This window comes from Fibrella aquatilis (assembly GCF_017353255.1).
Lineage (GTDB): Bacteria > Bacteroidota > Bacteroidia > Cytophagales > Spirosomataceae > Fibrella > Fibrella aquatilis.
In genome coordinates, this window is sequence record NZ_JAFMYU010000015.1 from 1 (window position 1) to 57671 (window position 57671).

Sequence of the window (57671 nt, forward strand, 5' to 3'; positions counted from 1 at the left end):
GCGCCAGCAGGCACCGACCCGTCGGACCGCCTTCAGGGCGGGGGGCTATGCCGAACCTAAACTCATTCCTCCCACGCCGACCGCCAATAATACCTTCCGAACAACCACGCCCCGGCCCCCATTGTGGTCCCGCCGATGAGCCAGATGGGCACCCGGCACATGACGAGCAGGAAATAAACAATGAGCAGGATGTAGAGGTACGTCATGGTCTCTCTGACCGGGCGGTGCGCCCGCAGCAGCAATCCATATTGCAGACTGAGCAGGCTGATGGCGAAAATCCAGACGCTCAGCACGGCCCAAACCGGCTGATCAACAGGCCACTCGCGGATCATGAGCAGGGCTTCTGGCAATAGCAGCAGCGCAAACTGTCCTGTATATCGAAACCAGCGTTGGCGGGTCGAAACGGGCATGTTGCGGTATAGAGCCAAGTACTGGTGCTCAAACTGGTAGTGGGCGTAGATGATCGACGCATGGGTCAGGCCCACGATCATTGCCGCTAGCCCCAGCAGGCGTACGTCGTAGTCGGGGGTGCGGAGGAAGTTGATATGGGCATGGTCGGTGGCGTAAAGCTGGAACAGGGCCACCCACACTAGGCAGGTGCCAACTTTGGTGCTGGCTACCAGAAATGGCTGTTGCTGAAGCAGATACCGGACAAAAAATAGACTGTAGGGCGTGGTAAATCGCCGCCGGAGTTTGCTACCCACCCCCGCCAGCCAACTCACCGGATTCGGATGCCGTAGCACGTACTCGTAAAGAGGCAACGGGCTGATTAAGAGTAGAATAATAGCAAGGTAGGTTGTGTAGATGGCCCAGGACTGCGCTTCGTTGATGGCGGTTTTTACCACAAACAGCGCGTAGCCAATGATGGGGAGCGCCAACGCCGCCTGCATCTGCACCAACCCCCACCAGCGCCGTTGCACGGGAAAGAGCCGCAGGTGTTGCAACAGGTCATACGTTCGGAAAACGCCGCAAGCATACCGCGCTGCAAAGACCGTGTAGACCGCCCAGATGCCAACGTACCCCAGCAGCATTATGCCCGAATGCACGGCATAGGTGGCCAGCGCAATGTGTTCCTGCGCCCGCATGAAGCTCCCAGCAAACACCGCCACCACCGTCAGCAGCCCGGCATTGGCCCGGTAGTAAGGAATGATGACCGTTTTAGAGAGGATAGTTTTCATAAGAAAGGTAGTGGTGAGTGGTGAACGATGAGTGATGAGTTTGCTGACGCAAGAGTAACGCGCCCGCGTCAGCAAACTCATCACTCATCGTTCACCACTCACCACTACTTTCCCGCCCTCCACCTGCCACACCGAATCAATCGGCAACTGCGCGGTTTCCATGGCCTGGTGGGATGAAAGCAGGAAGCTAACGCCCTGTTTATGAGTCGATTCGATGAGTTGTGCCACGGTCTGGGTAGCGGCTATGTCGAGCGTGACGAGGGGTTCGTCCAGGAGAATCAGGTTGGGTTTGCCCAGGAAGGCCACAATCAGCGACGTCTTTTTCAGCATCCCGCTCGAATAGGTACTTACGGGTGTGTGCATGTAGGCGCTGATGTCGAAGGCGGCAATAAGCGCCTCGACCTGCCCGGCGGGGGCCTGTTTGGCGTCGGCTACCCAGCGGATGATTTCGTGGGCCGTGAGCAAGGGCGGAAACGTGGGTTCGGCCTCGGCGTAATTGATTCGCATCCGGTAGGCCACCGCATCGCGTTTGCTGTCGAGGTTGTTCAGTTTGCTGGTGCCTTCGTGGGGCAATAAACCGGCAATGGAGCGAAACAACGTGGTTTTCCCCGCGCCATTTGGCCCCTTCAGCCAGTGAATGCCCGGCGGCAGCTGCCAGTCCGGAATGGTTATGATAGGCCGGTCGCCGTACGATTTCTGGAAATTGCGAAGGGTCAGCATAGGGTAGTGCGCATTGGCTGACCAAAGATTAGCGGCAAAGTCAACTTGGTTTGTCTATTTGGGATGAATGGTTGCTGCGTTGCGATTGCATCAGCCGGCAAACAGCGTCGAACAATTCCTCAACCCGAAAGGGTCTGACGAAGGGCCTGGGTTCTTTGGTTGAGCTAAACAGGTTTTTAGTGACCCGAATCAGTTCGATGAAGTCAATGGGACTAAAGCCTTCGCTGTGAAACAGGTATTCGTTGGGCTGCATGGCAAATGTTTCGCGCAAAGGTTCCAGCGAAATGCCGTAGTGCTTTTCCACCGCCATCAGCAAGTCATCGCCATCATCGCCGGTAACGCCCAGGTCATTTTCAAACAAGGTGGCGGGTGTGATAGGAAAGGTGTTTTTATTGCCTGTTTCTTTCCGCAAAAACGTGGCGAATTCATAGAAGGTAGGTGGGGTTTGAGGTGGCATAAGTTATTGATGTTGAGAGGATTGTTGCTGAAGTGGGCTGTCTTGCGATTGCTAGTTGGTGTGCTTCGTGCCGTAAGTTGCTGCCGCCTGGCCCCTCGACTGCGCTCGGGGTGACGACGACCTTGACTCAATTCAAGAACCTATTATAGTAGCCTGTCACCCCGAGCGCAGTCGAGGGGCCGCGCGACAGCAACCTTCAGCGCGAAGCCACTCGCGTCAGCCAACACAAAAACACTCACTTTTCCACAATCCAGACCCGCACTTGTGGAAAACGGCGCAGTAACCGCTTTCTCATAAACGGCTTAGCCACGCTAAACGCCTTCGTGAGCGCATCGGCGTAGGTGCCGGTGGGGGCTAGCACCGTGGTTTGCACAAAATGCCGCAGCCCCAAGCCCGACCGTGGGTTCATGATGTGCGAATACCGATGGCCATTGATGTCGAGGTGCCGCTCCAGGTCGCCGGAGGTGGTGATGGCGGCGTTTTTGAGCCAGATAGATGCTGTGTCTGTACCGGTAACTGTCTCACGTTGCGCTTTCCCGGACGATAACCCGATGCGCCAGCCTGCTGGTTGCGTGGGTGGCGCCTCGCCCGCCAGAATATCGCCGCCGAGGTCGAGCAGGAATCTATGGAGGCCGTGCTGATGTAGCACTTTTTGGGCTTCGTCGATAGCGTAACCCTGCCCAATACCGCCCAAATCGAGCCGCATTCCAGGTTTTTCGAGCAAAATGGCCTGTTTCGTGGCATCAAACTGCACGTATCGCCACGACACCGCCCGGCGGGCCGTGCGTCGCTCGCGGGCGGTTGGAAATTGCCGTTGTCGCACCGCCCGCCGCCAGAGTTGCGCCAGCGGGCCAACGGTGGGGTCGTAGCGCCCGCCCGTTTGCCGGGCAGTGGTGATGGCTTTGGTCAGGACATCAAACAGCGTGGGCGAGACCGACACCCAACGGTTTTGCCCACGGGAGGCCGCCCCGCTCGTTTCCGACAGTCGGTTGATCTCCGACCCGTCGAGGTAGTCGCTCATGATCTGGTTGAGGGTATCCATCCGGGCCGACACGGTGGCGTTGGCGCGTTGGGCAATCAGGCTGTCGGGGGCATAGAGGATTACGGTAAACCCAGTACCCATCAGCCCGCGCCGGAAGGTGTATCGATGCAGCGAGTCGGCCGGTTGGTATGGTTTGTGCGTGGCAAAAACCGGCGCTTGGGCCTGGGCAGAAACGGCCAGAAATAGCCACAGCGCCACACAGCGCCATTTTTTCAAAAAACCGCCCGGCAAAGAATCAAAGCCCCCCCGATTTCGTTGTCTATCGTGCGAGTGGGATGAACCCGTACGACACCACGGTTCAGCCCAGTTTAGCAATCTATCTTGACTAACCACAACTCAATTTCTATGCGCTTTTAGCGAGGATGAAGACGTATTACGACCTTATTGACCAGACGTTTGAGTTTCCAACCCTGGAGTTCAACGTCGAGAACAACAACCTGTTGTTCAATAACGTCCCGCTAATGGACATTGTCCGGCAGTATGGCACCCCCCTCAAACTAACGTATTTGCCCAAAATTTCGGAGCACATCGTTCAGGCCAAGTCGCTGTTTAAAAACGCGATCAAGCGCTACAATTACAAAGGCAACTACACCTACTGCTACTGTACGAAGTCGTCGCACTTCCGGTTTGTGCTGGAAGAAGCCCTCAAAAACAACATTCACCTCGAAACCTCGTCGGCGTTCGATATTCCCATTATCCGGGAATTATACCGTTCGGGCAAGATCAGCAAGAGCACGTACCTGATTTGCAATGGTTACAAACGGCCGCTCTACACCCAGTATATCAGCGAGTTGATCAACGAAGGGTTCAACGTAGTGCCGGTGCTCGATAACCTCAAGGAAATTGAGGCTTATGAAGACCAGGTAACCGCCGAAACCGTCAACCTTGGCATCCGGATTGCTACAGATGAAGAGCCGAATTTTGCGTTTTACACCTCGCGCCTGGGCATCCGTTACAGCGACATCAATGAGTTGTACCGCAGCAAAATTCAGCACAGCAGCAAGTTCAAGCTGAAAATGCTGCACTTTTTCATCAACACCGGCATCAAAGACAGCGCTTACTACTGGAGCGAGCTGAGCCGGTTTATGTACAAATACTGCGAACTGCAAAAGATGTGCCCCGACCTCGATAGCATCGATATCGGCGGTGGGCTGCCCATTCAGACGTCGTTCCAGTTTTCGTATGATTACCAGGCCATGATCGACCAGATTGTGGAGTCGATTCAGTGGATCTGCAACAAGAACAACGTACCCGTGCCGCATATCTTCACCGAGTTCGGTTCGTATACGGTAGGGGAGAGTGGCGCCGTTATATACAAGGTGATCGACCAGAAGCTTCAGAACGACAAGGAGTTATGGTACATGATCGACGGTTCATTTATTACGCAATTGCCCGATTCGTGGGGGCTGGGGCAGAAGTACATCATGCTGTCGGTAAACAACTGGGACAACCCGTACCAGAAAGTGAACCTCGGCGGCCTCACCTGCGACTCGCACGATTTTTATAATACTGAAGTCCACTCCGCCGACCTGTACCTGCCCATTTTCGATCAGGAAGCTGAAGATCAGTACGTTGGCTTGTTCCATACGGGGGCCTATCAGGAGTCGCTGGGGGGCTACGGGGGCATCCAGCACTGCCTCATTCCGGCTCCGCAGCACGTGATTGTGGACAAAGACGAAGCAGGCAACCTCCGTACGCGCCTGTTTGCGCCTGAGCAACACAGCGAAACGATGTTGAAGATCCTAGGCTACAGCCCCACCGATGGTCAACCCACCGAACTGGGTGCCGCCCAGGCCGCGGGCGAAGCCGAAGGCACGGAAGAACCTATATTACAGCTTGATAGTGAATTAGTTAAAGAAGAAAATTAAGCGTTCAACACCATGAAAAAAGGACTAATACTCGCTGGTGCGGCCCTGTTGCTCACCCTCGGTTCCTGCGCCCGCAAGGGTGTCTGCCCCGCCTACGGGAGCGCCAAACAAGTGAAGCCGCCCGTAACACGCGCTTCGTAACCAACAAAGCCCACCCAGGTAATCCCGTAGGGATTCAATAGCGCAGCGTCGGTAGAAAACAAGGTTTCATAGGGGCCATGCGTGCCGTAGGTACGCGACCACATTGATTAGGCTGTGGTGTACCTACGGCACGCGGCTAGCCGGTTAACCACTGTCTTCTACCGACGTTGCGCTATTGAATCCCCACGGGATTATCTGGGTGGGTTTTGTTGGTACCCCTCAACGCTTTGTCGTAGCCGTAAATAGCCAGAAAACCTTCTTCCCGCACGGACACGTTTACGCCGTGGCGGGTGGCGATGGCGGCTACTGCGGGGGCTTCCAGGCTGCCGTGGGCGGCCAGTTCCAGGCTTAGCTCGTGGAGCAAGGTGCGGTTCATGAGCAGCAACTCGTTGGTTTGGCCCACCAGGCGGGTAATCATCTTTTCAATGTCGGCGTCGGTTACGGCTTTGTCCATGACGTAGCCGAACTCCAGGGTGTAATTGGCCTGGAATTCTTCGTCAAACCCGTAGCGCCGCACATAGTCGACAGCCATTTGGGTTACTTCTACGCGGTCGTTGATGCGGCCAATGCTGGCGTGCTCGCGGCCAAAGACCACCTCTTCGGCCAGGCCCCCGGCCAGATATATCTTTATTTTGTTGACCAGCGTTTCGCGCGTTTCGTGAATCTGGTGCGGAAACGTAAACCCGCCCGCGTAGCTGCTGGCCAGTTTGCTTTTCAGTTGCAGCGGGGCCAGGCCCGTAAGCAGCATATAGACCACGGCATGGCCCGCCTCGTGTACGCTGATGTTGGCCACGGTGTCTTCCAGGTTGCTGTTTCTGATCTTGTCGATGCGCCCCACGTAAGGCACCCGCAGCTTGTCGGCCCCAATCTGCGCCCTGATTTCGCGGTGCTCGAGGTCGTAGTCAATCGCGATGGTGGTTTGACCGTTGGTGAGTGCCTGGAAGACAAACTTGCTCAGGTTGCTTTCCAGAATGTCGATCACGCTGCTGAACACGGGCCGTACCCCCTGCACCGGAAACACGCCGTTCCGGTAAATCAAGGCCGCAATGGCCCCCGACACTTGTAAGCTGATACCGAATTTCTCGGCCGTGATGTGCACCACCCGCTCGATTTCACGGGCAATGAGCAACTCGAAGTCGGCGCGGCGCAGGCTGGTGTAGATCAGGTGGATATTGCCGAAACGCGCCACCTGCTCGGGCCGGAATTTGCGGCTCAGCGAGTTCTTGATGTCCACCACCGTCACCTTCCGGGTGAAAGCCTGAAAAATGTCGGCATCTACGTCGGTTTCGCTCGTCTGGTTGGCCATCGTGAAGGCGTCGTCGAGGTTGCCGCTAATGATAATCAGCGATTTAGCGTGGCTGATGGGTTCATAGATTTTCTTTTTGCTTTTCTCTTTTAACATCAGCTTCACCATGTCCTGCTGCGACATGTCGGTCATTTCATCCATCGACATGTCGAGGTTCATCATGCGGCGCAGTTCGTTGGCCTGCCAAAAGTCCATGAGTGGGTTTTCGTCCAGATTTTCTTCGCCTTTCTTCTTCCGTTTCTGGATGTCTTTCTGCGAAAACATCATCGACGTGATGTAATAGTCGAGGTCGTCTTTTTCGCGTTTGCTCAGTTTGCCGTCGCTCAGCAGCTCCCAGAAATCCATGAATTTGGTTTGGGGTAGTGGTTTTCCTTCGGTGTCGAGGGTGTTGAACCGCTGGATCTCGTCGAAAAGTACAATGGCGGGCTTGCCATCGTTGATACCGTTTCGCCCAAAAATCTGGCTGACCGAGTTGCTCCAGTTGGTGCCGTCGATGTTACTCAGCTCAATTTCCACAAACCGGTCCTGGTAGTCGAGCAGGCGCACGAGCTGCCGGATGAGGTCGGTTTTGCCCACGCCGGTCATGCCCCAGAGGTTCACGATCACGGGCCGATTTAGCACGTCGGGCAGCAGGTACCACACCTGAATGTAGTCCATCAGGTCGTCGATGATGCTGTCAATGCCAATAAAATAGGCCTTCAGTTCGGCTTTGACGTAATCGAGGTGTTGTTTGCGTTGTTCAATGAGGGGAAAATCAACGGTCATAAAGTGATGCGTTTACGGTGGAGGCCTAACCTACGATTTATTTTGCTACCGCTGTACTTACCTGACTGAAAGTGATGGCAATAGGCCAGTGGCAAATCAGTATGCATGCATACTATTTCTGAAAAAACCGTAGTTTTGTACTAGCGCTTGGTTGCTTTAGCTGAGGGTTATTGACACCGATGAAGAAAGAGAAAACCGTTGATTTTCACATCAAATGGGGCTGGCACGCCATCTCCCGGATGTATAATGCCTACGCGGGCCGGTTTGATCTGACCATGGCCACGGGCTACGTGCTGCTCAACATCGACACCGAGCAGGGCACTCCCGCCACCAAAATCGGGCCGTTGCTGGGCATGGAACCGCGTAGCCTGGTCAGGATGCTGAAGACCCTGGAAGAACGTGGCCTGATCCGCCGCGAAACCGACGAAGCCGACAAACGCTTTGTGCGCATCTACCTCACCGACGAAGGCCGCGCCAAGCGCGAAATGGCCCGCGAAGGGGTAATTGAATTTAACAAGATGATCCGCGAACGCATTCCGCTGGAAAAACTGGTGGTCTTTTTCGATGTTATCAAAGAGATCAACCTGATTGTAGAAGACGAAAACGCCAAAATCAAAGCCACCAATGCACCGGTGGAAGATGTGTTGTAAAGGACTACCAACCCCATGCACCCTACCCTCGTTATTCCCGCCCAGCCGATGCTCGACCGATTTGTGGGTCTGATGCAGGTGGCGGGTGCGTTTTACCGGGGCAATGCGGCCAACCCACCCAAAGTCATGGACATTTCGCAGGACGACGTGCAGACCCTATTTCGGAGTTTAAACGCGCATGGTGTGCAGTATTTGCTGGTAGGCGGCATGGCCAACATTGTTCACGGCTACATCCGCACCACTGAAGACCTTGATTTATGGATTCGGGTAGGTGATGAAAACAAAGCTCAACTGGTGCAGGCACTGGCAGAAAATGAAGTGGCTGGAGCCGAGTTGTTGCTGAATGTACCGTTGCTCTTCGGTTGGTCTACTGTTTCGGTGGGTAAACGGGGTTTTACGTTGGACATGGGCCATTCGCTGAAGGCGTTCGCCGATGAGGAATTTGATGCCTGTTACGCCCGCGCCCGCCAGGCCACGTTTGACGATGTTCCGTTTAAAGTGCTCAACCTGACCGATTTGATTGCCGAAAAAAAGGCCACCGGTCGCCCAAAAGACCTTGGCGATATTGATGAACTACTTCGTATCCAGAAACAATAAATGAGTTTAAAGGCTAAGGTCTAAGGTTTAAGGTTGCTTCGCGCTGTAGGTTGCTGACGCGTGGCCCTTCGACAAGCTCAGGGTGACAATAACCTTGAATCAAGTAAAGAACATGTTATAGTAGCCCGTCACCCTGAGCTTGTCGAAGGGCCACGCGTCAGCAACCTACAGCGTGAAGCAACCTTAAACCTTAGACCTTGAACCCCCTCCCTATGGAAGCCACTCTCGAAAAACCCAAAACACAAGTGAAAAACCGCAGCATCCGGCGCGTAGCCGTACTGGGATCGGGCATTATGGGGTCGCGTATTGCGGCGCATTTTGCCAATATCGGCGTTGACGTACTCCTGCTCGACATGGTTCCACGTGAACCAAACCCCGCCGAAACGGCTAAAGGCCTCACCACCACCCACCCCGCCGTGCGCAACCGGATGGTGAACGACGCCTGGCAGACCATGCTAAAAGCGTCGCCCGCCTCGCTCTACAGCCCCAAATTCGCCGACCGAGTGAAACTGGGCAACTTCGACGATAACCTCAAAGACATTGCCAACTATGATTGGGTGATTGAGGTAATCGTGGAGCGGCTCGACATCAAACAGTCGCTATATGAGCGCGTGGAGCAGTTCCGTAAGCCCGGTACGCTCATCACCAGCAACACGTCGGGTATTCCGATGCACCTGCTGACCGAAGGCCGGAGCGACGATTTTCGCCGGAATTTCTGCGGCACGCACTTCTTTAACCCCCCCCGCTACCTGCGCCTGCTCGAAATCATTCCCGGCCCCGACACCGACCCCGCCATCATCGACTTCCTGATGAACTATGGCGACCTGTATCTGGGCAAAACCACCGTGCTCTGCAAAGACACGCCCGGCTTCATTGCCAACCGGCTGGGCATCTTCGCCATGATTCAGACCATCCGCGTGGCCGAAGACATGGGCCTCACGGTAGAAGAAGTAGACAAGCTGACCGGCCCGGTGGTGGGCCGTCCCAAGTCGGGTACGTTCCGGCTGTCGGACGTGGTGGGTTTGGATACGACCGTCAACGTGGCAAGCAATTTGGTGAAACTGGAGTACGACGAGTCGCACAAAGCGTTTGAACTGCCTGCGGTGATGCAGAAACTGTATGACAACAAGTGGCTGGGCGACAAGACGGGGCAGGGTTTTTACAAGAAAACGAAAGACGAGAAGGGTAAAACGGCCATTCTGGCCCTGAACCTGAAAACGTTCGAGTACGAGCCGTCGCAGAAGGTAAAATTTGCGACGCTGGAAAGCACCAAGGCCATTGACAGCCTGCGGAAGCGGTTTTCAGTGCTGCTGGCCGGGACGGATAAAGCGGGCGAGTTCTACCGCCGCACCTTTGCCGACGGGTTCCAATATGCCACCAACCGCATTCCCGAAGTAGCCGACGAGCTATTCAAAATCGATGAGGCCATCAAAGCAGGCTTCGGCTGGCAGATGGGCCTGTTCGAGACCTGGGATGCCATTGGCGTACCACAGGGCATCGAGATGATGGAGAAGCTGGACCGCAAACCTGCACAGTGGGTTTACGACATGGCCGCCTCTGGCGCTACGAGCTTCTACAAAACCTCGACCGGCAAGAAGCAGTATTACGACATTCCGTCGAAGAGCTACAAGACCATTCCGGGTACCGAGTCGTTTCTGATTCTCGAAAGCCTGAGCGACAACATTATCTGGAAAAATGCCGGTGCGGCCATCTATGACCTTGGCGACGGCATTATCAATCTCGAATTCCGCTCGAAGATGAACACCTTTGGGGCCGAGGTGATTGAGGGTGTAAACAAGGCTGTGGCGCTGGCCGAGAAGGACTTTCGGGGCCTTGTAATTGGCAACGATTCGACGGAGGCATTCTCGGCGGGGGCCAACCTGGCTACGCTGTTCATGTTTGCCCTGGAGCAGGAGTACGACGAAATCAACCTGATGATTGCGCAGTTCCAACAAACCATGATGCGGACGCGATACTCGTCGATCCCCGTGGTGGGCGCACCGCATTCGCTGGCCTTGGGTGGTGGCTGCGAAATAAACCTCCACTGCGACCGCGTGGTGGCGCATTCGGAGACGTACATGGGCCTGGTGGAAGTGGGCGTGGGCCTAATTCCGGCCGGTGGGGGCACCAAAGAAATGGCTGCCCGCTGTTCGGATCTCTACCAAACCGGCGACCCGGAGCTGAACATCCTGCAAAGCGCGTACATGAACATCGCCACGGCGAAGGTGTCGACGTCGGCGCAGGAGGCCCGCGAAATGAACTACCTGCTGCCCTCAGCGCAGATTGTGCTGAACCGCAGCCGCCAGATTGCCGAAGCCAAGCAGGTGGCCATTGAACTCGCCGAAAATGGCTACACCCAGCCCAAACCCCGCACCGACATTAAAGTGCAGGGCAAAACGGGGATTGCGCTGTTCAAAGCGGGTATCACGGCTATGAAAATGGGCCGTTTCATCTCCGACCACGACCTGAAAATTGCCGATAAACTGGCCTATGTCATCTGCGGCGGCGACCTCAGCAGCCCCCAAACCGTATCGGAAAAATACCTCCTTGACCTGGAGCGCGAAGCCTTCCTCTCCCTCACCGGCGAGAAGAAAACCCTGGAGCGCATTCAGAGCCTGTTGCAAGGTGGAAAGCCGTTGCGGAATTAAACCGCAGCGGCGGACCGTCTATAAGGTTTTCAAAACCTTATAGACGGTCCGCCGCTGCGGTTTGAAAAGGGTCATTCCTGCACAGGAATGACCCTTTTTTGGGTAGATTTGTTAAGGGAACACAGGGCTGTATAACTGATTTATTTATGAAAACGACAAAACCACTGGCTCCGCGTGAGGTAGAGAAAACAGATAAGCGCAAGAAAAAGCGGAACTTGGATAACTCGTCGCTAAAATCGCTTTTTGGTAAGAGCCCCGAAAAAATCTGGGACAAGGATATACATACGGGCGAAGGGAATTTTAGTTTCTAATGGACGAAATTATTCTCGACACCATCGTATTCGACTACTTGACGCGTAACCAAAAGGCATTGTCAGCAACTGCCAGAAAGCGGATTGAGCAGGCTGATACAGTGTACGTAAGCGTAATAAGTATCTGGGAGTTGGCTAATCATGTTCGTGAGGGTCTGATAGTCCTAAACGCCAATTTCGACAGCGCTTATCAAGAAGCGCTACAGATCCTGGGCCTCACCTTGCTTGATACACAATGGTCTGCGCTTAGCTATCTGGCCACATTCGAATACCAGATTATCAGCAAACCTTGGCAGCGAACGGTTAACGAAGTGACCACCACGGGTGTGAAGCAGGAACTCCACAAAGACCCTTTCGACCGTATGATTATTGCTCATGGCTTGGCGCTGAATTTACCCGTTGTCTCACCAGACACGCTTTTCCCGTATTACGTTGACCGGGGGTTGCAGGTCATCTGGTAACGCGTAAATACCTCCTCTCTCACCGGCGAGAAGAAAACCCTAGAGCGCATCCAGAGCCTGTTGCAAGGGGGTAAGCCCTTGCGGAATCAATAGTCATTGGGTAGCTTCTTTGTCGGATAAGTTTCACTTCTTGCTATCGATGGTAAGTATTGAAACTTATCCGACAAAATAGTACGTTTGTACCGTAGTAAACACAAAAGCCCCCTGTCCGTTAAGGCAGAGGGCTTTCGGTAAGCGGTGACTACTTACTGGTGTCGATAGTAGGATATCAACATTGAGAAAGCAGTCCGTATCAGCGTCCCAATCGTCGAGATTAAGGGCTGATACTTTTTGAGCAAGCTTAGTATTCTTTCTACCAGGCTCTGCTTGTTTGACTTGACCATATTGTAGTTATGGTTTAAGTGAAATGGAATGACACGCTCTCCGCGCGTGACAACGGTTAAAAGGGCTGCTCTAACAGCCCTTTTTCTGTTTGCAAGATAGTTTGAATCAACTCTAAAGTAGAACTTCTCTTTTCGTAGAAGAGAAGTTATAAGTAGACATGTTGCTCTTTCAACACTCATGCATAACCCTTCCCATCCCGGCGAAATCTTGAAGAACCTGTATCTGGACGGTGCTAACCTAACCGTTACGCAGGCGGCGGGCGCGTTGGGTATTAGCCGCAAAACGTTGTCGCAAATTATTAATGGTCGTGTTGGGATTAGTGCGCAGATGGCGTTGCTGCTGGCGCAGGCATTCCCAACAACTACGCCGCAACTATGGCTGAATTTGCAGCAGCAATATGATCTCTGGCAGGCTCAGCGAAAGCCTGTTCCGGTGATTTCACCGCTTTGGCAACCATGGCCCAAAACAGCAACGGCGCGGCGTTAATTGGCCGAACCTATACGGTTTTAGAAACTGTATAGGTTTGAGAAAGGGTCATTCCTGCGCAGGAATGACCCTTTTATGTGTTTTAATTATGGAGCGTTATATTTACTGAGGAACCTGAGTAATAACAATATTCCCATGAAACCGCAATTCATCACTGACGATAAAGGCAATCGGACGGCTGTGATTCTGCCAATCACAGACTATAACAAACTGTTGGATGAACTCGATGAGCAAGACACGGTTCGGATGTATGCGAAGGCTAAAGAAGAAAAGCTGACATTCAGGCCGCTCAGCGAGGCACTAGCTGATATCGATGCCAAACGACAGAAACGCCGTGTATCAGGTAAAACTTAGTAACCGGGCGTCAAAAACGCTCGAAAAGTTGGCTGATGGTATTTACGAACGCTTAGTTGATGCCATTCATGCGCTAGCCGATAATCCACGTCCATCTGACTGTAAGAAATTGAAAGGTCAACAAGGTTATCGAATTCGGGTTGGGGAATACCGGGTTATCTATGACATTGAAGATGACCAACTATTGGTCTTCGTTATTGACGTCGGGCACCGCCGCGAGATATATCGTTAACGAGCCGAAGAACTCATAAGGTTTTGGCTTGGAGGTGAAGTAATTTTCCGCCTCTCTTCCCTCCTCCATCTATCCTTTTAAATACACTCCTCCGCCACCCGTTCTCCCGAACGGATAGCCCCTTCGATGTAGCCGTTCCAGACGGGGGCGGTTTCGGTGCCGGCCCAGTGAATGCGGCCAACGGGTTCGCGGAGGGCCGGACCGTGCTCGGTCCAGACGCCGGGGCCAAACAAGCCCGCGTAACAACCCTGACTGTAAGGTTCGTTCAAAAAACTATGGTCTATATACTGCTGCGGGGTGCGGGCGGCTTCACCGAAGAAAGTAGTAAAGGCCGTTAAAGCAGCCTCTTGGCGCTCATTATCAGTTAGTTCTGAAAAAGCCCGTGCCTGATTACCCAGTACAAACCCCATCAGGATACCCCGGCTGCCGTCTTTCGGCGACGTGTCGAACGTGACGGTGATATAGCCGTCGGTGGTGGCGGCGAGGCCGTTGAGGGCGGGCGTAGTGCCGTTGGCGGTGCGCCAGAACGGTCGGTCGTAGATGGCGTAGCATTTCCAGACGGCCCCCATCGGAATGCGTTGCAACAGGGCTTGTCGGGCGGGGGGCAGGGGCGGTTTGAACTGAATGGCCTCTTGTAACACGGGCGGAATGGCCACCACTACGCGCTCGGCATCAAACGAGAAACCCTCACCCGTGACCGTGACCCCCGTTGGAGTCTGGCTAATCCGTTGCACGGGGCTGTTGAGCCGAATGCGGTCGCCAAGTTCGGCGGCCATGTGGTTGGCCATGCTTTGGGCACCACCCACAAACCGTTCTTCTTGCGCTCCATTTTTCACGTTCATCAGCAGCTCCAAATCCCCGCCCGATTTGGCATAGAACAAGGCGTGCAGCAGCGAAATATCGGCGGGGTCGGCGGCCCAGATAGCCTCGGCGGCAACCTTAAAAAACTGACGCGCCGTGTCGAGGCCAATGGTTTGCTCCATCCAGGTGGCGAGCGTCATGGAGTCGTAGAGGTAGGCATTGGGGCTGTCCCAGGGTGCTTCCAAATTGATGCCCTTCGACAGTTTGTTCATCCGCTTGATGGCCCGGTCGAGGCTGAGGAGTGAGAGAACAGACAGGGGTGGGATAAGGCCCTTGTACCGTTTTATTTTTCCCCGGAAGTATTGCGTACTACGGCCTTCGTCGTAGGTTTTGAACGTTTCGACGCCATACTCCTTAGCCAGGGCGTATAGTCGATCCTGCGTAGGTCCAGCCCAGGCGCCACCCAAGTCAACATACTGGCCATCAGCGAGTTGCATTGTCCAGACGCGACCACCCACCCGATCGCGGGCTTCAAGCACCAGCACCGATTTGCCCGCGCGGTGCAGCTGCCGGGCGGCGGTGAGGCCGGCATAGCCCGCGCCAATAATAATAACGTCGTAAGTAGCAGTCGATTCCATACGCAACAAGGAGGTGAGCAGCGCAATAGTAGGAAAAATTCAGGCAAGTAAATAACCCAACTGCTGCGCCGTTGGCTGACTTTTTAGCGGCATGTTGGTCACGTACTTGTTAGCATATTATGCCCAAAAACCGCCTGCTGCTGCTCATTTACCTGCTTGTGTTTATCGACGTTACGGTAGGGTCGGCTACGGGGCCGGTGCGCCCGCAGTTTGTCAGAAGTTTGTCCAACCCCGAACTGTGGCTGGCGGTGGGTACGGCCCTGTTTCAGGGTGTGCAGCTGGTGTCGGCCCCGTTGCTGGGCAGTTTGTCGGACCGGTTTGGACGAAAACCGCTGGTCATCCTGTCGTCGGCGGGTACGTTGTTGGCCAATCTGCTGCTACTGCCGGTGCGGGCGTGGGCCTTTTTCGCCAACCGTGTCAGCGATGGCCTCACCAACGGCATGTATTCCCTGATGCGGTCGTCGGTAACGGATTTGTCGCCCAAAGAAGATCTGGCCAAAAACAGCGGCTATATCAGTACGCTGGTGTCGCTGGGTGGTGTTTTCGGACCCATGGTGTCGGGGGTGGCGTTGGCTTTTACGCGTGATCCTACGCGGCAGGTGACGCTGGTGGTCTGGACCATCATTGGCCTTAGCGCCCTCAACGTGGCCCTGTCGTGGTTCATGACCGAACCCAGCAACAAACAAACCAACGGCGACAAACCCGCCCCGCCCGACCGGGCGGCGGTGTGGCAGGCCGTGCGCGACAACCTCAACGTAGCCCTGCTCTGGCAACGCCTGTCTGACAAAGAAAAGGCACATAAGGGCGTTCGGTTCATCACCATCCTGACCATCCTCATCACTTTGCATCAGGGCTATCTCACCTACTTCATCACCTACCTCGAACTAGGGCCAATGAAGCTCTCACCGCAGCAAACGGCTTACTTTTTTGCCTACTTCGGTGGCCTGAGCGCCCTGACGAATTTTCTGTATTTCAGGTTTCTGGTCGACCGGATCAATCGCCGTACTATGCTTATTATCAGTGCTTTCGTGGGTGCCGGGCTGCACGTTATGTATGCCAACGCGGGCAGCAACCTGTGGCTGCTGTGTGGGGCGGTGGCTGTTGATACGCTCACGATTTCGCTGGGGAGCGGCATTCTCAACGGCCTGTTTGCCAACCTCACCGGTGACGATGACCGCGGCGAACTCGTGGGGTTGAATCAGGCGCTCATTGGCGTGGCTAGTTTGCTTACCACACTCATCTACGGCGGACTATCGACAATTAACCTGAGCCTGCCGTTCTACTGGTTTGCCGCCAGCCTGATTGCGCTGGGCATCATGAGTTTCCGAATAAAGACCTGACCTTATAAGAGATCACCTACGGCGGTGCGGATACCCTGCGTCATGCGTTCGGTGGGAAGGTCGTTGGCGTCGATGCCGAAGGGGTCTTCGATTTCTTCGGCCACCAGTTCCAGGCTGGTGAGCACGTAGAACACGATCATTACCACCGGAATAACCCAATAATGCAAGGACAGCACGTAGCCCAGCGGCAGGGTAAGGCAGTAAACGGCAATGAATTTCTTCATAAACGACGAATACGAATACGGGATGGGCGTGCTGTGGATGCGTTCGCAGATGCCACAGATTTCGGTGAAGGAGCTAAACTCGCCGTTGAGCACCAGCAGGTGTTCAGCGCGGATGACGCCCGCCTGATACAGCTCGTCCATTTTGCTGAACAGCCGCATGGCCATCTGATTGGGTACGTGCTGCCCCGGATTCAGATCGGCGGGGTCGAAGCCGGTGCAGGGTACGAAATCAGCCGCCTGAAACTGCCCCCGGAGGTGGTTTTTGAGGGCCGTGGCGTAGTTGGGGATCATGGCCCTAAAAAACGCTCGGCTCTCCTGGTCGTCAGCCGCCAATATGTGCGCCAGTTTCAGGGCCAAGTTCCGCGAATTGTTGGTCAGGCTACCCCACGCTTTTCGGCCTTCCCACCAGCGGTCGTAGGCGGTGTTGGTGCGAAACACTAGCAACGTGGAGATGGCAAACCCCAGCAGCGAGTGCATGATGGCAATGTTTTTCAGGTCGGAGTCAGGCCCCGGATGCACGTATTCGATCACAAACCAGGCCACGGCCGAGCAGTAAGCGGCCATCGCGAGCAGGGCAGGGGCCAGTTTACGCGCGGTGTCGCTTTTATCGAACGAAATCAGGTAGCGGAACCAGTCTTTGGGGTCGTAGTCGGTCATGGGATAGAAATAAAGGTGGATGTAACGCCCTGTATGTCAGTTTATTAATTTCTCCAGCACAATAAATGACAATGGCTGTTTGGGAAGGCCAAACTGGGGGCTGGTAGGAAAAGGCTGGGTTTCGCCAGTGGGCTGGTAGCCTCGCCGATTGTACCAGGCAATAAGTTCGGTCCGTTGTGGAATCACGGTCATGGTAACGGCCCGGCAACGCTGCGCCCGCGCCTGGTCTTCGGCGGCTTCAAGCAACTGCCGCCCAATGCCCGCCGCTTGTAAGTCAGGCGACACCGTGAGCATACCCAGGTACAGGCTGTCGCCTTTTATTTCAAGGTAAACGCAGCCAACAAGTTGATTGTCAGATTTATAAGTCAGGATGGTAGCGGCGGGGTTGTCCAGCATGGCCTGTAAACCGGCTTCGTCGGTGCGAATGCCGTCGAGCAGGTCGGCTTCGGTGGTCCAGCCTTTGCGTGAGGAGTCGCCACGGTAGGCGCTGTTCACCAGCAGGTTTAGGGCGGGAATGTCGGTGGGGGTGGCGGGTGCAATAATGGGTTGGCTCATGGGGCAAAAATAGGGGCAAACAAAATGCTGTCATTGGGCTTATTTAGTGGCAACGCTTTCCGTTTGTATGACAACTCACTCGACGTCCGTTTCTGTGCTGTGGTTCAAGCGTGACCTGCGCCTCCGCGACCATGCGCCCTTGCAGGCGGCCATCGCGGCGGGTCGGCCGGTAGTGCTGCTGTATTGCTTTGAGCCGTCGGTCATGGCCGATCCGAATTACGACCTCCGCCACTGGCGCTTCGTACAGGAATCCCTGGCCGACCTAAACCGGCAACTGACGCGATTGGCGGAGCAAAAACCGAATGATAATCAACCCGTTGAGCACGAATGGCTGCCATTTGTGTTCGACAATGCAGGCCTTGACGGCGAAGCGGAACGCCGTCAACCGGGTCAGGTGTGGGTGTTTTACCGGGAAGTGATCGACATGCTAACGGAACTGGCGCAGCAATACCACATCGACACCATTTTTTCGCACGAAGAAACGGGCCTGAAAGTCACCTACGACCGCGACAAGGCCGTGGCCAAGTGGTGCCAGACCCAGAGCGTGGCCTGGCAGGAGTTTCAAAGCAACGGCGTGATTCGTCGGCTGAAAGACCGCGAGGGGTGGCCCGCGCTTTGGCAAAAAACCATGCGCGCCGAGCAGCAGCACCCGGCCATTGATAGACTTAACGCTGTTGCGCTAGACGAAAATGGCTGGTTTGCCGCGCACCGTGGGCCTGACCTCCCCGCCGAACTTGGTCAGCCCGACAGCCGGTTTCAGCCGGGGGGCGAGGCCAACGCGCATAGGTATCTGCAAAGCTGGGTCACCGAACGGATTGCGCTATACGGAGCCAGCATTTCCAAGCCGCTGGAGAGCCGGAAAGGATGCAGCCGCCTGTCGCCCTACATTGCCTGGGGGTGCCTGAGCATTCGACAAGTGTTTCAGGCACAGCTAGCGGCTAAGGAAACGGTGGGCTTCAAAGGCCAATTTGCGGCCTTTGCGTCGCGGCTGCGGTGGCACTGCCACTTCATCCAGAAGTTCGAAACTGAAGACCGGATGGAGTTCGAAAACGTGAACCGGGGCTTCGATTCTATCGAAAAAAACAACGACCCCGCCGCCTACCAGGCCTGGGCCACGGGCCACACGGGTTTCCCGATGGTCGATGCCTGTATGCGGTGCCTTCAGGCCACGGGCTACATCAATTTCCGCATGCGGGCCATGCTGATGTCGTTTCTGACGCACCATCTGTTTCAACACTGGAAAGAGGGTGCCGTGCATTTGTCGCGGATATTCACCGACTTCGAGCCGGGTATTCACTACGCCCAAACACAGATGCAGGCGGGCATGACGGGTACCAACACCGTGCGGGTGTACAACCCCGTGAAGCAGTCGCACGACCACGACCCGCTGGGTGTTTTCGTGAAAATGTGGGTGCCCGAACTGGAAAATGTGCCCGTGGCCTACATCCACGAGCCGTGGACGATGCCGCCGCTGGAGCAGGAGATGTATGATTTCCACGTCGGCCATGACTACCCCCTCCCCATTGTCGATTTGGCGGTAACGGCCCGCGAGGCGCAGAAAAAGCTCTACGCCCAGCGCAAAAATGAGGTGGCGAAGGGGGAAAAAGACCGTATCCTGAAAAAACACGCCATCCCCCGCACCTTCGCCGACAAGAAAAAGCCGAAGGAAAAGTTGGTTGCCGAAACCCCCACATCTGATGAACCCGAAGAGGCCGTGGGCGTGGAGTAGGGGAGTTGAGATTGAGTTTCAGGTATTGCTTTGTGCGGTAGTTGGCTTCGCGCTCTAGTAGGCTACGCGCTTTAGTAGGCTACTCGCTCTAGGCCCCTCGACTGCGCTCGGGGTAACAACGACCTTGAATCAACTCAAGAAGAATGCTCTAGTAGACTGTCACCCCGAGCGCAGTCGAGGGGCCTAAAGCGCGTAGCTCACTACAACCCAAATCCGATGCTGAAGTTGACGCTCAGGCTTGTTGTTGAGTTGGTGTTGAGTTTCCTGGCGAAGCCCCCGCTGAGGTCAAAATAACCAAAACGGCCCAGGCGACGTTGCAGGCCAATGCCTACAAACACCGCCGGCCGGTCGGGAGTGGTGAACGGGTCGGGATAAGACTTGACAGAACGACTGCTGGGGTCGCCTCTGAAGGTGGTGCCGTTCCAGACGGGCAGCCCCGCTTCAAATGCCAGGTATTGCGACGAAAAATTGTTGGCGCTTTTTCCCGCTGCCATGCGCCGTTTCATGGAATAATACCAGCGAGCACCCAACAGCGCCCGGATAGTGGCCCGGTCGGCAAAATCAGATTCGCCACGGTATCGGGTTATGGCTGCAGCCAGCACTGACCAGGCTGGCGTTAACTTTTGCTCCACGCCCACTTGGCTGGTGAACCCCCACGTTGACGACGATGGCGAAGAGCCAATGAAATAAGGCAGGCCCGCCACGGTGATCAAGGTCTTCTCTTCGATCTGCGCCCGTACAAAGCGGCGGTACAGCACCCGCGCCCGCCGCAACGGCTCTTGCCGGTTAGGCGAGTCGGTGGGTACGGTTTCGGTGCCGTAGCTAACGCGCACACTGTCAGCTTTTTGTCCATAAACCGTCAGTGAAGCAAGTAGCCAGAGAAGTAGTGTAGGGCGCATAGGTAGTGGTTTAGGTTTGGTGGTTATGGTCGCTTAGCCAGGTTGATTGCCGTACCAAACTGAAAGCCCTGGAAGCCATTGTACGGCTCACTGCCAAATTGGATAATGTCGCGGACGTAGCGGGCGTCGAGGGCAATGCGCCGAGTAATGTTTACTGATGTGCCCAGCGTGATGCCACTGTTAATGCCTTTGTTGACGGGATATGACTTGCCGCCAGACTGGTAGCGGCCGTCCAGGAAAAAGGCCAGGTGCGGGCCAATGAAAACATGCCAGTTTTGGCGAATCTCATTACGAAACAACAGACTCATATCCAGATAGTTAACTCGCGATGCTGTGGCTGAATAAACTGTGCTGCCCAAGTCGATTCGTTCGCGCTCTACGCCCCGCCCCACGTAGCTTAGCTCACCCCGAACGCCCCACGTGAGCGAGATGGGCAGTTCGGCCCAGAGGCCAGCGGCGGGTCGGGCCAGCCACGTTTCGCCATAACTCCGTTCGTAGCCAGCCGAGAAATTTACCGCCGCCCGTATACCCCATTGCCGTTCGTCGGCGGGAACCACAGGCAAGCCCAACGAGGCCGCCGAGACGTTGAACCGGTAGGTAGCCGACAGGCCTAAGCTGCTGATTCGCTGCGTGTTGGTCCACATTAATCGCCCGTCGGCACCTACCCCCAGCCGGGGCGAAACCTTGTATTGATACGTCAGTCCAAGCATGGGTGCGAGATCTTGCTGCTCGGTAGTAACCAATCGAACGGGTTGTGGGGGGCTTGGCCGGGTATTCGGGTAAACGCTGTCTATCCGGACGGTTTTCTGCGTAACCAGCGCCACACCTCCTGTCAGTATCAGGACATTGTGGCGCGAATCAATTAGGCGAAACAGTATACCCAGGTCGGCAGTGTTAAGATTACGGGTGTACGTCCGTAACAACTCACTGGCTATGAGCGATTTAATATTTTCTAATTGGGCTTGGTTACCCCAGCTTAAGCCAACGGCAACCCCCAACCGCGACGTAGGAAAATAGGCCAGTTGCTGCCGTACCTGCCAGCCCGCATCGGCCATGTCGGTGGTGGTGAGTCGGCCGACGGCGGTAGATGCAGCAAAGCGGGTACGTGTTGAATCCTGGGCTGTGGCCAACTGCACACCCAGATTAGTCAATAGCAGACAAAAAAGAAGGCGATCCATGAGCAAAGCGTGTTGAGGTTAGAAACGATACCCGGCCTGAATACCGAGATTGGCAAAACCACTGGCCGTATTTCGTAGCCAGATGCCCACCGGGACACGGTCGGTGGCAGCAAACTGATAGTCGAATTGCCATTGCCCACCCACGTATGTTTTGGCGGGTCTCTCCGACAGATAGGCCACCGAAATAGGTTGCTGTGTACCGGGACCAGCTGGGTAAAAGCTTGAGCCATTGCTGAATAAGCCTGCCTGGGCAGCAATTACGTTGATGCCGAACGACAGCCCAATCTGATGCCGACGCGTGTAGAGTGGCAGCGTACGCAGCAACGCGCTGAACTGAAAATCGGTGAAGGCTTTCGTGTTGTCGGAATTAAATTGACTTTGGTAGGCGGTGCGCGTGGCCCCAATGATGCCCGTCACGCCAAAGCGCCGTGAGAAATAGCGGGTGTAGCGGTTTTCGTAGGTGATGCCCGTACCGATGTCTTCGCCGATGATGCCTAATCCCGCCGAAAACTCGTTGCGGTAGAAGGGAATTTCGCGTTTCAGCTTCTGGTAGGTTTTATTGTTATTGGTTGCCAGCGCAAACTTCTTCAGTGGAAACAGCCGGTAGCCAACACTCAGCGACGTGTAGCCGTAATTCTGGTTAGCCTCTACAGTCTGCCCATTGGCCACCACGCCGTTGAGCAGCGGGGTAAGCCCTTCCGTCCGGCTCACGTCGATGGTAAGGCCGCCTAAGTCCACGCCTACACCATAATGGCCTGTTAGCTGCGTGGTTTTGTAGCTCTGTAGCAACAGCAGGCTATTTTGATAACTGGTCAATACCTGCTTGTCAATCTCCAGCGACGATGGGTTTTTGCCATCGTTAGCCTTAAGCCGCTGCTCGGCCTGGGCCACCTGCCCTTCCAGATAGCCCGTTTCCCAGGTATGCTTATTAATGCCAAAGCCAGCTTGGAGCCGCAGCCAGGGGGCTGGTTTGTAGGCTGCCTGAAGCACCAGGGCGTAGCGTTTTCCGCTGTAGCCACTGTAGCTAGTGCCATTTTTGTCTTCCTGCTGGCTGGCAATAGAAAATCCTCCCTGCGAGATGTCGGCCTGAAAGAGCCAGTTGGGTTTATCATAGCGCACAAAGCCCACCAGCCGGGCTTTGTCAGCGTCGCTGCTGCTAGGCGAATTCATAACGAACCGACTGGTATTGAGCGTGAAGGCGTTGCCCGTTTTGCTGGCTCCCGTTGGGAATTCAACTTTCAACCCGCCGCTCCATTCTTGTGCATGAGCTAGAGTGGCTAAACAGAGAAGATATATTGTAATTGCCTGTTTCATAACTAGTTATACGTATCTGTTGCGTATTGTTTCTATTTCCCTCCGGCCATATCGACCGTGCTTAGCGTTTGGATTGAGATAGGGCTGTAGGCATTGTCGATGCGAAGCAGGGGCTTGCGGGGGTTGGGTTCGTAGTCGAAAACGGCCTTGTTCACAAACTTGCCCAGACTCTCGCGCAGGGCGTCGGGCACCAGAATGTCGGCGTAGGTGTTGCGAACGTCGTAGCGAAAATCGTCGAGGCGGCGGGGCAGCAGCAGAATATCGGTGCGGGTGGCGGCCACGGTCAGGGCCGAGAGGTCGGCGTCGGGGCGGAGGGTCAGCTTGCCGTAGCGGCATTGCAGGTTGGCGTTGCCGCTCAGCCCCCGCAGCAGCACGTTGGCCTTGTCGGTTTTCAGCGTTAGCTGCCCAGCCGTGTTCACCCCGTCCAGATCGCCATAGGCCGACGTGGCCGTGGTTTTGCCGGTTAAGTTGTTGATCGTCAGCTTACCGAATTCGTATTTCACCACCACCTCGCCACCCAGATCGCTCAAATCCAGATCGCCAAAGCTCGACGTGATGCCCAGGGCGCAACGTTGCGGCACCAACAGTTCTAGCGACACACTCAATGCGCTCTGAACCTTACCCGCCGTTTGTGGAATGGTGTAGCGGTTAGTGAGTTCGCCGGTGCCGCTTTTTGTGCGGACATCGTAGCCCAGGTAGTCCACTTCGCGCTCGGCCACCGCCCGGTCGGGGTGCTTGGCCACAAACCTGATCTTCAGCGAAATGCCTGGCTTGTTCCACCCTTTCACGCTTACGTCGGCCTTATTAGCATTGATTATCAGCCGACTAATGTCCGTTAACTCTCGTTCTACGGTTTTGCTCACTACCTGTACTTTGGTTTGGGCAAGGGTGTATTGGGTGAAGAAGAGGAGGCGCAAAAGCCAGGTACCAGCCAGTTTATATCTCGAAAAGCGGTTCATATACGGAGTATTCTGACTAATTCTTTGGTCACGTCGGCGCGTTCGTTCTCAATGCGTATCTGGGCTTTTACCAGATCGGGGTCTTCGCCAAAAACGGTCAACTGCTTGTCGATCTGTATTTTACGAACATCGAGGTCGGCCAATTGCTGGCGAAGATCCTGCACTTGTGGCTTTTTGCAGGCTACTACCTGTTGCTCGCAAGCCTGGTTGATAAAGGCTTCCAAGTGCTCATCGGCGGAGCGGTCGGTGGCGGTTTCCGACACGGTTACGGGAGCCGTTTCCACGCTGTAGGCCACGGTAATGGTTTCGGCGGAATGCCCATTTTGGTAGAACCAGTAGCCCCCCAATAGACACAGTACTACCGACGCCGCGGCCGCCCATTGGCCCCGGCTAAACATAATATGTCGGGGTTGACTCCTGCCCGGCAACGGCATGACCACCGTTTCCGGGGCAGGTTCTGGCGTCAGTTTTGCCGAAAGGGCATCCCACATATCGGTGCGGGGCTCATGCTGTGGTAGGTTCGCCAGGCCCCGGTCAAGGGTTTCTTCGGCAGTTAATTGGATGTCAATCCGCGACCATACATCGGCTTCTGGACTGTGCTGAGGCAGTTTTTTCAGCAAAAGGTCCAGGGCAGTTTCGGCCCGGAGGTCTTGCAGGCGGGGGTCGGCCTCCAGGCGGTCCCACGCGTCGAGCTGGGGTTCGTGCTCGGGCAGTTGGTTTATCGCGTCAGGCCAGTTCATGGAGTTTCTGTTTCAATAGTTTCCGGGCGTAGCTCACCTGCGACTTCACGGTGCCCTCGGCTACGGTCAGCATTTGGGCAATTTCGCGGTGGGCATAGCCCTCTACTTCGGCCAGCAAAAAGATGGTCCGGCACCCGGCGGGCAAGGCCCGGATAGCCGCTTCGAGTTGTTCGCCCAGCAGGTGATCAGGCACCGAAACGGGTTGGTCGTGCAAATCGGCGCGGATGGTTTCGAACCGGGCTTCAAACCGCACAATCCGCAGCGCCTGCCGCACCATAATGGTCTTCACCCACGCCCCCAGCGACGACGTGCCCCGGAAGTCGGCCAGGTGCCGGAACACCTCCACAAACCCGTCCTGAAGGGCATCGTTGGCCAGATCATAGTCGGTCACGATCCGCCAGACGGTGCTGAACATGGCCCGTTTGTAGCGCTCAAACAGCTCGCGCTGTGCCGTGCGCTGCTCGGCCGGGCTTTCCGGGGTCAGGCAGCGGGCCACCAGGGCGCGTTCGTAGGGGTCGGGCGTGTAGTTCACGAGGGTTGCAGATTGCGTAAAATACCACCAACTATTTGAAGGCATAGCCCAGCGATACGCCCGCCCAGGCCGGTTGGAAACCCGTATCGCTAATCATGGGGGTCCAGTCGAGGCGGAACACCACACCGTTGCGAATGGGCTGTACCCGAAGGCCCGCGTTCAGTGTGCCCAGCACCCCGAAGTTGCTGTTTTGGACGAACTCGTTGTTGGTCTGGTATTTCGTAGCCGACAGGTAGATGGGCGTAACGCCCGCCCCCATCTCGAAGGCCACACGTCCTTTGCCAACGAGGTAATTTAGCAATATGGGCATGGTGACCACTCCCAACCGGGCTGGTGAGGTAGTGCCGTTGTTGTTGGTAGCCGTGGCTGCCACGCTCAACCCACCCACGCCAATACGCATGCCGAGGCCATCTTGCGTATTCCGAAACCGAAAATCGTAATTAACGCTGAGCAGCAAACCACTGCCCAGCCCTTCCAAATAAACGGCTTTGTTGCGCCCTCCCAACGACCCCTGCGCCATTCCGCGAATGGTACACAGACAAAACAAACTTATCAACAAGCAGATACAGGTTTTCATAACGCACAATTGAGTTGGTAAATGGTTGATTTACCCCAATGTGCAACAGGCCTGGCAAAAGGTTGGAAAGGGCTACGAAAAAGTTTACATGGGGCTGGTCAAGCCGAAGCGTCGGACCGTCCCAGATCTTGACCAGCATCGGCAAGTTGTCAAACTTTCTCAGTCACACGCGTGGCCAAGTACGCTAGAATAGGGGCGGCTACTTCTTCGGGGTGGTAGACAAGGTTGAAATGGTCGCCAGCGGTTTCGTGGTAGGGTTCGTCGGGGAAGCGCAGCACGTTGTCGGGGCGGGTGTGGATGCGCACGTCGGAGGGGGCGGGGGGCACGGCAGGTTTGGCCATCAGCACACGGAGTTGCTGGTATATGAACCGTTTAGGTTGCGCCATCAGGTTGCCAACCAGGCTTTTGTGAAGCGTTCGCGATTGATCGAAGGGGTATTTTTTCAGAGCATAGTTTGCCATCCCCTGGCTTTGCACTACCCCCCAGCTAACCAGGTATTTCAGCAACCCCACATGCCGGGTGGGTGTGACGATCTTGGCCGGGTTAGTATATGACGAAATGAGTACGGCCCCGCAGCCCGTTTGTGCTTTCAGATTAGCCGCAATGTAGCCGCCCATAGAATGCCCAATAACCACGTCGGTGGCTGTAATCTGGTATGTTTTAGCCAGATACGCCGCCAGCGACGATACGTTAACCGTCTGATCGTCAGGGTTCCATCGCGCAAAATCGTCCTGGAGGTTCAGCTTCAGCACGTTGTTGGTGGGTAGGAGCGGAGCCAGTTGATCAAAGATGCTGGGGTCTTCTACGTAGCCGTGGATATAGATCAGGCGGGGCGAGTCGAGAGTCATGAGAGAGTTTATTGTTGCCTGAATATAATGCTGTGTTCATTATGGCACCGAGGTTTAACGCACTGGTAATGATGCTCTAATACGCAGATCATATGAAAAATCGATGTTTGCAGTAGAGAAAACGGACTATGCAACGCCGGACACTACTAAAAGGAATTGGGGCTGGACTAGCCACCGCTACGGCCACCCCGCTACTGGCTTCGGCCCGCCCAATAGCCACCCTTCCAACCCGCTCTTTGCGGATTGCCCACCTCACCGACGTACACATGCAGCCTGTTGTGGGGGCCGCCAAAGGCCTTGCCCGCTGTTTGCACCACGCCCAAAACCTGCCCGATAAGCCTGACCTGATCATCAATGGCGGCGACGCTATCATGGAAGCTCACGGCCGGGGGCGGGGCAGCGTAGAACGCCAGTGGAGCCTGTTCAACGAAGTACTGACCGCCGACAACAGCCTGCCGATACTGAGTTGCGTGGGAAACCATGACCTCTGGTGCCGCGAAGAAACCGCCGCTGCCTTGGCCGACGGCCGACGATGGGCCATGGATAACCTGAAACTGGCCAAACCCTACTACAGCCTTGATCAAAACGGCTGGCATCTGATCATCCTCGACAGTGTGCAGGCCAACCCCGACGGCAGTTGGTACACGGCCCACCTCGACGAAGCCCAGTTCGACTGGCTGAAGCAAGACCTCGCCGCCACCCCAGCCACCACGCCGATACTCATCGTCTCGCACGTCCCCATTTTGGCGGCGTGCGTTTTTTTTGATGGCAAGCGCTACGAAGGCCAAACCTGGAACGTGCCCGGTCGTTGGATGCACACCGACGCCCGCCAACTGGTTGATCTGTTTGCCAAATACCCTAATGTGAAGGCCTGCCTCAGCGGCCACATCCATCTTACCGACCGCGTAGATTACAACGGCGTGAGCTACTACTGCAACGGGGCCGTGAGCGGGGCGTGGTGGTTTGGGGCCTACCAGCACACCCACGCGGGTTATGCCGTAGTGGATTTGTTTGACGACGGCACGGTGCGAAATGACTATGTGCGGTATTAATGTACAATGCACAATGGGCTGACGCGAACATGCTCTTGCGTCAGCCCATTGTACGTTATTTCCCCCAGGCCTTAATCAACACCGAAACTAACCCGCCAACAGACACTACCAGTAGCACGATCACGGCGATTTGGGAGGTGGCGTCCTGGTTGGGGTTGTCGAGCAGGGTGCGGATGTGGTGGGCTTCGGCACCTGTCCAGATGGCCAGGAGCGTGCGGGGTACCATACCCAGAAAACCACCCAGCAGAATATTACGCAAACTGGCCCCCGACAGCGAAAAAACCATGTTGGTGAGCGAGAACGGCAGGGCAGGCGAGAGCTTGGCGAAGAAAATAAACTTCAGTTCCTGTTCCCGAATGCGGGTCAGAATACGGGCGGCCTTAGGGTTTTCCTCGATCATGCGTCGCACCCGGTCGTTATCCAGACGGCGCACCACCAGGTTGACCAGCAGAATGGCTAACATGTTGATAATGAACAGCGGCAGTGTAGCGCGCCAGCCAATAAAGTAGCCAAAGATGAGTGCTAGGGGCGTGGGTAACATGAGGGCAAAGGCGCAACCCAGGCTGCAAACGGCCGTTGACAGTGCCCAGTCGGAGGTGGTAAACTGAGCAATTTGGGCTTCGTGGGTCACGGCATAATAGGTGATCCACGAACTCATCAGCAGCGGCGTCACCGATAGAACAAGCCCCAACAGGGCCGGGCCAGTGAAAATGTTGCGTAGCGAATTGGTCATTGGTTAATCAAACTTTTCATCTGGGGTCTTGTTTTAACCTAATTCATATAGACTAACTCAACCACCAACGTTATGGCTGCATCTTCAGCACTTTCAGACGGCGCTCAACAGGCCGACATGGTTTCCAACGAAAACGCCGAGGCGATGTTCGGTGCCGATCAGGCGGAAACAAATATGGTTAAACTCGTTGATGGTAAACTGACGCCCATTGGCGATACCGAAGACGACGTAATGGACGAACAACTCCAAAATCGCTATGGCAGCGACGAAGAGCGGGCACTTCAAAACCCCCCAACCGAAGGGCAAAAGACCTACGAAAATTCGGAAGCGGCCCTGCGCGTGGGCAACGCCATTGACCCGGAGGCCGACACGTTCCAGGACGACCCCATTGCCGATGCCGACCTGACGCAGGATCAGCAAAGTGAAACTACCGATACGGGCTACGCTCTCGATGAGTCGTCGGAGGGTAATGCCCCGGCCAATACGGCTTCGCAGAACGACAGCACACCTAACGATCGGGTGCAGGCCAACGGCGCAGACCAGACGCAGACCTTCAGCGGGCTGCCCACAGCCGACATGATGCCCCCGCAGCCTACCACGCCCGACCCAAATTACCCTATGCCCGGTGGCCCCGAAACGCCGCCTACGCCACCCTCGCCCGGTCCCGAAATCCCTACATTGCCCGGTTCTCCTTCGCCCGACAAGCCGGAGATTACTGATCCTACCGAGCCAGACCGTTCGCACGAAATCAACGGGGGCAGCAACAGCGTAGGGCAGGCAAAATATCCCAACAAGGCTCCACTGGGCTTTGGCTATTATGGCCTGGGCGGGTTTGCCCAGCAGGGTAGCGTCACCAAAACATCAACGATGTCGGTAGCGCAAAATGTAGAGCCATCAACAGACGACGTGCAGCCTGGTGAGGCTGTACCGGGTACGCAGTACGTAAATATGTCGAACGGACTGGACGACGAAGGTATGGATGCCAAGCCCGATACTGGTACGTCGGACCTGCCCTACAACATTGATAGCCATCGGCCTACCCAGGACCACCAAGAAGGTGAACGCCCTGAGGAGAAGCGTGAGGCAGAAGCTATGCCCCGCGAACTGGTCGATGAGAGTACGATTGAAGCCCAAAATATGCTGTCGCCCACGGGCGAAGCCTACGACGCTACTCCCCGCTCAGACGTAAAATCGACCGATGGGCTGGATCGTAAATACAATGATCCCGCCGCCGCCCGCGATATGGCATCGTGATAGGTAAAGGAGTTTTCACATCGGATTGTCTTTCTACGGAAAAAGCAATTCCATGAAAAAGACCTTGTTAATGGTTGGGCTGCTAATGTCAGCCACAGTGGCGCTGACTAGCTTCAACTACAGTCTCGGCCAAAAGGAGAAATGGACCAACCTCTTCGACGGTAAAACGATCACGGGTTGGCACAGCTACCACAAAACCGGCGTGGTAGGCTGGATGATGGACGGTGATGCCGTCACCTCCGACGGCACCGGCGGCGACCTGGTGACCGACAAAGAGTACGAAAACTTCGATCTGGAGTTTGAGTTCAAAATACCCCAGGGCAGCAACAGCGGAGTGATATATAAAGTCCAGGACCGCCCCGACATCATCAGTACCTATATGTCAGGCCCTGAGTATCAGGTCATTGACGACAGAGGTTACGAGTGGAAAGATAAAGACGGTAAGCTCCTGAATCTGGCTAAGACCCAGCTCACCGGTGCCGACTACGACATGTATGAGCCAATGGATCTGAACTTGATCAAGCCCGTTGGCGAGTGGAACAAAGGCCGGATTGTGGTGAACAACAACCACGTAGAGCACTACCTGAACGGTAAGAAAGTGGTTGAGTACGAATACGGTAGCGATGCCTGGAAAGCGCAGGTAGCCAAAAGCAAATTTGCTAAGTGGCCCTACGCCACTCCCCATGCCAAAGGATGTATTGCCCTTCAGTGCCACAGCCCAAAAGAAAAAGCCTGGTACCGGAATGTGCGGATAAAAGAAATTTAGTGGTAAGTGATGAGCGGTAAGTGGTGAGTTTGCTTACGCCAGCATACTTGCTCTGGCGTAAGCAAACTCACCACTTACCGCTCATCACTTACCACTATTTATTTGCTCTGCTTCGCAGCCACATATCGGCCAGGACCAGTGCGGCCATGGCTTCTACAATGGGCACAGCGCGGGGTACTACGCAGGGGTCATGGCGACCTTTGCCGCTGACAACCACCGCATTACCGGCCGAATCGACGCTGTCTTGATCCTGCATGATCGTGGCGACGGGCTTGAAGGCGGTGCGGAAATAAATCGTTTCGCCGTTGGAAATGCCACCCTGAATACCGCCCGACTGATTCGTCTTGGTGCGTACTTGGCCCGCTTCATCGGTATAAAACTCATCGTTGTGTTCAGAGCCGTATTGCTCGGCCCCGGCGAAACCACTGCCATATTCAAACCCCTTCACGGCGTTGATACTCAGCATGGCCTTGCCTAGTTCGGCGTGGAGCTTGTCGAAAACGGGTTCGCCCCAGCCCGCGGGTACGCCCGTGATCACGCAGTCGACCATGCCGCCGATGCTATCGCCTTTTTTGCGGGTCTCGTCAATGAGGGCAAACATCCGTTCAGCCGTTTCGGGGTCGGGGCAGCGCACGGCGTTTTCTTCGGCCACGGCCAAATCCATGTCGGCGTAGCTTTTTTCGAGCTTCAGCTTCCCCACCTGCGACACATAGGCCTGAATATGAACGCCTTGGCCCTGCAAGAGCAGCTTGGCTACGGCCCCCGCCGCTACCCGCGCCGCCGTTTCCCGTGCCGACGACCGACCGCCACCCCGATAGTCGCGGGTGCCATATTTGGCTTGATAAGTATAGTCGGCATGGCTGGGCCGGAACTGCTGGGCAATGTGGCCGTAGTCTTTGCTGCGCTGATCGGTATTGCGAATCACGAGCGCAATGGGCGTGCCTTGCGTAACGCCCTCAAACACACCACTCAGCACCTCAAACTCGTCGGCCTCGCGGCGTTGCGTGGTAATGCGCGACTGTCCCGGCTTGCGCCGGTCGAGGTCGTGCTGAATAAAGTCGGTGTCGAAAGTCAGGCCCGCTGGGCACCCGTCGATGATGACGCCAATACCCGCCCCGTGCGATTCGCCGAAGGTGGAAATCTTAAATAGTGTACCGTAGGTGCTGCTCATAGATGCTGGACGTTGGATATTGGATGTTGGATGCTGGACAATACGAACGGGGATTCATCCCCAAGAGCGCACCATCCAATATCTGATGTCCAACATCCAACGTCATTTCCTTGCGTAGACATAGATCGTTCCCAGGATCATCAGGACAATCAGGACGTTAGCCAATGACCGCACCAGCACCGGCATGTTGATAGACTGTTTGGTGCTGTCGGTTTGTTCGAGGCCGGAATAAATTGAACTGCGCCCGTTGGTAGTTATAGTGTCGGTGGGAACAATACCGGTGGTGAGACTATCGCCGGGGTTGATCACGTTGAGCACCGTTTGGGGCCGAAGGGTGTCGTAGCGTGCGGTTTGGGGGTCGAAATAAACCCAGAAAAACCGGTTTGCCAACGCCAACGTGCCTTTTTGCTTCGGAATCAGGAAATACCGAAACCGTTTGTAGCCACTTACCTGCTCGTCGGTGCGGCCAATTTGCTCCTGCATGGTGGGCGGAAACACCTCCAGGTCGGGAGCCTGTCGGGTGGTTTCGAGGGTGGGTTGGGTGGGTGCCTGAATACCCGCAATCTGCCCGCGCCCGTCAATCCTGATGTCGAACCGAAGACTCTGCCCCACCAGCACCCGCCGCCGGTCTACCTCGTCGACCAGCCGGAACTGCCCTACCGATACCCGTTCGCGGAGGGGGTGGGGTGGCAGCGGTTTAATGTTAACGTCGACGGGTAGGCTGGTCAGGGTTAAGGGTTCAGCCGAGGTTACGGAATGTGGCGGCGTGGTGGCCGTGGCGGGCGTTACTTTCACACTGCTTCGGGTAAGCGCCAGCTGTAGAGGGGGCATATGAATCGTGCGGGTCGCCGTATTCTGGCCGCTTAAGGGGAAAAACGTGGCCCGGTAGAGTACGTATTGAATATAGCGGCGGCCAGCGTAGGTGATAGGGTGGGGGGTAAGCTCGCTGATGTTGTCATTTTCTTCCCAGGCGTTTACGGGTCGCAGCTGCCGCGCCATCGCTTCCACCTGCGGGGCCAACTTGTCGAAGCGAAGCTCGTAGGGATAATTTTCGGCCACATAAACAGCCACGGTAATTCGTAATCCCTCACCCACAAATACATCTGACTGGCTTACTGACGTAATGAGCAGCGCCGAGTTCTTGTCTACTTTCGCCGCCAGCACCGAAGCCGAGACGGGTGGCGTGACGGCCCTGACTGTCAGCGTTGTACCTGCCGAGCGTACTGTCTGTCCGTTCACGTTGATGACAAAAGGAGCTACTCTCAACGTACCCGGGCGGGTAGCCGCGTAAGTTTGCGTAACCACCTGATTGATCACTTCGCGGCCATTGACCTCAGTCCGGGTAGCACTGGTAGACGTGCCTTGCTTGGTCAGGCCGGGGATGTCGGGAAAGGTAATGGTGGGGCGGTTTTCGGCCTGCGGAATGATGACCGAAATGGTGAATGACCGTTCGATCAGAAATTCAGTAGCCGAAAGCTCGATAACTGGCAATGACTCAGCAGTTTGAGCGAAAATCAGTCGATTTTCACAAAAATATAATGCAAGAACAGCTATGAATATTGCAACACTTCGATACATTTGTCAGTAACAAATTTGAAAGTCCTCCGTTACAATGATAACGGTCCGTTATCAGTTTCTATCCTCTTACCACGCCGAACACATAGGCCTTTAACCATTAACGAATGCGGTATGGCTTCCATGCTCGAGTACGTAAAAACGATTCTTCAGAAAGTTAGTTTCGACCGGCAGTTGTTTGAGAAGGAGTTGCGTAAAGCCCTCCAAGAGCTAGTCGAAGACGAGGTAAAACAGCTTAAAGCCTGGTGCTATGCCCAGTTTGGGCGCATGTACCGGGTGGTACTCAATCGCTGTTTTAGACGCACACGGTTCGCGTAATCAGTTGTTTCAGAACAAGTCTTCACAACGCCCTTCTTTAACCGGAAGGGCGTTTTTTATGGCTGACATTCTGGCAGAAAAAGGCCCCGGCAGCAACTCTGGGCCAATTCTTGACCTCACCTAATCTGTTGAACTACGGGCATTATCCGTTAATTTTGTAAAAAAAGTAACGTCCGAGTCGGGCCTCGCCAACGTCAGGTAAACCGACCAGTCTTATAACGAATGAGCAATTTCATCACCAAGAGTATAGCCAAACTGTTCGGCACCAAGTCGCAGCGGGATTTGAAAGAACTGCTGCCCTACGTTGACAGGATCAACGCCGAATTTGACCGGTTAAAAGACCTGTCGAATGACGAACTGCGGGCTTTTTCACAGCAGCTTCGCGCTCAGATCGACAGCGAACTACAGGGCTTCGACGATCAGATTGCCGACCTACGCAATCAGGTGGCAGAAAACCCCGATATGGACGTCGATCATAAGCAAACGCTGTTTAACGAAGTAGACAGGCTTGAAAAAGACCGCAACACCGACCTTGAACGCGTGTTACTGGCCCTGCTTCCACAGGCGTTTGCCGTGGTGAAAGAAACCGCCCGCCGTTTTGCCCAGAATGAGTTCCTGGAAGTGACGGCCACCGCTCTGGACCGTGAACTGGCCATTCGGAAGAAAAACGTGCGCATAGACGGGGACAAGGCCTATTGGGCCAACACTTGGGATGCCGCCGGGGTGCCTATCAAATGGGACATGGTCCATTACGACGTGCAGTTGCTGGGCGGCGTGGTCTTGCACCAGGGTAAAATTGCCGAAATGGCCACGGGCGAAGGTAAAACGCTGGTGTCTACCCTGCCTTCGTTCCTCAACGCACTGGGTGGGCGCGGGGTGCATATCGTGACCGTCAACGATTATCTGGCCAAGCGTGACTCGGAATGGAACGGGCCGCTGTTTGAGTTTCACGGTCTGCGCGTTGACTGCATCGACAAGCACCAGCCCAACTCCGAGCAGCGCAAGAACGCCTATATGGCCGATATCATTTACGGTACCAACAATGAATTCGGCTTCGACTACCTCCGCGACAACATGGCCCGCACGCCCGACGAACTCGTGCAGCGGAAACACCACTACGCCATGGTCGATGAGGTTGACTCCGTCCTGATCGACGATGCTCGTACGCCTCTGATTATCAGCGGACCCGTGCCCCGTGGCGATGAGCAGGATTACGCCGAACTGAAGCCCCGCGTGGCCCGTGTGGTAGATGTGCAGCGGCGGCTGGTGAACGATTTTCTGATTGAAGCCAAGAGAAAGCTGAACGCCAACATTGACGATAAAGAAGGCGGTTTGGCCTTGTTCCGGGCGCACCGGGGCCTGCCCAAACTGAAGCCGCTGATCAAGTTTTTGAGCGAAAATGGCATCCGGCAGGTGCTCCAGAAAACGGAGTCGATCTACCTGGCCGAAAACCAGAAGCTCATGCCCGAAGCCGACGCGCCGCTGTACTTTACCATCGACGAGCGGAACAACAGCATCGACCTGACCGAAAAAGGCATCGACTACATCACGGGCGGCGGTGAAGACCCCAATTTCTTTATTCTGCCCGACTTGTCTATCGATATCAACGCAATTGATAAAAGCACCGAGTTTACAGAGCAGGAGAAAATTCTGCACAAGGAATCGCTCATCCGCGATTACTCGGTAAAAACACAACGGATTAACACCGTAAACCAGCTGCTGAAGGCCTATTGCCTCTTTGAGCGTGACGTGGAATACATCATCGAAGAAGGTAAGGTGAAAATTGTGGATGAGCAAACGGGCCGGGTGATGGAAGGCCGTCGGTGGTCGGACGGCCTACACCAGGCCGTGGAGGCGAAGGAGAACGTAAAGGTGGAGGATGCCACCCAGACCTACGCTACCATTACGCTCCAGAACTACTTCCGCATGTACCACAAGCTGGCGGGCATGACGGGTACGGCCGAAACCGAGGCATCGGAGTTCTGGCAGATCTACAAACTCGACGTGGTGGCTATTCCGACCAACCGTAACATCAGCCGGAAAGACGAGGAAGACAAAGTGTACCGGTCGGTGCGTGAGAAATACAACGCCGTGGTTGACGAGATCGTAGACCTGGTGGGCAAAGGCCGTCCGGTGCTGGTGGGTACCACGTCGGTGGAAAACTCGGAACTACTGAGCCGGATGCTGGGCCTGCGCAAAATTCAGCACCAGGTACTAAACGCCAAATACCATCAGCGCGAAGCCGAAATTGTGGCCGAAGCTGGTAAGCCCGGCACTGTGACTATTGCCACCAACATGGCCGGTCGGGGTACGGATATTAAACTGACGCCCGAATCGAAAGCGGCGGGTGGTCTGGCCATTATTGGCACGGAACGCCACGAGTCGCGGCGCGTTGACCGGCAGTTGCGCGGTCGGGCGGGTCGGCAGGGTGATCCGGGCACGTCGCAGTTTTTTGTGTCGTTGGAAGACAGCCTGATGCGGTTGTTCGGCTCGGAGCGCATTGCCAAACTCATGGATCGGATGGGTCTGGAAGAAGGCGAAGTGATTCAGCACTCGATGATTACGAACTCGATTGAACGGGCGCAGAAGAAAGTGGAAGAAAACAACTTCGGTGTACGGAAACGACTGCTCGAATACGACGACGTGATGAACTACCAGCGCACGGCCATCTACGACCGCCGCCGCAACGCCCTCTTTGGCGAGCGCCTGCCGCTGGATATTGCCAACACGACCTACGACGTAGTGGAAGAAATTGTGGACAATGCCGAAGGCGATGTAGAAACAATCAAGCTGCGCCTGCTGACCACACTGGGGCTCGACACCACACTGACGCAGACCGACATCACGAAAACGAAAAAGGCCGATCTGGTACAGCGCCTCTACGCCGAAGCGGAACAATCGTACCAGGCCAAGAACCACGCCATTGCCGAAAAAATTGCGCCGGTGCTGACGCAAGTGTTTCAGGATCAGGGTCATCAGATCAAGAACATCGTAGTGCCCTTCACCGACGGCATGCACGAGCTGCAAGTGGTAACAGACCTGATCAAAGCCGTAGACACCAATGGCCGAGAGGTAGTACGTGAAATGGAAAAGTCGGTAACGCTGTCGCTGATTGACCAGGAGTGGAAAGAACACCTCCGCGAAATGGACGACCTGAAGCAATCGGTGCAGAACGCCGTTTTCGAGCAGAAAGACCCATTACTGGTTTACAAGTTCGAGTCGGTAGAACTGTTCAAGCGGTTCCTCAATAAGGTCAACTTCGACACGATCAGCTTCCTGACCAAAGCGGATTTGCCCGCTCAGCAGGAAGAGGAAATCCAGCAGGAGATTCAGGCCGCCCCGGTTCAGCGCCGCCCTGCGCCACAGCCGGAGTTGCATACCAACATGGAAGACTTCGACGATGACCATTTGGCCAGTGGCCCGGAGGAATACCGCCGCCGGATGGCCATGAACGATCAGATGGGAGCCGGTGCCCCCCCCATGCCGAAGCAGATGCCCGTGCGAGCTACCAAAATTGACCGCAACGCCCGCGTGAACGTGCAATATCTTGACGGCACGGTGAAGAAAGACGTGAAATACAAAAGCATCGAAAACGACCTTATGAATGGTAAAGCGATGCTGGTGGAGTAGCATTTTTTAAACTTCATAGATTTAGTAAAGAAACGGCCCCGATTCATAAGAGTCGGGGCCGTTTCTTTATTGCTTATGTCGCTATGCACTGGTAGTAATTCCTTCTTCATCCAGATACGCGCCGATGTTAATGGCCACACCCGGTATAATCTCGATGGGTTGATGCCACTCTTTATACTCGACGGCATCGATACCTTTTTCGAAAACCAGTACCTGTTTCAGGTCGGAAACGACCCAAACAACGCGCTGTACGCCAAAGGCGAACAGTTGCCCTGTTTTCCGGAACACATAAGAGATTTCACCCTCGGTTTGTAGTTCAACCCGTACATCGACTTCAATGGCTACCAGCGGTGGCACATCGACACACTTCACGTTAATGCGGTCGTTAGTCAATACGTCACGGTCGTAAATCATCACGTCGCAAGCCAGATTTTCGTTGGGGCCAAGATGCAAGCCGGGTTCGCTCGTCAGCATCCGGTATTTTTTTCGGTCAATTTGGCTAAATAGAAAACCATTGATGAAACTGACAATAAAAGCCTGTAGGCCACTCGATCCCATGATTTCGGCGGGGGTTTTGCGTTTTTTTACTACGTCGGTATAGCCCTTCCGATAATAGGTTCGTCCGCCCCACTGCTCATAAATCAGCTCGGGATGCGGGCGGCGTGCGGTGCGGGTTGGCTTGTTGAGGACCGTCATACGATTGTCATTTAGAATCCCCAAATTAACTTAGAACTATCAGAATAACGTGGACTACAGTTAGTAAAGGTTCCTGTCGTCCGCTTCTTAGCTAATAAGGCCACAACTCCGTTCTTTTCTGTAGATTTGATAATACGATTTCAACATAACCCAGCACCCTTTGCATGGAAGCCATCTTTGCCACTGACCACACCCGCGAGCTTGTTCCACGCATCCGCGAGTTTATTCATACCCACCTGGTACCCCTCGAAACGGGCGAATACCTGACGGGCAATTTCTCGAAAGTGGCCGCCATTCTTGACCAAAAACGCGAATTGGTGCGTCAGGCGGGGCTTTGGGGGCTGCAACACAGTATCGACGAAGGGGGACTGGGTCTAACCCTCTGCGAATTTGGGCAGGTGAGCGAGGTGCTGGCTACCAGTCCGTTTGGGCATTACACATTCAACTGCCAGGCCCCCGACATTGGCAACATGGAGCTGATGCACAAATACGCCTCGGACGACATCAAAAGGCAGTATCTGGAACCGCTGAAGGAGGGCCATATCCGGTCATGTTTTTCCATGACCGAACCCGAATTTGCCGGCTCGAACCCTACGCAAATGGGCACCTTAGCCGTGCGTGACGGCGACGAATGGGTGATTAACGGCCACAAATGGTTTACATCATCAGCCGACGGGGCCGCGTTTGCCGTGGTCATGGCCGTAACCAACCCCGACGCCGCGCCCCACAAAAGGGCCAGCATGATTGTGGTGCCAACCGACAACCCCGGTTTTGAACTGGTGCGCAACATCAGCATCATGGGCGACCCGTCTGACCACTGGGGTAGCCACGCCGAAGTGCGCTATACTAACTGCCGCGTACCCTACAGCAACCTCATTGGCGGCGAAGGTATGGGCTTTATGCTGGCGCAGGAACGCCTGGGACCGGGTCGCATTCACCACTGTATGCGCTGGATCGGCATTGCCGAACGCTCGTTTGAACTCATGTGTCGCCGGGCGGCTACGCGTGAAGTCGAGCCGGGTATGATGCTGGGCGAGAAGCAGTTTATTCAGGGCTTCATTGCCGAAAGCCGGGCCGAAATTGATGCCTCGCGCCTGATGGTCCTCCGCACGGCCCACAACATCGACGAGCAGGGAGCCGCCGCCGTCCGCAACGAGATTTCGGCCATCAAATTCTTCGTGGCCAATATGGTGCTGCGGGTGGTTGACCGGGCCATTCAAACTTTCGGAGCTATGGGCATCACCGACGACGTGCTGCTAGCCTGGTACTACCGCCACGAACGCGGTGCTCGGATTTACGACGGTGCCGACGAGGTACACAAAACAGCTCTGGCGCGGAGCATTCTGAAAAATTACGGCCTCGATACGCGGAAAAACAAAGCCGCTGATGTTGTTAGGTCATAAACTAATTGAATCATGACTATTCAAATAGATGTAAACGACGACGTTCTTCGCCAACTTGGTGAGGAACGTCTTAGGCAGATGATACAAGATAAAGTCCATGCTGAAGAGTTTAGACTAGCTGCCGATAGTATTAAGCAGGATATGGATATAGCTGCGAATCAAGGTGTTGATTGGAACAACGAGTTCGATAGGGCACGTCAGGATGCTTGGGAAGAATACAAGCAGAAACGTAATTGGCAATGAACGAATACGTCATTGATGCCAATGTAATTTTCAGCGCAGTTATTCGACAAAAGGAAATCTACGAGTCTCTTCTTGAGCAGTGCGTCTTCTATACGCCCGATTTTGCCCTAAACGAAATTCAACGCTACCGGGAAGTAATTCTCAAAAAAACCAGACAAAATCCAGATCGACTCAGAACGTTCTCAATTGAGTTTTTTAGAAAGGTTGTTATACTTCCTGATTACGTAATCAGCAATGCTTCACTACGAAATGCAGTTGATCTATGCGCTGACATTGACCCTAAAGACACCGTTTATGTGGCTTTGTCGGTAGAATTACAGTTACCTCTTTTAACTACAGATAAGCCATTGATAGCTGGATTGCAAGCTAAATCGTTTGATCTGATACGCCCTTTTGATGACCTTGTCAGGTAAATACTTGGCTGATTCATGACTATCCAACAAGATGCCCCAAACCCTGTACGGGCGGGCGAAGAACTAAACATAGCTGCGCTTGAGGCGTACCTCCCCATTGGCCCTATTACGCAGGTGATGCAGTTTCCGGGGGGGTATTCCAACCTGACGTATCTGCTGGTTTGCGACAAAAAACAGTATGTATTACGTCGTCCGCCGGTGGGGGCCAAGGCCATCAAGGGCGGGCACGACATGGGGCGCGAGTTTCGGGTACTGAGTCTGTTACAACAGGCCGGTTATGCCAAAATTCCCCAGCCCGTGGCTTATTGCGAAGACGAAAGCGTGATTGGTTGCCCGTTTTACGTTATGGAGCGCGTACCGGGTGTGATCCTGCGCGCGCAGTCGGCACCAAAGCTGGGGTTGTCTGAACCCACCATGCGCAGGTTGTCTGAGGCCCTGGTCGATACGCTGGTGGAACTGCACGCCCTGCCCGTACAACCCGACCTGGTGCAACTGGGCAAACCCGACGGGTATGTGCAGCGGCAGGTAGAAGGCTGGCACAAGCGTTACCTCGCCGCCCAAACCGACGACCTTCCGGCTATGAATGAACTGGCCCGTTACCTTACCGACAACCTACCTGCCCAGACCTCTGACGTAACGCTGCTCCACAACGATTTCAAATACGACAACGTGGTCATGGATGCCGAACTGACCAGGCTGCGTGAACAACCCATCCGGGCCGTCCTGGACTGGGAAATGTGTACCGTGGGAGACCCACTCATGGATGTAGGCACGAGCCTTTCTTACTGGGCCGAGGCCGCTGATGATCCGTTTCGTAAGTCGTTCAACCTGACGTGGTTGCCGGGTAACCTCACCCGCCATGAATTTGCCCAACGCTACGCCGACCGGTCGGGGCGCGACGTAAGCAACATCTTGTATTATTACGTCTTCGGGCTGTTTAAAAATGCCGTGGTGATCCAGCAGATTTATGGCCGCTACAAACAGGGACTGACCAAAGACGAGCGTTTTTCGGGTTTGCTGGCGGGCGTACAGGCACTATCGGGTGTAGGAGTGCAGGCCGTAGAAACGGGGCAATTATAACCCTAACTTCTTTTCTATCAGTAAGATAAACAGGTGGATTACCTTAATGTGGACCTCCTGAATACGGTCGGCATAGCCGAAATGGGCAACGCGAATCTCTACGTCGGCCTGTCCGGCTAGTTTGCCGCCGTCTTTGCCCGTGAGCAACACTACCTTCATACTTTTGGCGCGGGCGGCTTCCACGGCCCGGATAATATTGGCCGAGTTTCCGCTGGTACTCAGGCCCAACAGCACGTCGCCAGGTTGGCCGAGGCCCTCGATAAAACGTGAGAAAATGTGATCGAAGCCGTAGTCGTTGCCCACGCACGAGATATGGCTGGTGTCGGAAACAGCAATGGCGGCCAACGAACGGCGGTCGTTGCGGTAGCGGCCCGACAACTCTTCGGCAAAGTGCATGGCGTCGCAGTGGGAGCCGCCATTGCCGCACGAGATGATCTTTCGGTTATTGGTCAACGTCCCGGCCATCAGTTCAGCCGCCGCATCGATAGCCGTCAAGTTAGCTTCGTTAGCCAGAAATTTATCCAGAACCGTCTGTGCTTCAAGTAGTTCGGCGCGAATCAGGTTGGTCATGAAAGGAAGGGAGGAAAGGGGGAAAAGGAGGAAGGGAAGAAAGGAGTGCCGACGCTTTAGCCCTCATGCCTCCTTTCTTCCCTTCCTCCTTCCCTCCATTTTTAAAACACCCAACTCCGGTAGGGGGCGTTCCAGCGGATGGCAAAGTTAAAGACGTTGGTGTTGTAGGAGTCGGGGATGTATTGGCTGCTTTGCTGGCGGTTTAGGAAACGGCCTTCCAGAAATAGGTTGTGCTTGAGCATGTAAGTCAGCCGTACATCTGAATAAGTCGTGATCTGCTTACGCCCCTGCCCAACAAAATTGTCATAGTTGCGCAGACGGTCTTCATAGTCGAGTAGCAAGTTGCTACCATAGTTGCGGTTAGGTGGGTCTGTGCCTCTCATCATCACGCCAAAGGTGCCATGGACGGTCAGGCGCTGTCGTTGAAAACGCAACGTGCCCAGCCCTTCCATAAAATTGGCCCCCAGGGGTGAGGCCAGGGGTTGGTTGTAATGTACGTAGTTGGTCTGCCCCGACTTGTGCGAGTACGTATAGGGCCGGGCAATGTTGAATTCACCTTGAATGTCGAGGTTGGGAATGCCCGCCACGTCGATGTATTTGAGGCCCAACTGCCCGGCAAATTTGTTCGTCCACGAGCCGTTTGCCGCCCGGATCTCCTTGATCAAAAATTCGTCGAGCATTAGTTGGCCATAGAACAGAAAATGCTGCGCAGCGTTGACTTTCAAGTCGATACCCACAAAAGCGTTGTCGGCGCTACCCCGCGACGACTCCACGTAGCGGTACAGAATCACCGGATTGAGGTAGTTTATATCAAACCGGTCACGGCTGAATACTTCGGCTTCAAACAGGCCAATGTTCACCCGCTTGCTCAGGTTTACACTGAGGTGGTGCATGGCCGTAAATTTCTGCGGAAACAGGTTAATGCCCGACAGCACCACCTGTCCATTCTGCAACTCGGAAAAGAGGTTGGTATACTGGAACCGCTTGCCAAAGCGGGTCGAAAATTTCAGAAATAGATACGGGGCCGAGTTGTCAGACAAGAGCAGCGAACGCAGGCCATTTCCAAAGAAGTTACGGTCGTGGCCAAACTGAATGTTAATGATTTTCAAGGCATTGACCGTGATGTAGCCCCGTGCCTCGATGAAGTCAGCCGCGCCATTGAAGGTCTTTACGACGCCCTGACCAGGTGCGAAACCGCCGCCATAGAGCGAGTAAGTCTGACCGTAGTCCTGAACGTATTTTGGATAAACCACTTGGTTATCAGCAAAATAGCTGTAGAAACCCAGCTTTTGGCCGATGCTGCCACGCACTTCCACGCCCCGCGTGTTGGTGTATAGCGACGTTGACAAAGCCTGGTCTTTACCATAGCCCACATAGACCACGGGATTGATGTGCAGGTCGAACTCGTTGTTCTTGACGCTGAAGAAGTCCGACTTTTTCCGGAAAAAATAGCCCAGTAGAGGCCGTTGGCTGTCGCCAGGTTCGTCGTAGCGGAGAATCACGGGTTGGGTGGCCGTAGAGTCGGTAGAGCGACCAAAGGCCACGGCCACGGGCGGAAACATGGCCCGCACGGGCTGCGGCGATGCCCATTCCCAGCTGTCGTCGCGGAGGTAATTGATGTTGAATTTATCGGTTTTCGACAGCGACACACCCACGCCGTAGTCATCGGTCCCGGTTTCGAGGGTGTCGATCAGCTGCATGATTGCCTGACGGTTATAGGGCTTCACGGTGCTGTGAAACTTGTCGGCCCAACGCCCCTGCCGGATTTCGTAGCGGTCAATAAGGTTGTAATAATCCTGATTCAGGGGAACAAACGAACTTTGGGCCTGCCCCAGCGTGGAAAGCAACAGCAGGCAAGCTAGACAATACAAATAGCGCATAGATACTCGACGAAAAATCGGACGGTGGCAGTTACCCACTAGCGAAAAATAGGCGTTTCGGTTGGCTTTACGGCAACGGCACGGCTAAATTACCCGTAAACTTAGCCAGCATATGTTTGTTTTCGCTCAGCAACCCTCAGTTGCCAACCAGTACATTGCCGAACTCCGCGACGTTCACCTCCAAACCGACCGGCTTCGGTTTCGGCATAACCTTCAACGCTTGGGTGAACTGACGGCCTACGAGATTTCGCGGGTACTAGCCTACCAGAACGGTAGCGTACAAACGCCGCTGGCCCCAGCCGCCACCCAAACGCTATTGCAACAACCCATTCTGGCCCCCATCATGCGGGCGGGCCTGCCATTCCACCAGGGCTTTCTGCACGTGTTCGACCGGGCCGACAATGCCTTTGTGGGCGCTTACCGAAGCTCGGCGCGGGCTATCAACGAGGGTGATTTCGAGATCGAGATGGATTACATCAGCAGCCCCGACCTAAGCGGCCGCACGCTGATCCTGATCGACCCTATGCTAGCCACGGGCCGGTCGCTCGAAAAGTCATATCATGCCTTGCTGCGTTACGGTATTCCGGCCCAAACGCATATTGCCGCTGCTTTTGCCTCACCCGAAGGTGTCCGTTTCGTACAAAACCGTATGCCGCAGTGCCACCTCTGGCTCGGTGCTATAGACAGTCACCTCAACGATCATTTTTACATTGTGCCCGGCCTCGGCGACGCCGGTGATCTGGCCTATGGGGGGAAAGTGTGAAGGAGATTTTGGATTGGGGATTTTGGATTTCTCGTCACTGACCTGCGGGGATATAGGTCGGTGACGAGAAATCCAAAATCCAAAATTTTTATACCTCATTTAACGTCTGAATTTCGTTGAGAATGTATTTTTAATGCAGTAAAGCTCAACGCAATCATGTTCACACTCAACCACCTTGCCCCTGCGCTATTGGGGGCTGTGCTGCTGACAACTGTGGCTAATGCCCAGTCGGCCGCCGTCGATTCGGTCTATACCAATGAGGGTACGCTGGCCGTAAACGTCAAAGAAATCACCGAAACGGGTATCCGCTATACGTATCCGAATGAAGATGTAGTCAACACGGTCTTCAAAAATTCGGTGTATCGGGTCAAGTATAAATCGGGGCGGGTGCAATCGTTTACGGAGGCTCTTGCGCTGAACCCGATCACGGGTGGCGACGACTGGGAGAAAGTGGTCCTCTCGAAGCTCGAATCGGAGATAAAGGGTCTCTATAAGCTCGAAGACGTCAACGCCAAAGCCAAAGGCACTACCGAGTTTTCGAACGTGAACAAGGTGAAGAACCGGGCCTTTGATAAGCTTAGGATGGAAACGGCTATGCTGGGTGGCAACGTGGTGTTCCTGACCGACCAGGCCACCAACGGCAATTTATACGGATCGCGGTTTCAGTCGGCCCGGAGCACTGAAACGTTTTTGTCGGGTATTGCCTACAGCAACCGCCGCCCCAGCTACGCCGATTTCATGACCCAGTTGGGTACAGGCCGCGATTTCTACCTGTGGGAAACTCAGCGCCTGGGTAATAACAGCACCGAGATCAGCAAGACATTCAATAACACCGTGGCCCACATCGATAGCGTAACCGACGAAAATGGGCAGGTATTCGTAACCGTGAGTGGCACCGAAATTACCCCCGGCCGCTACCGCCTCACCTACTTCGACACTAAGAAGATCGTGCTCATGGTTCGCGACCGGCGGCAAATCATCAACCTCGTGCTGGGAATGCCTTAAGTGAGTTTAAACCTTGGACTTTAAACTCACTTAACCCACACTTTGTGCACCTCGGCGGGCTGGCCATTGGCTTGCATGGAAAGCAGGTATAAACCAGCGGCTAGGTCAGTTAAGGGGACTTCGGTTAGTTCGCCCGTGCGTGGAAGCTGTCGTACGGTTTGGCCGGTCAGGGTAGTGAGGCGCAAGTAGCCTGTTTGGGGCTGATTGGCCGAAAAGGGCCAGCGCACCCAGAGTTGGTGCGTAGCCGGATTGGGGTATACCGTAATGGTAGGCGCGGTTTCCGTGGCCGTAATTACGTAATTCAAAGCCTCGGACGGTACTGACCCGCAACCATTGGCCGTGGCTACTACGAAATAGGCCCCCGCACTGGTGGGCTTAAATGTGGGGCCGGTAGCGCCGGGCACGGGCACCTGATTGTTGCTGTACCACTGGTAGGTAAGCCCCGCCGTAACACTGCCGCTGATGCCCAGTTCGTCGCCGGTTTGGGCAATACGGGGCGTGGGTGGAGCCACGGCAATGGTCACCGAAACAGGGTCGCCGGTATAGATGGGCAGGGGCGAGATGGCCCGCAGCAAGTAGCCCGCACCGGGGGTAGCACTAGCCGCCAGCGGAATACTCAGGGCGAAGTCGGAGACCGAAAACAGGTTGCCCGGCACCCCAATGGGCACACTCACAATAGGCTGCGCTTTGTCGAAACTGCCCTTATTATCAGACAGTTGCAGCACAGGTGCCTGCTCGAAATAACCCCGATACGTGCCTTTTATTGTGGCCGTGCTGCCCGCGCAAAGCGTTACCGACCCAGCAGCGGGGCGTAGCTGAAATGGCTGCAGGTTAGCCAGGTAGTAGGCAGGCGCGGTGGCCGAAGCCGTCAGCGTCATGGACTCAAGCGGGAGGGTGCCGGTGGTTTTACCCAGCAGTAGCAGCGCCCCATTGTCGGCGCGGGCGGTGCCTATAAGGCGGTCGTTGCCGTTGGTGGCATTGAGGCGGTACGTCCAGCGAATTTGGCCGGTGGGGGCATAGCCCGCCAGGCTCAAGTAATCGGCGGGGCCGTAGGTATTGGTCTGTGGGTCATAGGGGCCATCATAGCCCCCCGCCACCACAAACGCCCCCGCCGGGTCAACTACCAGCTTGCTGCCAATGGCCGAATCAGGCCGGGTTACGCCGGTTTTCACCCATTGATTTTGCCCATCGCCGTTGTAGCGAAGCAGCAGCTGACCTGTTTCCAGCGTTAGCCCCACCAGCCGGTCGCGGAGGGTGTAGTTGGCCAGCACCACGCCATTGTCCTGTTTATCGAGGGCCAGGCCAATAGGTTCCGTATCGTAGCGTTTGGCGGCGTCGGCACCCAGGGCCGTGTGCAGGTAGGTCTGCCAGCGCAGGGTGTCATCGTCGTCGGTGGCGGCCAGCAGGCCATAGGTCGTACGCGACGAACGTTCGGAGATGGTGAGGCGGGCATGACCACTTGCATCGGCCACCACCACGCCGGGGTCTGGCGCCGGAATGATGGGTGCACCGTAAGCCTGCGCGTCGATAAAGCGGCCGTCGGCGTCGAAATGGGCCAGCAGGGGGCCACCCCGCTGCGACTCACGGCCATACACAAACACCGCACCGGCCTGGTCGGTGGCCAGGCTGGTAGCTTGCGACAGCAGGCCCGCCCGGGCCAAAACGTACGTTACCCAGCGGCGGGCGTGGGTGCTGTCGAACTGGGCCACGAACGTACTACGCTGAAATGCTTCTTCGAGTTGATAGGTAGAATCGGCAATGGTAAACTGCCCGGTAAATGGCCCGGTTACGGTCAGCCGCCCTGCCCCGTCGGTGACAATGCGCTGTATAGTAGGCCAGTCGGTGAAGGTTTGCCGCCAGCGTTCTTTGCCTTTGGTGTCGAGTTGGAGGATCGTGTTACCCCGCAGCAGTACATACGACCCGCGGGGGCCGTCGGCGGCAATGGCCAGGGGTTCGGCGGGGAGCGTGGCCACCCACGGAATAGTGGGCAGCGTATTACTGGTTTGTGCTATTACCGGTTGGCCAAACGCCAACGGCAGCAACAAACTGAGTGTGGTAAGCCATACAGCTAAATGAAGCCCGTAACGTTTCGTCATATGGTATTTCCCGCACAAACTGCGCCAGTGTTGCGGCCTTTGGCGAAGATACAAAAAAGGGAAGCCCTGATTAGGACTTCCCTTTTTAAGCGATGGCATATTAATGCTTTAGCGCATCAACTCATCAAATGAGAGAGAGAGGTAATACATAGAGCCAATTGTTGGGTTGCCCCAACCAGTTCTGTACTCTTGTTGCAGAATATTACTCCCACCTAACTTAAGGATGGATTTAATGCCAGGAATGCGTTTGCTGATTTGAGCATCAAGTGTACCAAAGGCGGGTATGATAATTTGTTGGTTTAAGGCTGATGTTCTGGCTACAGCTGGCATAATAAGGTCCTGCCACAATGTTGCCTGCTGATACCGGTATGTAACGTTGAAGCCCCACCCGCTATTTCTAATATTGCGGTTAGCGAATGCAATATTGTAACGGTACTTCGGTGTGTTAAAGCCAATCTGAGTACCATCTTCTAGTACATTCAGATTCTTCTCAGAACTAAAAAGGCCAACGCCGCCTGCATTCAACGTGTTGTTAGAAAGATTTCCTGACAGCAGGAAGTTACTCGGCAGTGCATATTCCAAACCAATACCGAAGCCCTGATAGGAAATATCTTTGCCATAGTTGACTGGTGCCGAAATAGGTATTTGACCACCTGTGCTGCTCACGACGTTGGGGCTAAGCAACACCACACCGCTGATGAAGTTGCGCAATGTACTGTTGTAGTAGTAAGCATCGACCAACAGTTTCTGGGCAATTAAACCTTTGTAGCCGACCTCAAACGTCAATACGCGTTCTGGTTTGAATTCGCCAAGGGTATAGGGTGTACCACCGGGGTTAGCTGCTGTTTGCGAACCAAAGATTCGTGATTGTCCATCGTTCAGTTTGTACCGATCAATCAAGGGTTGCAAGCCACCAATCAGCAAAGAAACCGGTGTCTGCAAGTTGATGTATTGGTTCTGTGTAGTTGGGATGCGGAAACCAGTCTGATAGCTCGCCCGGAAATTTTGGCTGTTGCTTGGCGAGAATACGGCTGAAATACGGGGGCTAAACTGTCCGTCGAAGTTCTGATTCTTATCATACCGAATTGAGCCTGTCACTTTTAATTGATCACCTAACCCCTTGATGGCTTGTAAATAACCGCCATACTCACTTATGTCGTACTCGCTGCCATCTGCCTTAGTCAAAAATAAGGTTCCTCCTGAGTTAAGCGAGTACACCCGATAGTTTGCGCCAACGGATAAATCCACAATCTTCGGGTCTATCTGGTCACGAAAATTGTACATGCCTTCATAATGGTACAAGTTTGTTTTGTCAAGAAACTTGGCCCCTTTGGCAATTGGAGCACTGGTAATTGCCCCAGCTAATGCCGCAAACTGGGTTGAACCTGGCATTGGCATACCCGCATCGGCTACACCGCGTGCTGCTGCGTGTATTTGTCCTGTAACAGCTGGGTTGTTTACGGCGGTAGCGGCGGCTTGATAAGCAGCTAAAGGGTTGCTTGGATTTGCGGCCAGGGCTTGTTGAAAAGCTGGAACAAATGCCTGAAAAGCGCCACCTGCGTAGGTTAGACCATATTGTGGATACCAAGCAGAGGCAGCGCCGGCTAACCCAGCACTAGCAGCTGGTGCACTGGGCTTCCAGCCTTCCAGAATATAAGAACCTAGAATACCTGCCGCATAAGCATCGCCTGACCGTTCCTGCGTTGTATAAGCACGCACGAAGAAGTTTGTGCCACGTAATTCAGCCTTGTATTGAGCTAACACAAAATCCTTAATGTAATAACGGTCAGATGAAGTGTATACAGTAGTGCCAGATCCCCAGTTCGCCTGCAAAATACCTTCCAACTTATCGTTGAACCGGTAATGCAACGCACCACTTAGCTTCAGCGATTTTGTATCGTAATCAACGAGTGCACGTTCCTGATAGCCTGTGCGGTTTACCGTTACATTGGGCAGCAATACATCGTTAATCAGGTTGGTCCGAAGAGCCGCCGGAATTTGATTGATACCACCTGCCAATTGGGCCAAGCCCGGACTTACCGCATTTAGTTGTGCTAAACCAGCGGGCGTAGAACCCAAACCAACTATTTGGCCTAAAGTAGTGCGTAGGCTGGCTAATCCGGCTCCAGACGAGTTCTCGTCACCATAGATGTTGATGCCATTGTAGCCAGGATTACTGGCTGAATTGGTCGGATTCCCTGGGGTACTACCGTTGTTAAAACTCTGGTCTCGGTAGTCGGTAGCCTGCCAATCTTTAGCTTGCAGGTAACTCGCGTTCAGTTTAAAAGCCAGTTTATTATTGAATGCCTTGGCGTAACGAATGGCGACATCAGAAAAAGGCGTTGCCCCCTGAGCCGAGCCGTCTTTGTTCACACGGTTGCTTGCCTGCATAATACCAGCTTTCGCTTGAGCACTCAATCCCTGATATAGGAATGGACTCTTGCTGGTCATAAGCAACAGACCATTGGTAGCGTTGGGGCCATAAAGAGCAGAAGCTGCGCCGGGAAGCAGCTCTACGCTTTCCAGGTCAAGCTCGGAGATACCAGCAATATTGCCGACTGCAAAATTTAGACCTGGTGCTTGGTTATCCATTCCGTCGATCATTTGCACTACGCGGACGTTACCGTTTCCGGTGAAACCACGGGTGTTTATAGATCCGAACGTAAGACTTTGCTGGCTTACTTCTACGCCTTTTAAGTTGCGCAACGCATCGTAGAAACTGGGAGCAGCCGCATTCTGGATAGCTCGTAAATCCATTTTCTCAATAGATACCGGCGATTTCATCACGCTTTCTTCCACGCGTGAGGCGGCTACAACCACCTCCTGACCCAGCAATGCCTGCTCGTCCAGCTTTAGGCTGAGGTTGGCGTTGCTGCCGGTTACGTTGACCTGCTCTGTTTTAAACCCTACCGATGTTACAATCAGTGTAAATGGTGGTGCTGTGTTGGTCGACAGGTTGAAGTTGCCCTTCGTGTCGGTGATAGTACCAGACACTTTACCCTTCACGGTTAGGCTCACGCCCGGCAGGGGCTGACCGGCGGCATCGGTAACTTGCCCCGATAGTTTGGTTTGTGCCCACGCTGCTAATGAAAGCAGTAGAAGCAGGCCGGTAGATAAGATACGGTAATGTACGTGTCTCGACATAGGAAAAGTAAAAAAGTAGTTACAAGTTTGATTTCAGGCAATAAAACTACAGACTATGTTAGTTACGTACAATTTAATATTAGAATTGGCAAAATCATTACTCATATAAGGTCAGCTAAACGGCTTATAGTCAGGCTATTACTGGTAATGTTAAAGTTCAGGTATGGGTAGCACTTGTCTGCCTGGTACACAGCTGCTAAACGTGTAATAGCTTACTGCTCACCATTTAGCTAAGATTCTGCCCCCACCAAAAACCTTTGCCTTACTTTTGCGGTAAGCATTGTCAAGCATGAACCATACATACATCATCATTATGGCCGGGGGCGTGGGTACACGTTTTTGGCCGTTCAGTCGCAGCAATTACCCTAAACAGTTTCATGATGTACTCGGAACTGGTCGCACGCTGCTTCAGCAAACCGCCGACCGGTTCGATGGGATCTGCCCGCCCGAAAACATCTATATCGTTACTAGCAGCAAATACAAAGACATTTGTCAGGAGCAGCTGCCGCAACTGGCCGACGATCAGATTCTCTGCGAACCCGTGGCCCGCAACACGGCCCCCTGTATTGCCTACGCCTGCTATAAGATTGCCCAGCGCGACCCGCAGGCCAATATTGTGGTGGCCCCCGCCGACCATATTATTCTGAAGGAAGAATCCTTTCGCGACACCATTCGTACGGCCCTGGCTACTACCCATGGCAACGACGTGCTGGTGACGCTGGGCATTAAACCCAGTCGCCCCGACACCGGTTACGGCTACATTCAGTACCTGACCAACACCAACGGTGACGTAAGAAAGGTGAAAACGTTTACCGAAAAGCCGCATCTGGAACTGGCAAAGCAGTTTCTGGAGTCAGGCGAGTTTGTGTGGAACGCGGGCATCTTTGTCTGGAACGTGCAGGCGATCAAAAAAGCCTTTGCCCGGTTTATGCCCGAAACCGCCGAAATTTTTGCCGAAGGCGAAGCCGTCTATTATACTTCCGACGAAACATCATTTATCAACAAAGCCTATTCGCTTTGCAAAAGCGTCTCTATCGACAACGGCATCATGGAAAAGGCCGACAACGTTCACGTGGTTCTCAGCGACTTCGGCTGGTCGGATCTGGGCACGTGGAAGTCGTTGTATGAGGTGTCGGACAAGAGCGATGACCTGAACGTGGTTGACGGACATATCCTGCTCTACGACACGCGGAACTGCATTATCAAAACACCGAAGGATAGGTTGGTGGTTGTCAATGGATTAGACGGCTACATTGTGGCCGAGTATGACAACGTGCTGATGATCTGCCGTAAGGAAGAAGAACAGAAAGTGAAGGAATTTGTGGCCGATGCCAAAGAGCGGGGTAATGAGTTTGTCTGACGATGCACCTGCTCCGACAGCTACTCCTTAGTCTTCCCCTGCTTTTGGTGGCTACTGCGCCCGTACCCGTCATTGTCCTGCGGGCAGAAGTCCTGCCATTTGTCCCCACCGAATTTTACATTGCCGACGTAGTAGATCAGCGGCCTGTGAAGTCGGCGTTTGCGCAGCTTATGTTGCGCCCTGACCGCCCTGTCGAGGCCATTGATCTGGAAGGCGGCACCGGCCCGGCCATTGAACGATACATTACTCTAAGCCTGCGGCGGAATACCAAACTCCGGCCCATTGTGTTGCGCATCACGGCGGGCAGGCTGACCGAAACGCCCGGGCCGAGGGGTAGCATTAATGGTAAGCTGGAACTGGGCCTAGCGTTTGATGTGCGGCGCGAAGACGAAAACCTGTCGCTAATCTCCTACGCCGGTAATGCCCGTTACCAACGCCCGCCGGGACAGACCGATGTGATTGAAAAAACCATCCGGCAAAGCCTGAACGAGGGGCTAAAGTACCTTAACAATTTCATGAACAAGCAGGCCGAGAGCTATCCGGCCCTCGCCGGTGGGCTAACGATCTCGGTCACGGACGTGAAAACCCGTACTCCGGCCAGCAGCGACACCGTTTTCTACGACCCTGACCGCGCCCTTACCTGGGATGATTTCCGGGCACCACCCCCGCCCAACAATCGCTACGCCGCCCAAATCATGCCTGGCGTGGCCTATGAGGGGCATAGTGTGGTGGAGAAAGGTAAGATCAAGGTGCTGCTGAAGCTAAAAGTGTTCATGATTAAGAGCCAGTCGTGGGTGAAAGAAGTAGGCCATAACGACTATGCATTGAATCACGAACAACGCCATTTCGACATTGCCCGGCTGGCGATGGAGCGATTCAAAAAAGCGCTGAACCCCGACAGCCTGTCGCTCAACGACTACAACAGCAACATCCAATACCGGTATATCGAGATGTACCGCGCCCTGGGCGAACGGCAGCAGCGCTACGACGCCGAAACCATTCATGGCATCAATCAGGCCGCGCAGGCCCACTGGAACCGCCAAATTGACGCCGAGTTGCGTAGTTTTGGCTACTAATGAAGCCCCGCGTCCTGCACGTTACTACGGCCCACCGCCCCCACGACCCCCGCATTGTGTACAAACAATGCCCCACGCTGGCGGCTGACTACGACGTATGGTGTGCTATTCCCGATGCCGACCCCGCCGTGGCACCCGACGTGCGGTTTGTCTCGTTGCCTTACTACGGAAGCGTCATCTGGCGCATCTTGCTCACCTGCCCGCTGATTGTGTGGCGGTGCTGGACAATCCGGCCCGAGGTGGTGCATTTCTACGTGCCCGAGTTCATCCCGTTTGCGTTTTTGTTTCGGCTGCGGGGGGCCAGGCTGATCTATGAGGTGCAGGAAAACCTGTTTAAAAAGCTGCACCTGAAGGAGAAAAACCGGGGTTGGCTGCTCGAATGGGCCTTTGCCCGCCTTGACCAACTAGCCCGGCGACATTGCTACTGTATCTTCACCGAGCATGGCTACCTGACCACCTATACCAACCTGGCCAAGCCGTCGGTGGTGATTTATAATTACGCATCGCTCCCCCTGCTCGAGCCGTTTCGGAAATCGTATCGGCCACTTCATCAGCCATTTACGTTCTATTACATTGGCTGGCTGAGCATGGAACGGGCCTTCGATACGCTACTAGCGGCCTTTGCGAATTTACAGGAAAGAGGGGTTAACTTTAAGGTAGAACTCTATGGTCGTCAGACGTTTACGCAAAGTACATTGGCTGCCGACCCCAACTATTTGGCCGTACGCGACCGACTTTGCTTCCACGGCTATACCGATCAGCGCGTGGCCCTGCACAAAGTGGGTGGGTCGGTGGTGGGGTTGGCCTTGCTGAAACCCATTGGCGATTACCCCGAATCCTATACCACCAAGTTGTTTGAATACATGGCCCTTGGCTTGCCCGTGCTCACCGCCGATTTTCCGTTGTACAAAGACGTAGTAGAACGCCATCAGTGCGGGTTTTGTGTTTCGCCCTACGACCCCGTGGCCGTTGCCGACGCGCTTCAGTACCTGATCGAGCACCCCGGTGAAGCCCAAAAAATGGGTGAGCGCGGCCGCGCGGCCGTGGCGCAACACTACAACTGGCAAACCGAGGCCGGCAAGCTACGCGCATTTTATAAGGTGGTTTTGGGGGATTAAGTGATGGCAAACGGTGCTTGCTGCGGCCTCCGCTTGCTCATATTTCGGGGCATAAGCCTGAAAACCGCTAACTTGCGCCTTCATTTAATTTTGTCCGATGCTCGGCAAGAGACGTAGCGATCTTCTTGGCTTATTGGTTGTCCTGCTCAGCAGTTGGGTGCTCATCTACCACATCACCCACCGATTAGACGTCGTTGCTACCGACGATGACGTGTATTTCCGTAACGGCCTGAACGCAACCTGGCGCAACCTGCCACCCACACAAATGGCCCCGCTTTTCAGCCTGTGGTATATTGTCATTCAGGCATTTACACACAATGTTATCGACACTTACTACGTCAGCTGGGCCATTATGTCGGTGCTGCCGGGGCTGGGCTTCTACGCCCTGCTGCGTAGCCTGCGGGTGGGCGTACCAACGAGTGTGTGGCTCTCGGTTTTCTTTTTGTTCTCCCCGTTAAACTTCCCGTTGGCCCTCAAGGTGTCAATTTTCACCATGCTCTGGCTGATGGGCGGGCTTATTGTGGCCAACCGAACCGCCTCGCCGCTGGGCAAACTGGTGGCCACCGGGACGGGTGCGCTGCTGGCCACCTACGGCCGTCCCGAATTTTACCTGGCCTTTACGCTGCTGAGCATCCTGGCCGTTGGTTACTGGCTGTGGGAGCGACGTAAAACAACTACCCGCCTGGGCCAAAAAATCACGCCTCCCTACGCTCTGGCTGCGCTGATTGGGCTGGCGGGTGCGCTGGTATTGTGGCTGGGGTTTCCGCTGGCGGGTGGCCGGAGTCATATTGCGTTTGGGCAGCATTTCGCGCTGAACTATGCCGCCTGGCACCCCGAATTTCCCTTTTCGCCCTGGATGCACTCGCAGGAGTTCATCCGTGCCGGGTTTGGCCGCGACATCACGTCTATGGGCGACGCCTTTGCGCTCAACCCTGGCATGTTTCTCAAACACGTTGGCCAAAACCTGATCAACCTAGTAAAGATGACTGGGCAGATGGTGCAGGACGTGCTCGTGACGCCCTGGCTCTCGCGGCTGGTGTTTCCGGGGCGGCGGTATGTGATTTTAGCTTTGCTGGTGGCGGTTTTAGGCCTGACCAACTGGCGGCAATCCATTAGTAACTGGCGGGCGGGCTTTCAACGCGATGGCTGGTTCTGGGGTTGCGTGTTCATCTGCATCCTGCCCACGCTTATTTCCTGCACCTTGATTTACCCCCGCGAACACTACGTGGTCTTCCATTTGTTGGTTTACATTCCGCTGGCGGGTGTGCTTATTCGCGACTGGGCTGTGCGGCCACTGTTGGCCCGGCAACCTCGCCTGCTGGTCTTTGGGGCCATGCTGGTGCTGCTTGGCCTGTTCCTCTGGCCTCATTGGCAGGTGGCTCAGCAGGATAAACCACAACCCACGGCCCACCTGCTCAGGGGCCTGCAACAGATACCGGCGCAGGGAAAAGTCAACATGATCGGGAGCGTGCCGCTGCTCTATAAACTGTACCTCGGCGAAAACTGGGACTTCGATTTTCTGGAACAGTATCGCCCCAAAGACATGCAGGCATTTATGCGCGAACGCAAGATTAACTGCGTCTATATGCGCCCCGAAATGGTGGCCGAATACGGCAAAGACACGTATTTTGCCCAATTAGTAGCCGATCCAGGTTCGTTGGGGTTCACGCGCTACCCTGTTTCACCTGCCGAAGAAGCCCAACCCGACCGCTGTGTGCTGGTCAAAAACGAGTTAGTTGCCGCCAACCATTCTACCCGCCTCCCCTGACGTGTTTTTCTACCAAAGCAATTTCGCCATCGTGACGCCGATGGCAAACGAAGAAAACGAATTCGACGAATACACCGCTGCCCTGGCTGCTGAGTTGGACAAAATTCAGTCGGGCCGGGTGTATATGGTTATCGACAACGTGACCAAAGATCGGACGCTGGAAATGGCGCGGGCTTTGTCGGCGCGGGATGATCGATTCGTCACGATTTGGGCACCCGAAAACCGTAACATCGTGCACGCGTACCTCCGCGGCTACCGTGAGGCCCTTGCCAACGGACACGACATCATCATTGAAATGGATGCGGGCCTCTCGCATGATCCACGCGCCATACCCATGTTTTTACGCGTGTTAAACGAGGGTAACGAGTGCGCATTTGGCAGTCGGTTTATCAACGGCGGTTCGATTTATAAATCGAATTTCAAACGTACGTTTTTGTCGAAAATTGGCACGTACTTATCTAATATATTGCTGGGAAGCACTATGCAGGATATGACGTCGGGCTACCAGGGATTTCACGCGAATGTGGTCGCCGAGTTTATGGCCTATCCCTTAAAATCGACGGCTCATTTTTACCAAACAGAACTGCGTTATTTGTTACGTAAAAAACGTTTTGCCGAAATTCCGATTCATTACCGCGCCCCATCGCCAAGCGTTTCTGAAAATGCCATAAAAAACTCATTGTCAACGCTTTGGCATTACTTCAAATTGCGCCTTGCTGGTAAAGCAGCGTTGATTGAGTGAAAAATAATGTACAATGTATAATGAACAATGTACAATGAATAATGTACAATGAACAATGGATTTGCATTGGTTACATTATAGCATGAAATCATTGTTCATTATACATTGTACATTCAATAAATATGAACAACAATACCTTTCTAATAATAACCTCTATTGCGGCGCCGAATGCGGTGCTAAACGATTGTGCCAAAAATGCGCAAAAGAATGGGGTGAATTTTGTGGTGATGGGTGATACTAAGTCGCCCGCTACGTTTGAGCTGGACGGCTGCGACTTCTGGAGCCTCGACCGGCAGTTGACCCTGCCATTTAACCTGGTCGAAAACCTGCCCACACGCCACTATGGCCGTAAAAACCTGGGCTACCTCGTGGCTATGCAACAGGGGGCGCGGGTAATTCTGGAAACCGACGACGACAACTACCCGCTACCCCCGTTTTGGGAAGACCGCAATCGGCAACAGTCGGCTCACCCGCTGATGAACACAGGCTGGACAAACGTGTATAAGTACTTCACCGACAAGTACATATGGCCCCGTGGTTATGCCCTCGAACACCTGCACGACCCCCTGCCCGCCTTGCCAGGTCTCGGCGCGGTTGACTGCCCCATTCAACAGGGGCTAGCCAACGAAAACCCCGATGTTGATGCCATCTACCGGCTTACGATGCCCCTGCCCGTTTCGTTCGATGAGCGGGAGAGCGTGGCCCTGGGCCAAGGGGCCTGGTGCGCGTTTAACTCGCAGAATACCACGTGGTTTGCCGAGGCGTTTCCGCTGTTGTACCTGCCGTCGCATTGTAGTTTCCGCATGACCGACATCTGGCGGAGCTACGTAGCTCAACGGCTGGCCTGGACCTGCGGCTGGAGCATTTTGTTCCACAACGCCACCGTCTGGCAGGAACGTAACGAGCACAACCTCATGCGCGATTTTGAAGACGAGGTAAGCGGCTACACCCAAAACAAGCAAATCTGCGCCGATTTGGCCGCGCTCGACCTGCCCCACGGCCGCGAACACCTGCACGACAACCTGCTGGCCTGCTACCGCCTGTTGACAGAAAAAAATTACGTCGGAAAAGCCGAAATGCCCCTGGTCGAAGCCTGGGTAGCCGATCTGCGTCAGTTGGGTTTCTGAGTGCTTTGTCGTTATTTTACGGTAAGAAACGGCCCTGCCTCTGGCGGATTTGAGCCGCCCCTTCGTTATAAGTATTGAACGCTCTTTCAGCGGCTCA

The 57671-nt window shown here is 54.7% G+C and carries 53 protein-coding genes; 29 read left to right on the forward strand and 24 right to left on the reverse strand.

Features of this window, described 5'->3' with window-relative positions:
• Positions 1-62: 62 nt before the first annotated feature.
• From J2I48_RS17500 to J2I48_RS17515, 4 genes are all read right to left on the reverse strand, one after another.
• Positions 63-1178, reverse strand: coding sequence for a hypothetical protein (locus tag J2I48_RS17500; protein WP_207336777.1), 1116 nt, complete (start codon positions 1176-1178; stop codon positions 63-65).
• Between the two features lie 84 nt (positions 1179-1262).
• Positions 1263-1898, reverse strand: coding sequence for an ABC transporter ATP-binding protein (locus J2I48_RS17505; RefSeq protein WP_207336778.1), 636 nt, complete (start codon positions 1896-1898; stop codon positions 1263-1265).
• A 40-nt stretch (positions 1899-1938) separates the two neighbouring features.
• Positions 1939-2355: a hypothetical protein gene (locus J2I48_RS17510; protein ID WP_207336779.1), complete on the reverse strand. Its 417-nt coding sequence runs from the start codon at positions 2353-2355 to the stop codon at positions 1939-1941.
• A 235-nt stretch (positions 2356-2590) separates the two neighbouring features.
• The gene (locus J2I48_RS17515; RefSeq protein WP_229376442.1) at positions 2591-3613 is read right to left on the reverse strand and encodes an FAD:protein FMN transferase; all 1023 of its coding nucleotides are present in this window, start codon (positions 3611-3613) and stop codon (positions 2591-2593) included.
• A gap of 146 nt (positions 3614-3759) precedes the next feature.
• Between J2I48_RS17515 and J2I48_RS17520 the strand changes: the two genes are divergently transcribed.
• Together J2I48_RS17520 and J2I48_RS28485 are read left to right on the forward strand one after the other, a co-directional pair.
• Positions 3760-5265 (forward strand): type III PLP-dependent enzyme domain-containing protein, encoded by a 1506-nt coding sequence (locus J2I48_RS17520; RefSeq protein ID WP_207336780.1) that lies wholly within the window; start codon positions 3760-3762, stop codon positions 5263-5265.
• Positions 5266-5277: 12 nt separating this feature from the next.
• On the forward strand, positions 5278-5406 hold the full coding sequence (locus J2I48_RS28485; RefSeq protein WP_262899097.1) for a hypothetical protein: 129 nt from the start codon (positions 5278-5280) through the stop codon (positions 5404-5406).
• A gap of 172 nt (positions 5407-5578) precedes the next feature.
• Here J2I48_RS28485 and J2I48_RS17525 read toward each other — a convergent pair whose 3' ends face one another.
• Positions 5579-7477 carry an AAA family ATPase gene (locus J2I48_RS17525; protein WP_207336781.1) on the reverse strand — a complete coding sequence of 633 codons (1899 nt, stop codon included), beginning with the start codon at positions 7475-7477 and terminating at the stop codon, positions 5579-5581.
• Between the two features lie 179 nt (positions 7478-7656).
• On the opposite strand from J2I48_RS17525, the gene J2I48_RS17530 reads away from it, so the two are divergent.
• The 8 genes from J2I48_RS17530 to J2I48_RS28680 all read left to right on the forward strand — a co-directional run bounded on the left by J2I48_RS17530 (position 7657) and on the right by J2I48_RS28680 (position 13600).
• Complete coding sequence (locus J2I48_RS17530) at positions 7657-8127, forward strand: MarR family winged helix-turn-helix transcriptional regulator (protein ID WP_207336782.1); 471 nt, start codon at positions 7657-7659, stop codon at positions 8125-8127.
• A gap of 15 nt (positions 8128-8142) precedes the next feature.
• Complete coding sequence (locus J2I48_RS17535) at positions 8143-8724, forward strand: hypothetical protein (RefSeq protein WP_207336783.1); 582 nt, start codon at positions 8143-8145, stop codon at positions 8722-8724.
• Between the two features lie 212 nt (positions 8725-8936).
• Positions 8937-11372 (forward strand): 3-hydroxyacyl-CoA dehydrogenase/enoyl-CoA hydratase family protein, encoded by a 2436-nt coding sequence (locus J2I48_RS17540; protein ID WP_207336784.1) that lies wholly within the window; start codon positions 8937-8939, stop codon positions 11370-11372.
• Between the two features lie 146 nt (positions 11373-11518).
• Positions 11519-11683 (forward strand): hypothetical protein, encoded by a 165-nt coding sequence (locus tag J2I48_RS17545; RefSeq protein ID WP_207336785.1) that lies wholly within the window; start codon positions 11519-11521, stop codon positions 11681-11683.
• Positions 11683-12144: a type II toxin-antitoxin system VapC family toxin gene (locus J2I48_RS17550; RefSeq protein WP_207336786.1), complete on the forward strand. Its 462-nt coding sequence runs from the start codon at positions 11683-11685 to the stop codon at positions 12142-12144. The genes J2I48_RS17545 and J2I48_RS17550 overlap by 1 nt, the downstream gene beginning before the upstream one ends.
• Before the next feature lie 561 nt (positions 12145-12705).
• The gene (locus J2I48_RS17555) at positions 12706-13014 is read left to right on the forward strand and encodes a HigA family addiction module antitoxin (RefSeq protein WP_207336787.1); all 309 of its coding nucleotides are present in this window, start codon (positions 12706-12708) and stop codon (positions 13012-13014) included.
• Positions 13015-13149: 135 nt separating this feature from the next.
• Positions 13150-13368 carry a RelB antitoxin-like protein gene (locus tag J2I48_RS17560; RefSeq protein WP_207336788.1) on the forward strand — a complete coding sequence of 73 codons (219 nt, stop codon included), beginning with the start codon at positions 13150-13152 and terminating at the stop codon, positions 13366-13368.
• On the forward strand, positions 13328-13600 hold the full coding sequence (locus J2I48_RS28680; RefSeq protein WP_374758163.1) for a type II toxin-antitoxin system RelE family toxin: 273 nt from the start codon (positions 13328-13330) through the stop codon (positions 13598-13600). The genes J2I48_RS17560 and J2I48_RS28680 overlap by 41 nt, the downstream gene beginning before the upstream one ends.
• A 77-nt stretch (positions 13601-13677) precedes the next feature.
• Here J2I48_RS28680 and J2I48_RS17570 read toward each other — a convergent pair whose 3' ends face one another.
• A complete protein-coding gene (locus J2I48_RS17570) occupies positions 13678-15039 on the reverse strand; it encodes a flavin monoamine oxidase family protein (protein WP_207336790.1) in 1362 nt (453 codons plus the stop codon).
• Between the two features lie 119 nt (positions 15040-15158).
• On the opposite strand from J2I48_RS17570, the gene J2I48_RS17575 reads away from it, so the two are divergent.
• The gene (locus J2I48_RS17575; RefSeq protein ID WP_207336791.1) at positions 15159-16379 is read left to right on the forward strand and encodes an MFS transporter; all 1221 of its coding nucleotides are present in this window, start codon (positions 15159-15161) and stop codon (positions 16377-16379) included.
• 2 nt (positions 16380-16381) lie between these two features.
• Here J2I48_RS17575 and J2I48_RS17580 read toward each other — a convergent pair whose 3' ends face one another.
• Positions 16382-17260: a bestrophin family protein gene (locus J2I48_RS17580; RefSeq protein WP_207336792.1), complete on the reverse strand. Its 879-nt coding sequence runs from the start codon at positions 17258-17260 to the stop codon at positions 16382-16384.
• Positions 17261-17296: 36 nt separating this feature from the next.
• On the reverse strand, positions 17297-17815 hold the full coding sequence (locus J2I48_RS17585) for a GNAT family N-acetyltransferase (protein WP_207336793.1): 519 nt from the start codon (positions 17813-17815) through the stop codon (positions 17297-17299).
• Positions 17816-17882: 67 nt separating this feature from the next.
• On the opposite strand from J2I48_RS17585, the gene J2I48_RS17590 reads away from it, so the two are divergent.
• Positions 17883-19544: an FAD-binding domain-containing protein gene (locus tag J2I48_RS17590; RefSeq protein WP_207336794.1), complete on the forward strand. Its 1662-nt coding sequence runs from the start codon at positions 17883-17885 to the stop codon at positions 19542-19544.
• Between the two features lie 200 nt (positions 19545-19744).
• On the opposite strand, the gene J2I48_RS17595 is transcribed toward J2I48_RS17590, so the two are convergent.
• From J2I48_RS17595 to J2I48_RS17630, 8 genes are all read right to left on the reverse strand, one after another.
• Positions 19745-20443, reverse strand: a complete 699-nt coding sequence (locus tag J2I48_RS17595; RefSeq protein ID WP_207336795.1) for a hypothetical protein — start codon at positions 20441-20443, stop codon at positions 19745-19747.
• Positions 20444-20466: 23 nt separating this feature from the next.
• On the reverse strand, positions 20467-21621 hold the full coding sequence (locus tag J2I48_RS17600) for a porin family protein (RefSeq protein ID WP_207336796.1): 1155 nt from the start codon (positions 21619-21621) through the stop codon (positions 20467-20469).
• Positions 21622-21639: 18 nt separating this feature from the next.
• Positions 21640-22863, reverse strand: coding sequence for a hypothetical protein (locus J2I48_RS17605; RefSeq protein WP_207336797.1), 1224 nt, complete (start codon positions 22861-22863; stop codon positions 21640-21642).
• Positions 22864-22967: 104 nt separating this feature from the next.
• Positions 22968-23894: a DUF4097 family beta strand repeat-containing protein gene (locus J2I48_RS17610; RefSeq protein WP_207336798.1), complete on the reverse strand. Its 927-nt coding sequence runs from the start codon at positions 23892-23894 to the stop codon at positions 22968-22970.
• A complete protein-coding gene (locus J2I48_RS17615; protein ID WP_207336799.1) occupies positions 23891-24634 on the reverse strand; it encodes a hypothetical protein in 744 nt (247 codons plus the stop codon). Before J2I48_RS17615 ends, J2I48_RS17610 begins: the two co-directional genes overlap by 4 nt.
• Positions 24621-25166 (reverse strand): RNA polymerase sigma factor, encoded by a 546-nt coding sequence (locus J2I48_RS17620; protein WP_310587286.1) that lies wholly within the window; start codon positions 25164-25166, stop codon positions 24621-24623. The genes J2I48_RS17615 and J2I48_RS17620 overlap by 14 nt, the downstream gene beginning before the upstream one ends.
• Positions 25167-25197: 31 nt before the next feature.
• Positions 25198-25743 carry a hypothetical protein gene (locus J2I48_RS17625; protein ID WP_207336801.1) on the reverse strand — a complete coding sequence of 182 codons (546 nt, stop codon included), beginning with the start codon at positions 25741-25743 and terminating at the stop codon, positions 25198-25200.
• 149 nt (positions 25744-25892) lie between these two features.
• Positions 25893-26591 carry an alpha/beta hydrolase gene (locus J2I48_RS17630; RefSeq protein WP_207336802.1) on the reverse strand — a complete coding sequence of 233 codons (699 nt, stop codon included), beginning with the start codon at positions 26589-26591 and terminating at the stop codon, positions 25893-25895.
• Positions 26592-26719: 128 nt separating this feature from the next.
• Here J2I48_RS17630 and J2I48_RS17635 point away from each other — a divergent pair, with 128 nt between their 5' ends.
• Positions 26720-27643, forward strand: coding sequence for a metallophosphoesterase family protein (locus J2I48_RS17635; protein WP_207336803.1), 924 nt, complete (start codon positions 26720-26722; stop codon positions 27641-27643).
• Positions 27644-27698: 55 nt separating this feature from the next.
• Here J2I48_RS17635 and J2I48_RS17640 read toward each other — a convergent pair whose 3' ends face one another.
• Complete coding sequence (locus J2I48_RS17640) at positions 27699-28376, reverse strand: TVP38/TMEM64 family protein (RefSeq protein WP_207336804.1); 678 nt, start codon at positions 28374-28376, stop codon at positions 27699-27701.
• 72 nt (positions 28377-28448) lie between these two features.
• Between J2I48_RS17640 and J2I48_RS17645 the strand changes: the two genes are divergently transcribed.
• Positions 28449-29630 (forward strand): hypothetical protein, encoded by a 1182-nt coding sequence (locus tag J2I48_RS17645; RefSeq protein ID WP_207336805.1) that lies wholly within the window; start codon positions 28449-28451, stop codon positions 29628-29630.
• Positions 29631-29682: 52 nt separating this feature from the next.
• The gene (locus J2I48_RS17650; protein ID WP_207336806.1) at positions 29683-30396 is read left to right on the forward strand and encodes a 3-keto-disaccharide hydrolase; all 714 of its coding nucleotides are present in this window, start codon (positions 29683-29685) and stop codon (positions 30394-30396) included.
• Positions 30397-30490: 94 nt separating this feature from the next.
• Here J2I48_RS17650 and aroC read toward each other — a convergent pair whose 3' ends face one another.
• Both aroC and J2I48_RS17660 read right to left on the reverse strand, forming a co-directional pair.
• Positions 30491-31567: a chorismate synthase gene (aroC, locus tag J2I48_RS17655; RefSeq protein WP_207336807.1), complete on the reverse strand. Its 1077-nt coding sequence runs from the start codon at positions 31565-31567 to the stop codon at positions 30491-30493.
• A gap of 102 nt (positions 31568-31669) precedes the next feature.
• Entirely contained in the window at positions 31670-33058 is a 1389-nt protein-coding gene (locus J2I48_RS17660; protein WP_207336808.1) for a BatD family protein, read from the reverse strand.
• 198 nt (positions 33059-33256) lie between these two features.
• Here J2I48_RS17660 and J2I48_RS17665 point away from each other — a divergent pair, with 198 nt between their 5' ends.
• On the forward strand, positions 33257-33460 hold the full coding sequence (locus tag J2I48_RS17665) for a hypothetical protein (RefSeq protein ID WP_207336809.1): 204 nt from the start codon (positions 33257-33259) through the stop codon (positions 33458-33460).
• Positions 33461-33682: 222 nt separating this feature from the next.
• On the forward strand, positions 33683-37090 hold the full coding sequence (gene secA, locus J2I48_RS17670) for a preprotein translocase subunit SecA (RefSeq protein ID WP_207336810.1): 3408 nt from the start codon (positions 33683-33685) through the stop codon (positions 37088-37090).
• Positions 37091-37171: 81 nt separating this feature from the next.
• On the opposite strand, the gene J2I48_RS17675 is transcribed toward secA, so the two are convergent.
• Positions 37172-37786 (reverse strand): PDDEXK family nuclease, encoded by a 615-nt coding sequence (locus tag J2I48_RS17675; RefSeq protein WP_207336811.1) that lies wholly within the window; start codon positions 37784-37786, stop codon positions 37172-37174.
• A gap of 164 nt (positions 37787-37950) precedes the next feature.
• On the opposite strand from J2I48_RS17675, the gene J2I48_RS17680 reads away from it, so the two are divergent.
• The 4 genes from J2I48_RS17680 to J2I48_RS17695 are packed head-to-tail and all read left to right on the forward strand — an operon-like array spanning position 37951 to position 40925.
• Positions 37951-39189: an acyl-CoA dehydrogenase family protein gene (locus J2I48_RS17680; RefSeq protein ID WP_207336812.1), complete on the forward strand. Its 1239-nt coding sequence runs from the start codon at positions 37951-37953 to the stop codon at positions 39187-39189.
• Between the two features lie 12 nt (positions 39190-39201).
• Positions 39202-39432, forward strand: coding sequence for a hypothetical protein (locus J2I48_RS17685; RefSeq protein WP_207336813.1), 231 nt, complete (start codon positions 39202-39204; stop codon positions 39430-39432).
• Positions 39429-39845: a PIN domain-containing protein gene (locus J2I48_RS17690; RefSeq protein WP_207336814.1), complete on the forward strand. Its 417-nt coding sequence runs from the start codon at positions 39429-39431 to the stop codon at positions 39843-39845. Before J2I48_RS17685 ends, J2I48_RS17690 begins: the two co-directional genes overlap by 4 nt.
• Before the next feature lie 15 nt (positions 39846-39860).
• A complete protein-coding gene (locus J2I48_RS17695; protein ID WP_207336815.1) occupies positions 39861-40925 on the forward strand; it encodes a phosphotransferase family protein in 1065 nt (354 codons plus the stop codon).
• Here the strand turns inward: J2I48_RS17695 and lpcA are convergent.
• On the reverse strand, positions 40920-41495 hold the full coding sequence (gene lpcA / locus J2I48_RS17700) for a D-sedoheptulose 7-phosphate isomerase (RefSeq protein WP_207336816.1): 576 nt from the start codon (positions 41493-41495) through the stop codon (positions 40920-40922). The genes J2I48_RS17695 and lpcA overlap by 6 nt on opposite strands.
• 101 nt (positions 41496-41596) lie before the next feature.
• Complete coding sequence (locus J2I48_RS17705; protein ID WP_207336817.1) at positions 41597-43375, reverse strand: hypothetical protein; 1779 nt, start codon at positions 43373-43375, stop codon at positions 41597-41599.
• Between the two features lie 112 nt (positions 43376-43487).
• On the opposite strand from J2I48_RS17705, the gene upp reads away from it, so the two are divergent.
• Both upp and J2I48_RS17715 read left to right on the forward strand, forming a co-directional pair.
• A complete protein-coding gene (gene upp / locus J2I48_RS17710) occupies positions 43488-44138 on the forward strand; it encodes a uracil phosphoribosyltransferase (protein ID WP_207336818.1) in 651 nt (216 codons plus the stop codon).
• 156 nt (positions 44139-44294) lie between these two features.
• The gene (locus tag J2I48_RS17715; protein ID WP_207336819.1) at positions 44295-45143 is read left to right on the forward strand and encodes a hypothetical protein; all 849 of its coding nucleotides are present in this window, start codon (positions 44295-44297) and stop codon (positions 45141-45143) included.
• A gap of 26 nt (positions 45144-45169) precedes the next feature.
• On the opposite strand, the gene J2I48_RS17720 is transcribed toward J2I48_RS17715, so the two are convergent.
• Both J2I48_RS17720 and J2I48_RS17725 read right to left on the reverse strand, forming a co-directional pair.
• Positions 45170-47239: a T9SS type A sorting domain-containing protein gene (locus J2I48_RS17720; protein WP_207336820.1), complete on the reverse strand. Its 2070-nt coding sequence runs from the start codon at positions 47237-47239 to the stop codon at positions 45170-45172.
• A 108-nt stretch (positions 47240-47347) separates the two neighbouring features.
• Complete coding sequence (locus tag J2I48_RS17725) at positions 47348-50383, reverse strand: TonB-dependent receptor domain-containing protein (RefSeq protein WP_207336821.1); 3036 nt, start codon at positions 50381-50383, stop codon at positions 47348-47350.
• A 289-nt stretch (positions 50384-50672) separates the two neighbouring features.
• Between J2I48_RS17725 and J2I48_RS17730 the strand changes: the two genes are divergently transcribed.
• The 6 genes from J2I48_RS17730 to J2I48_RS17755 all read left to right on the forward strand — a co-directional run bounded on the left by J2I48_RS17730 (position 50673) and on the right by J2I48_RS17755 (position 57574).
• A complete protein-coding gene (locus J2I48_RS17730) occupies positions 50673-51743 on the forward strand; it encodes a mannose-1-phosphate guanylyltransferase (protein WP_207336822.1) in 1071 nt (356 codons plus the stop codon).
• A 2-nt stretch (positions 51744-51745) separates the two neighbouring features.
• Entirely contained in the window at positions 51746-52819 is a 1074-nt protein-coding gene (locus J2I48_RS17735; protein WP_207336823.1) for a DUF922 domain-containing protein, read from the forward strand.
• Positions 52819-53937, forward strand: a complete 1119-nt coding sequence (locus tag J2I48_RS17740) for a glycosyltransferase (protein ID WP_207336824.1) — start codon at positions 52819-52821, stop codon at positions 53935-53937. The genes J2I48_RS17735 and J2I48_RS17740 overlap by 1 nt, the downstream gene beginning before the upstream one ends.
• 97 nt (positions 53938-54034) lie before the next feature.
• Positions 54035-55705, forward strand: coding sequence for a hypothetical protein (locus tag J2I48_RS17745; protein ID WP_207336825.1), 1671 nt, complete (start codon positions 54035-54037; stop codon positions 55703-55705).
• Positions 55674-56447 carry a glycosyltransferase gene (locus tag J2I48_RS17750; RefSeq protein WP_229376444.1) on the forward strand — a complete coding sequence of 258 codons (774 nt, stop codon included), beginning with the start codon at positions 55674-55676 and terminating at the stop codon, positions 56445-56447. Before J2I48_RS17745 ends, J2I48_RS17750 begins: the two co-directional genes overlap by 32 nt.
• Positions 56448-56569: 122 nt before the next feature.
• Positions 56570-57574 carry an STELLO glycosyltransferase family protein gene (locus tag J2I48_RS17755; RefSeq protein ID WP_207336826.1) on the forward strand — a complete coding sequence of 335 codons (1005 nt, stop codon included), beginning with the start codon at positions 56570-56572 and terminating at the stop codon, positions 57572-57574.
• The last annotated feature ends 97 nt before the right edge of the window (positions 57575-57671 follow it).

Coding starts and splice junctions, on each gene's coding strand:
- J2I48_RS17535 (WP_207336783.1), top strand. CDS start 8,143: ATGCACCCTACCCTCGTTATTCCCGCCCAGCCGATGCTCGACCGATTT.
- J2I48_RS28680 (WP_374758163.1), top strand. CDS start 13,328: ATGCCAAACGACAGAAACGCCGTGTATCAGGTAAAACTTAGTAACCGG.
- aroC (WP_207336807.1), bottom strand. CDS start 31,567: ATGAGCAGCACCTACGGTACACTATTTAAGATTTCCACCTTCGGCGAA.
- J2I48_RS17695 (WP_207336815.1), top strand. CDS start 39,861: ATGACTATCCAACAAGATGCCCCAAACCCTGTACGGGCGGGCGAAGAA.
- J2I48_RS17755 (WP_207336826.1), top strand. CDS start 56,570: ATGAACAACAATACCTTTCTAATAATAACCTCTATTGCGGCGCCGAAT.
- J2I48_RS17735 (WP_207336823.1), top strand. CDS start 51,746: ATGCACCTGCTCCGACAGCTACTCCTTAGTCTTCCCCTGCTTTTGGTG.
- J2I48_RS17685 (WP_207336813.1), top strand. CDS start 39,202: ATGACTATTCAAATAGATGTAAACGACGACGTTCTTCGCCAACTTGGT.
- secA (WP_207336810.1), top strand. CDS start 33,683: ATGAGCAATTTCATCACCAAGAGTATAGCCAAACTGTTCGGCACCAAG.
- J2I48_RS17550 (WP_207336786.1), top strand. CDS start 11,683: ATGGACGAAATTATTCTCGACACCATCGTATTCGACTACTTGACGCGT.
- J2I48_RS17585 (WP_207336793.1), bottom strand. CDS start 17,815: ATGAGCCAACCCATTATTGCACCCGCCACCCCCACCGACATTCCCGCC.
- J2I48_RS17555 (WP_207336787.1), top strand. CDS start 12,706: ATGCATAACCCTTCCCATCCCGGCGAAATCTTGAAGAACCTGTATCTG.
- J2I48_RS17740 (WP_207336824.1), top strand. CDS start 52,819: ATGAAGCCCCGCGTCCTGCACGTTACTACGGCCCACCGCCCCCACGAC.
- J2I48_RS17635 (WP_207336803.1), top strand. CDS start 26,720: ATGCAACGCCGGACACTACTAAAAGGAATTGGGGCTGGACTAGCCACC.
- J2I48_RS17520 (WP_207336780.1), top strand. CDS start 3,760: ATGAAGACGTATTACGACCTTATTGACCAGACGTTTGAGTTTCCAACC.
- J2I48_RS17595 (WP_207336795.1), bottom strand. CDS start 20,443: ATGCGCCCTACACTACTTCTCTGGCTACTTGCTTCACTGACGGTTTAT.
- J2I48_RS17545 (WP_207336785.1), top strand. CDS start 11,519: ATGAAAACGACAAAACCACTGGCTCCGCGTGAGGTAGAGAAAACAGAT.
- J2I48_RS17510 (WP_207336779.1), bottom strand. CDS start 2,355: ATGCCACCTCAAACCCCACCTACCTTCTATGAATTCGCCACGTTTTTG.
- J2I48_RS17530 (WP_207336782.1), top strand. CDS start 7,657: ATGAAGAAAGAGAAAACCGTTGATTTTCACATCAAATGGGGCTGGCAC.
- J2I48_RS17610 (WP_207336798.1), bottom strand. CDS start 23,894: ATGAACCGCTTTTCGAGATATAAACTGGCTGGTACCTGGCTTTTGCGC.
- J2I48_RS17715 (WP_207336819.1), top strand. CDS start 44,295: ATGTTCACACTCAACCACCTTGCCCCTGCGCTATTGGGGGCTGTGCTG.
- J2I48_RS17575 (WP_207336791.1), top strand. CDS start 15,159: ATGCCCAAAAACCGCCTGCTGCTGCTCATTTACCTGCTTGTGTTTATC.
- J2I48_RS17640 (WP_207336804.1), bottom strand. CDS start 28,376: ATGACCAATTCGCTACGCAACATTTTCACTGGCCCGGCCCTGTTGGGG.
- J2I48_RS17665 (WP_207336809.1), top strand. CDS start 33,257: ATGGCTTCCATGCTCGAGTACGTAAAAACGATTCTTCAGAAAGTTAGT.
- J2I48_RS17525 (WP_207336781.1), bottom strand. CDS start 7,477: ATGACCGTTGATTTTCCCCTCATTGAACAACGCAAACAACACCTCGAT.
- J2I48_RS17630 (WP_207336802.1), bottom strand. CDS start 26,591: ATGACTCTCGACTCGCCCCGCCTGATCTATATCCACGGCTACGTAGAA.
- J2I48_RS17600 (WP_207336796.1), bottom strand. CDS start 21,621: ATGGATCGCCTTCTTTTTTGTCTGCTATTGACTAATCTGGGTGTGCAG.
- J2I48_RS17590 (WP_207336794.1), top strand. CDS start 17,883: ATGACAACTCACTCGACGTCCGTTTCTGTGCTGTGGTTCAAGCGTGAC.
- J2I48_RS17725 (WP_207336821.1), bottom strand. CDS start 50,383: ATGTCGAGACACGTACATTACCGTATCTTATCTACCGGCCTGCTTCTA.
- J2I48_RS17650 (WP_207336806.1), top strand. CDS start 29,683: ATGAAAAAGACCTTGTTAATGGTTGGGCTGCTAATGTCAGCCACAGTG.
- J2I48_RS17690 (WP_207336814.1), top strand. CDS start 39,429: ATGAACGAATACGTCATTGATGCCAATGTAATTTTCAGCGCAGTTATT.
- lpcA (WP_207336816.1), bottom strand. CDS start 41,495: ATGACCAACCTGATTCGCGCCGAACTACTTGAAGCACAGACGGTTCTG.
- J2I48_RS17705 (WP_207336817.1), bottom strand. CDS start 43,375: ATGCGCTATTTGTATTGTCTAGCTTGCCTGCTGTTGCTTTCCACGCTG.
- J2I48_RS17500 (WP_207336777.1), bottom strand. CDS start 1,178: ATGAAAACTATCCTCTCTAAAACGGTCATCATTCCTTACTACCGGGCC.
- J2I48_RS17730 (WP_207336822.1), top strand. CDS start 50,673: ATGAACCATACATACATCATCATTATGGCCGGGGGCGTGGGTACACGT.
- J2I48_RS17505 (WP_207336778.1), bottom strand. CDS start 1,898: ATGCTGACCCTTCGCAATTTCCAGAAATCGTACGGCGACCGGCCTATC.
- J2I48_RS17675 (WP_207336811.1), bottom strand. CDS start 37,786: ATGACGGTCCTCAACAAGCCAACCCGCACCGCACGCCGCCCGCATCCC.
- J2I48_RS17560 (WP_207336788.1), top strand. CDS start 13,150: ATGAAACCGCAATTCATCACTGACGATAAAGGCAATCGGACGGCTGTG.
- upp (WP_207336818.1), top strand. CDS start 43,488: ATGTTTGTTTTCGCTCAGCAACCCTCAGTTGCCAACCAGTACATTGCC.
- J2I48_RS17645 (WP_207336805.1), top strand. CDS start 28,449: ATGGCTGCATCTTCAGCACTTTCAGACGGCGCTCAACAGGCCGACATG.
- J2I48_RS17680 (WP_207336812.1), top strand. CDS start 37,951: ATGGAAGCCATCTTTGCCACTGACCACACCCGCGAGCTTGTTCCACGC.
- J2I48_RS17570 (WP_207336790.1), bottom strand. CDS start 15,039: ATGGAATCGACTGCTACTTACGACGTTATTATTATTGGCGCGGGCTAT.
- J2I48_RS17540 (WP_207336784.1), top strand. CDS start 8,937: ATGGAAGCCACTCTCGAAAAACCCAAAACACAAGTGAAAAACCGCAGC.
- J2I48_RS17625 (WP_207336801.1), bottom strand. CDS start 25,743: ATGAAAACCTGTATCTGCTTGTTGATAAGTTTGTTTTGTCTGTGTACC.
- J2I48_RS17720 (WP_207336820.1), bottom strand. CDS start 47,239: ATGACGAAACGTTACGGGCTTCATTTAGCTGTATGGCTTACCACACTC.
- J2I48_RS17615 (WP_207336799.1), bottom strand. CDS start 24,634: ATGAACTGGCCTGACGCGATAAACCAACTGCCCGAGCACGAACCCCAG.
- J2I48_RS17580 (WP_207336792.1), bottom strand. CDS start 17,260: ATGACCGACTACGACCCCAAAGACTGGTTCCGCTACCTGATTTCGTTC.
- J2I48_RS17745 (WP_207336825.1), top strand. CDS start 54,035: ATGCTCGGCAAGAGACGTAGCGATCTTCTTGGCTTATTGGTTGTCCTG.
- J2I48_RS28485 (WP_262899097.1), top strand. CDS start 5,278: ATGAAAAAAGGACTAATACTCGCTGGTGCGGCCCTGTTGCTCACCCTC.